Source organism: Gemmatimonadales bacterium, assembly GCA_036279355.1.
Lineage (GTDB): Bacteria > Gemmatimonadota > Gemmatimonadetes > Gemmatimonadales > GWC2-71-9 > DASQPE01.
The window spans coordinates 56642-97610 of the sequence record DASUJH010000047.1 but is presented as its reverse complement, the minus strand read 5'-3'; the positions used below and the strand labels follow the sequence as shown (position 1 = coordinate 97610).

At 71.4% G+C, this 40969-nt stretch carries 38 protein-coding genes (1 of these 38 only partly in view); 21 read left to right on the top strand and 17 right to left on the bottom strand.

Translation table 11 applies throughout. From position 1 onward, the window contains the following. Positions 1-1487: 1487 nt before the first annotated feature. On the bottom strand, positions 1488-3263 hold the full coding sequence (locus VFW66_11815) for a hypothetical protein (protein ID HEX5387383.1): 1776 nt from the start codon (positions 3261-3263) through the stop codon (positions 1488-1490). Positions 3264-3665: 402 nt separating this feature from the next. On the opposite strand from VFW66_11815, the gene VFW66_11810 reads away from it, so the two are divergent. Beyond that, complete coding sequence (locus VFW66_11810; GenBank protein ID HEX5387382.1) at positions 3666-5846, top strand: S9 family peptidase; 2181 nt, start codon at positions 3666-3668, stop codon at positions 5844-5846. Here the strand turns inward: VFW66_11810 and VFW66_11805 are convergent. Continuing rightward, a complete protein-coding gene (locus tag VFW66_11805) occupies positions 5800-6597 on the bottom strand; it encodes a helix-turn-helix domain-containing protein (GenBank protein ID HEX5387381.1) in 798 nt (265 codons plus the stop codon). The genes VFW66_11810 and VFW66_11805 overlap by 47 nt on opposite strands. Before the next feature lie 155 nt (positions 6598-6752). Between VFW66_11805 and VFW66_11800 the strand changes: the two genes are divergently transcribed. The 4 genes from VFW66_11800 to fahA all read left to right on the top strand — a co-directional run bounded on the left by VFW66_11800 (position 6753) and on the right by fahA (position 10524). Next, positions 6753-7352 carry a TIGR00730 family Rossman fold protein gene (locus tag VFW66_11800; protein ID HEX5387380.1) on the top strand — a complete coding sequence of 200 codons (600 nt, stop codon included), beginning with the start codon at positions 6753-6755 and terminating at the stop codon, positions 7350-7352. 215 nt (positions 7353-7567) lie between these two features. Further along, positions 7568-8239, top strand: coding sequence for a hypothetical protein (locus VFW66_11795; GenBank protein ID HEX5387379.1), 672 nt, complete (start codon positions 7568-7570; stop codon positions 8237-8239). A gap of 42 nt (positions 8240-8281) precedes the next feature. After that, positions 8282-9199: a hypothetical protein gene (locus tag VFW66_11790; GenBank protein HEX5387378.1), complete on the top strand. Its 918-nt coding sequence runs from the start codon at positions 8282-8284 to the stop codon at positions 9197-9199. Continuing rightward, positions 9196-10524 carry a fumarylacetoacetase gene (gene fahA, locus VFW66_11785; GenBank protein HEX5387377.1) on the top strand — a complete coding sequence of 443 codons (1329 nt, stop codon included), beginning with the start codon at positions 9196-9198 and terminating at the stop codon, positions 10522-10524. The genes VFW66_11790 and fahA overlap by 4 nt, the downstream gene beginning before the upstream one ends. On the opposite strand, the gene VFW66_11780 is transcribed toward fahA, so the two are convergent. The 3 genes from VFW66_11780 to VFW66_11770 form a co-directional block, all read right to left on the bottom strand. Next, positions 10493-11356, bottom strand: a complete 864-nt coding sequence (locus VFW66_11780) for a DUF4382 domain-containing protein (GenBank protein HEX5387376.1) — start codon at positions 11354-11356, stop codon at positions 10493-10495. The two genes, fahA and VFW66_11780, sit on opposite strands and share 32 nt — an antisense overlap. A 340-nt stretch (positions 11357-11696) precedes the next feature. Next, a complete protein-coding gene (locus VFW66_11775) occupies positions 11697-12107 on the bottom strand; it encodes a hypothetical protein (GenBank protein ID HEX5387375.1) in 411 nt (136 codons plus the stop codon). Positions 12108-12197: 90 nt separating this feature from the next. Continuing rightward, on the bottom strand, positions 12198-14471 hold the full coding sequence (locus VFW66_11770; GenBank protein ID HEX5387374.1) for a protein kinase: 2274 nt from the start codon (positions 14469-14471) through the stop codon (positions 12198-12200). 48 nt (positions 14472-14519) lie between these two features. Here VFW66_11770 and VFW66_11765 point away from each other — a divergent pair, with 48 nt between their 5' ends. Together VFW66_11765 and VFW66_11760 are read left to right on the top strand one after the other, a co-directional pair. Then, positions 14520-15536: a zinc-dependent alcohol dehydrogenase family protein gene (locus VFW66_11765; protein ID HEX5387373.1), complete on the top strand. Its 1017-nt coding sequence runs from the start codon at positions 14520-14522 to the stop codon at positions 15534-15536. 90 nt (positions 15537-15626) lie between these two features. After that, on the top strand, positions 15627-15842 hold the full coding sequence (locus VFW66_11760) for a CsbD family protein (protein HEX5387372.1): 216 nt from the start codon (positions 15627-15629) through the stop codon (positions 15840-15842). On the opposite strand, the gene VFW66_11755 is transcribed toward VFW66_11760, so the two are convergent. Then, the gene (locus VFW66_11755; protein ID HEX5387371.1) at positions 15834-17468 is read right to left on the bottom strand and encodes a glycosyltransferase family 39 protein; all 1635 of its coding nucleotides are present in this window, start codon (positions 17466-17468) and stop codon (positions 15834-15836) included. The genes VFW66_11760 and VFW66_11755 overlap by 9 nt on opposite strands. Before the next feature lie 100 nt (positions 17469-17568). Between VFW66_11755 and VFW66_11750 the strand changes: the two genes are divergently transcribed. Continuing rightward, entirely contained in the window at positions 17569-18315 is a 747-nt protein-coding gene (locus VFW66_11750) for an ATP-binding cassette domain-containing protein (GenBank protein ID HEX5387370.1), read from the top strand. A gap of 30 nt (positions 18316-18345) precedes the next feature. Then, entirely contained in the window at positions 18346-19989 is a 1644-nt protein-coding gene (locus VFW66_11745; GenBank protein HEX5387369.1) for a glycine betaine ABC transporter substrate-binding protein, read from the top strand. Positions 19990-20030: 41 nt separating this feature from the next. On the opposite strand, the gene VFW66_11740 is transcribed toward VFW66_11745, so the two are convergent. Next, positions 20031-21473 (bottom strand): MATE family efflux transporter, encoded by a 1443-nt coding sequence (locus VFW66_11740; GenBank protein HEX5387368.1) that lies wholly within the window; start codon positions 21471-21473, stop codon positions 20031-20033. Between the two features lie 49 nt (positions 21474-21522). Between VFW66_11740 and VFW66_11735 the strand changes: the two genes are divergently transcribed. Further along, positions 21523-22401, top strand: coding sequence for an NmrA family NAD(P)-binding protein (locus VFW66_11735; GenBank protein HEX5387367.1), 879 nt, complete (start codon positions 21523-21525; stop codon positions 22399-22401). Here VFW66_11735 and VFW66_11730 read toward each other — a convergent pair. After that, positions 22398-22652, bottom strand: a complete 255-nt coding sequence (locus tag VFW66_11730; GenBank protein ID HEX5387366.1) for a hypothetical protein — start codon at positions 22650-22652, stop codon at positions 22398-22400. The two genes, VFW66_11735 and VFW66_11730, sit on opposite strands and share 4 nt — an antisense overlap. A gap of 144 nt (positions 22653-22796) precedes the next feature. Between VFW66_11730 and VFW66_11725 the strand changes: the two genes are divergently transcribed. After that, the gene (locus tag VFW66_11725) at positions 22797-23228 is read left to right on the top strand and encodes a hypothetical protein (protein HEX5387365.1); all 432 of its coding nucleotides are present in this window, start codon (positions 22797-22799) and stop codon (positions 23226-23228) included. A gap of 34 nt (positions 23229-23262) precedes the next feature. On the opposite strand, the gene VFW66_11720 is transcribed toward VFW66_11725, so the two are convergent. After that, positions 23263-24102 (bottom strand): SDR family oxidoreductase, encoded by an 840-nt coding sequence (locus VFW66_11720; GenBank protein HEX5387364.1) that lies wholly within the window; start codon positions 24100-24102, stop codon positions 23263-23265. Positions 24103-24458: 356 nt separating this feature from the next. Between VFW66_11720 and VFW66_11715 the strand changes: the two genes are divergently transcribed. Together VFW66_11715 and VFW66_11710 are read left to right on the top strand one after the other, a co-directional pair. Then, a complete protein-coding gene (locus VFW66_11715; protein ID HEX5387363.1) occupies positions 24459-26045 on the top strand; it encodes a hypothetical protein in 1587 nt (528 codons plus the stop codon). Between the two features lie 267 nt (positions 26046-26312). Next, positions 26313-26921, top strand: coding sequence for a hypothetical protein (locus VFW66_11710; GenBank protein ID HEX5387362.1), 609 nt, complete (start codon positions 26313-26315; stop codon positions 26919-26921). A 24-nt stretch (positions 26922-26945) separates the two neighbouring features. On the opposite strand, the gene VFW66_11705 is transcribed toward VFW66_11710, so the two are convergent. After that, a complete protein-coding gene (locus tag VFW66_11705; GenBank protein ID HEX5387361.1) occupies positions 26946-27515 on the bottom strand; it encodes a hypothetical protein in 570 nt (189 codons plus the stop codon). 311 nt (positions 27516-27826) lie between these two features. Here VFW66_11705 and VFW66_11700 point away from each other — a divergent pair, with 311 nt between their 5' ends. Beyond that, positions 27827-28243, top strand: a complete 417-nt coding sequence (locus VFW66_11700; GenBank protein ID HEX5387360.1) for a hypothetical protein — start codon at positions 27827-27829, stop codon at positions 28241-28243. 57 nt (positions 28244-28300) lie between these two features. On the opposite strand, the gene efp is transcribed toward VFW66_11700, so the two are convergent. Both efp and VFW66_11690 read right to left on the bottom strand, forming a co-directional pair. Continuing rightward, on the bottom strand, positions 28301-28858 hold the full coding sequence (gene efp / locus VFW66_11695; protein ID HEX5387359.1) for an elongation factor P: 558 nt from the start codon (positions 28856-28858) through the stop codon (positions 28301-28303). Positions 28859-28961: 103 nt separating this feature from the next. Further along, on the bottom strand, positions 28962-29291 hold the full coding sequence (locus tag VFW66_11690; protein ID HEX5387358.1) for a hypothetical protein: 330 nt from the start codon (positions 29289-29291) through the stop codon (positions 28962-28964). A gap of 740 nt (positions 29292-30031) precedes the next feature. Here VFW66_11690 and VFW66_11685 point away from each other — a divergent pair. Then, the gene (locus VFW66_11685; protein ID HEX5387357.1) at positions 30032-30223 is read left to right on the top strand and encodes a hypothetical protein; all 192 of its coding nucleotides are present in this window, start codon (positions 30032-30034) and stop codon (positions 30221-30223) included. Between the two features lie 15 nt (positions 30224-30238). Here VFW66_11685 and VFW66_11680 read toward each other — a convergent pair whose 3' ends face one another. From VFW66_11680 to VFW66_11670, 3 genes are all read right to left on the bottom strand, one after another. Beyond that, positions 30239-30853 (bottom strand): methyltransferase domain-containing protein, encoded by a 615-nt coding sequence (locus VFW66_11680; GenBank protein HEX5387356.1) that lies wholly within the window; start codon positions 30851-30853, stop codon positions 30239-30241. Positions 30854-30915: 62 nt separating this feature from the next. Beyond that, entirely contained in the window at positions 30916-31494 is a 579-nt protein-coding gene (locus tag VFW66_11675; GenBank protein HEX5387355.1) for a GNAT family N-acetyltransferase, read from the bottom strand. Beyond that, the gene (locus tag VFW66_11670; protein HEX5387354.1) at positions 31494-32873 is read right to left on the bottom strand and encodes an erythromycin esterase family protein; all 1380 of its coding nucleotides are present in this window, start codon (positions 32871-32873) and stop codon (positions 31494-31496) included. Before VFW66_11670 ends, VFW66_11675 begins: the two co-directional genes overlap by 1 nt. A 189-nt stretch (positions 32874-33062) precedes the next feature. On the opposite strand from VFW66_11670, the gene VFW66_11665 reads away from it, so the two are divergent. From VFW66_11665 to VFW66_11655, 3 genes are all read left to right on the top strand, one after another. After that, the gene (locus VFW66_11665) at positions 33063-33356 is read left to right on the top strand and encodes a BON domain-containing protein (GenBank protein HEX5387353.1); all 294 of its coding nucleotides are present in this window, start codon (positions 33063-33065) and stop codon (positions 33354-33356) included. 118 nt (positions 33357-33474) lie between these two features. Beyond that, positions 33475-34014 (top strand): Hsp20/alpha crystallin family protein, encoded by a 540-nt coding sequence (locus VFW66_11660; GenBank protein ID HEX5387352.1) that lies wholly within the window; start codon positions 33475-33477, stop codon positions 34012-34014. A gap of 39 nt (positions 34015-34053) precedes the next feature. Beyond that, the gene (locus VFW66_11655) at positions 34054-34737 is read left to right on the top strand and encodes a KTSC domain-containing protein (GenBank protein ID HEX5387351.1); all 684 of its coding nucleotides are present in this window, start codon (positions 34054-34056) and stop codon (positions 34735-34737) included. A 9-nt stretch (positions 34738-34746) separates the two neighbouring features. Here VFW66_11655 and VFW66_11650 read toward each other — a convergent pair whose 3' ends face one another. Both VFW66_11650 and VFW66_11645 read right to left on the bottom strand, forming a co-directional pair. Continuing rightward, a complete protein-coding gene (locus VFW66_11650) occupies positions 34747-37131 on the bottom strand; it encodes a G8 domain-containing protein (protein HEX5387350.1) in 2385 nt (794 codons plus the stop codon). A gap of 203 nt (positions 37132-37334) precedes the next feature. Continuing rightward, a complete protein-coding gene (locus VFW66_11645) occupies positions 37335-38153 on the bottom strand; it encodes a lytic transglycosylase domain-containing protein (GenBank protein ID HEX5387349.1) in 819 nt (272 codons plus the stop codon). Positions 38154-38279: 126 nt separating this feature from the next. Between VFW66_11645 and VFW66_11640 the strand changes: the two genes are divergently transcribed. The 3 genes in view from VFW66_11640 to VFW66_11630 are tightly spaced (each overlapping or abutting the next) and all read left to right on the top strand, a layout consistent with a single transcriptional unit that may run on beyond the window. Next, positions 38280-39446: an alanyl-tRNA editing protein gene (locus VFW66_11640; protein HEX5387348.1), complete on the top strand. Its 1167-nt coding sequence runs from the start codon at positions 38280-38282 to the stop codon at positions 39444-39446. Beyond that, entirely contained in the window at positions 39443-40432 is a 990-nt protein-coding gene (locus VFW66_11635; GenBank protein ID HEX5387347.1) for an endonuclease/exonuclease/phosphatase family protein, read from the top strand. The genes VFW66_11640 and VFW66_11635 overlap by 4 nt, the downstream gene beginning before the upstream one ends. Continuing rightward, positions 40429-40969: the 5' end (the start) of a phospholipase D-like domain-containing protein gene (locus tag VFW66_11630; GenBank protein HEX5387346.1), read on the top strand. It continues 761 nt past the right edge of the window; 541 of the gene's 1302 nt are visible here — the first part of the coding sequence; the start codon lies at positions 40429-40431; its stop codon lies beyond the right edge, outside the window. The genes VFW66_11635 and VFW66_11630 overlap by 4 nt, the downstream gene beginning before the upstream one ends.

Sequence of the window (40969 nt, the reverse complement as noted above, 5' to 3'; positions counted from 1 at the left end):
CGATACCCCCGCGCCACGCGCACCAGCATCGCCGTCCCCGCCGGCAGCGCCAGCGCGAGCCATAGCTTGCCGCGACTCAGCCGGGTCAACAGATTCGATGACCTCCGCTCACTTGAGACTGACGTGATGCGTCGCGCGCAGGCGGCCTCGTGGCTCACGGGTCCGTCGCTGGTCGACAAGACGTTCATGCTTTTCGTCGTCGCGGCACCGCTCGCGCTGAGCGCGCGGCTGCTCGATACCGACGGAGACCTCGGGCGTCATCTCAGGATGGGCGCCCTCATTCTACACCGCGGGTCGCTGGTCTTCCACGACCCGTTTTCGTACACCCGTCCCGGCGCGCCCCTCGTGCCGTACGAGTGGCTCAGCGAAGTGCTGTTCGCGCTGGCCCATCGCGCCGCCGGGCTCGCGGGGGTCGCCGTCTTCTCCGCCGTCATCTTTGCCGCGAGCGTGGCGCTCGTCGTGCGCTTCCTGCTCCGGCGCAGAGTCGAGCCGTTCCTCGCCTACAGTGTCGGGCTCGCCGCCGCCGCGCTCGCCTCGGCCCACCTGCTCGCGCGGCCGCATCTCTTCACCATGCTCGGCGCTGTGCTGCTGCTCGAGCGGCTCGACACCGACACGCCGCGCCCGCTCTGGCCCGTGGCCCTGCTCTTCCTGCTCTGGGCCAACCTGCACGGCGGATTCCTGTTCGGCCTGTTGCTCATCGCCGCGTATGTCGCGGGCGATGCGCTCGAGCTGGTCGCGGCCCGGGCGGCCATGCGGCGCGACGAGAAAGGTGCCGCCGGCGACGCCGCGGAGTGGCGGCGGCAGCTCGCATCCCACGGCGCGATGCTCGGTGTCGCCGCCGCCGCGGCGTGCATCAATCCCGCCGGGCCGCGGCTCTACGCCCACGTCGTGGGCTACCTGGGCGACACCTACCTCGTGGGCATCACGACCGAGTACGTCTCGGTCAACTTCCACACGATGCTCGGCCGGCTGTTCCTGCTCGCGCTGCTGGCCCTGGTCGTGGCACTCGCCTGCGCGCCGCGGCGGCCGACCTACCCGCGGCTCCTGCTCCTGCTCGGCGTGCTCGCCTGCGCGCTGCACTCGCAGCGCAACGTGCCGCTCTTCGGGCTCACGGCGCTGCCGGTCGCGGCGCTGCACCTCGACCCGACGCTCCGCGCGCGCCGCGTTCCCGGGCTTGTGCGCATGCGTGCGACGTTTCTAGCCGAGGGGACCTCGCCCGCCGTCGGCGTGTGGTCTGCCGTCGCGGTGGCCATCATGGCGGCGCTGGCGCTGCACGGCGGCCGCATCGGGCGCTGGCAGGCCGTTGCCGACGGCTTTTCGCCGGAGCGGTTTCCGGTGGCCGCGGTGGCACGCGCCCGCGCGGCGCGGCTCGACGGCCGCATCTTCAGCGAGTTCACCTGGGGCGGCTACCTGCTCTACGCGTGGCCCGAGCAGCGGGTGTTCATCGACGGCCAGACCGATTTCTACGGCGACTCGCTCACCCGCGACTACGTGCGCATCGCGTCGCTCGCGCCCGGCTGGCGGCAGCGGCTCGCTGCGTGGGACGTGTCGATCGCCATTCTGCCCGCCGGCACGGCCCTCGCCGCCGCGCTCGCGCGCGAGCCGGGGTGGTCATCGTGGCACGACGACGCCACGGCGGTCGTGCTGGTGCGCCGGAGAATCAGCAGGTCCTCCACCGAAGCCACCGGCGCGTACTCGCGCAACATCGCGGCGGCGCCGGGCACGCGGCTGAAATAGCGGACGTAGTCGAACCCGCCCGGATAGCCGGTGCGCCGGGCGTTGAGCGGCGGGGACTCGATCAGCAGCAGATCGGGCCGGTGCGCGGCGAGCGCAGCGCTCACCCGATCAAACACGAGCCGCTCGCCTTCGCTCATCTCCGCGCGCGATCTGGGCGCGACCCGCCGGCTGCTCCCGAACCCCCCGGCATAGGCATCGGTGAGCACCCAGAGGTGGTGCAGGGGCGACTGGTAGTCGAGCCCCCGCTCCAGCACCAGCGGAAACGCATCGGCGGGATCTGAGGAGAGCAGGATGAGCGACCGTGCGGGCCCCGACCGGTCGAGCGCGCGGCGGATGGCGGCCTGGTACGGAATGAACGGCACCCGGATGCGCCAGTAGAGATCGACTCCCACCAGCAGCACGTAGGTCGCCACCACGAGCCCCGCCAGCGTTTCCGCCAGGCGCCGCGCCGACGGCAGCCGGACCGCGGGCGCGCGCGCCAGCACCACCGCGGCCAGCAGCACCGTGCATCCGCGCGCCGGGACGTAGTGATAGCTCCACCCCTTGTGCTGCATGACGGCCGCGGCGAGAAAGCCGGCGGCCGCGGCCGCGAGTACGTCGGCCAGCGGATCGCGGCCCGCGCGCCGGCCGATCCACCACGCGGCAAGCGCCACGTAGCACGCGAATGCCGACGACTGGAGGACGAGCATGTAGCCCAGCGAGTGCCGGCCGAAGTCGAGGTACGACGTGCCGAACCGCTGCACGAACTCCAGGTATTCGGGCGTGAGCGTAAGGACGAGCAGCCCGTACACCCCCGCGACCACGGCCACCGCCGCATCCTCGACGCGGAGCAGCTCGCCCCGGGAGAGATATCGGCTCCGGCACCACGCGACCGCCGCCCAGACGGCGAAGTACTGCGGCTTGATGGCCATCGCGAGGCCGGCGCACGCGCCGCACGCGGCGGCAACCCACGCGGCGCAGTCGAGCCGCGCGGCGCGCCTTGCCGAGAGGGCAAGCCACGGAAGCGCGAGCAGGAGCGCCAGGTGCTCGCGCTGGCCGAACGCGCCGCCCAGGAGCGGAAACGCGACGAACGCCAGCGCGCAGCCGAACGCGACGCGCGCCGGGCCGCGCTCGCCGTTCGCGCCGCCCGGGAAGAGGCCGCGCGTGAGCGCGAACGCGCCGGTGGCCGAGAGTGCGGCGACCACCACGACGTAAAGCCGGAACGCGGTGATGAGCGGCCACCCGGTGACGGCGTGCAGGCCGACGGCCGGGAGGTCGAGCCAGAAGGCGAGCGGCGGGTTGATCTCGAGCAGGTCGACGTAGAGCCGGCGGCCATGCGCGTACGCATTCGAGCAGTAGAGGAACCACCCCGCGTCGGGATTGAGCATGCCGCGGAACTCGGCCACGAGTGCCGCCGCGACGGCGAGTGCGGCGAGCGCCACGAGCGCGCGCGCCGCGAATGCCGGCACCTGCCGCGAGAGCGTGCGCGGCGGGCTGACCGCGGGCTCGGGCGCGTGGAGATCGGGAACGCGCTGGGTCAGCGACATTCAGGCGGACGAAGATCGGTGGCGGCGCATCGGCGCGGCCGCGGTGGGCCAGAACCGTGCCGCGGCGGCGGCAGTCACGGGCGGCCGCCAGGCAGGTGCTGGAGGCGGCGTATGGGTGCATACCACTGATCGCATCCTTGTTCTAATCATGGGTTTCCCTTCCGGCCGAGGCCGGCTCCAGGGTGATCGGACCCAACCGGCGCCCCGCCAAGCGCTTACGCAGACGCCCGCTCAATCGCGGCGGACCCGGCCGGGATCACATCAGCTAAGCCGCGTCTTGGCAATAGCTTACGCCGTGCTTGACATGCCCCAGCCTTGGGTGGTAATTGCCGCAGGACTGCTGCGGCCGGCCCGCCCCGCCGCTCGGCGAAGCACCTGAATAAGGAAAGCACCGGCCCCACAATGGCTCTCGAACCCCCCCGCCGCGCCTCGGCGCCGGCGATCGAAGCCCCCGCCAGCGCCGTCGCGTCTCCGTCGATCGACGCGGGCGTCGCAACCCCGCACGAGTTCGATCGCATTGCCCCACCGCCTCCGAACGCACCCGCGCCCCCGCGCGCCGCGGTCAGGGATCGGGTCGACACCCGCCACGGCGACCTCCGCGTCGACGAGTACCACTGGCTGCGAGACCGCGAGGATCCGGCGGTGATCGCCTATCTCGAGGCCGAGAACGAATACACCCGCCTCGCGATGCGGCATACCGAGGCGCTGCAGGAGCGGCTTTATCAGGAGCTGGTCGGACGGATTCAGGAGACCGACCTCTCGGTGCCCGAACGGCTCGACGAGTGGCTCTACTACAGCCGCGTCGAGGCCGGCCAGCAGTACCCGCTCTTCTGCCGCAAGCGGGGGAGCGAGGATGCGCCCGAGGAAGTGCTCCTCGACCTGAATCGCGTCGCCGAGGGCCATCCCTACTGCCGGCTCGGCGCGAGCGAGGTGAGTCCGGATCACCGCTACCTCGCCTACTCGCTCGACCTCACCGGGGCCGAGCAGTTCACCCTCTTCATCAAGAACATCGAGACCGGCGAGCTCGGGCCTGAGCGGATCGTGAACACGGCGCGCGGCGTGGCATGGGCCAACGACAACCGCACCCTCTTCTATACGGTGCTGGACGACGCCCGCCGCCCCGCCGCGCTCTGGCGGCACCGGCTCGGGAGCGACCCCGCGCTCGACGTCCTGATGTATCACGAGCCGGACGAGGCCTTCTTCGTCGACGTGAGCCGGAGCCGGAGCCGCGAGTGGCTCTTCCTCGAGATCGAGAGCCACACCACGTCCGAGGTGCGCGCGCTCAGGGCCGACCAGCCCGAGGGCGCCTTCCGTCCGGTCGAGCCTCGCGCGCACGGCGTCGAATACAACGTGGCGCACCGGGGCGACCGGTTCTACATCGTGACCAACGACGGCGCCGAGAACTTCCGCCTGGTCACGGCGCCGGTGAGCGATCCGGGCCGCCACAACTGGCGCGAGCTGCTGCCGCATCGCACCGATGTCAAGCTCGACGGAGTCGATCTTTTCCGCCGGTACCTCGTCGCCTACGAGCGCCGGCAGGGGCTCCGCCGCATCCGCGTCATCGATCTCGAGGCCGGCGGCGAGCACGAGGTGGATTTTCCCGAGTCGGCCTACGCGCTCAACCCCTCCGGCAACCCGGAGTTCGACACCACCGTGCTCCGGTTCGTCTATACCTCGCTGGTGACGCCGAGCATGGTGGTGGACTACGACATGGCGACGCGCACGCGGGTGGTCCGGAAGCAGACCGTGGTGCGCGGCGGCTATGACGCCACCCTCTACCGCACCGAGCGCGTGTCCGCCCGCGCGGCCGCCGGCGCCGAGGTGCCGATCTCGCTGGTGTATCGCCGGCCGCTCGCGCTCGACGGCAGCCGCCCGCTTCTGCTCCTCGCCTACGGCGCATACGGCGTGAGCTTCGACCCGGCGTTCTCCTCCAATTTCCTGAGCCTGCTCGACCGCGGGATCGTGGTCGCCATCGCGCACGTGCGGGGCGGCGAGGAGCTGGGCCGGCGCTGGTACGAGGACGGCAAGCTCCTGAGCAAGCGGAACACCTTCACCGACTTCGTGGCCGCGGCCGAGCACCTGATCGCGGAGGGCTACACCTCGTCCGAGCGGCTCGCGATCAACGGCGGCAGCGCGGGCGGCCTCCTGATGGGTGCGGTGACCAATCTGCGCCCAGACCTCTTCCGGGCGGTGGTGGCCGAGGTGCCGTTCGTCGACGTGATCAACACGATGCTCGACCCCTCGCTGCCGCTCACCGTGATCGAGTACGAGGAGTGGGGCAACCCGAGCGACCCGGCCTACTACGCGTACATGCGGTCGTATTCGCCCTACGACAACGTGCGCGCGGGCGGGTATCCCCACATGCTGGTGACCGGCGGGCTCAACGATCCGCGGGTGGCCTACTGGGAGCCGGCCAAGTGGACGGCGCGGCTCAGGGCCCGCAAGACGAACGACACGAAGCTGCTGCTCAAGACCAACATGGGCGCGGGCCACGCCGGCGCCTCGGGGCGCTATAACTTTCTGCGCGAAGTCGCCTTCAAGTACGCGTTTCTGCTGGACGCGCTCGGCCTCGACCTGGCGTAGCGCGTCCGAGCCAGCGGTCCAGCAGTCCCTCCCACCCAAGCGTCTGCCTGATCTCGCCGGGTCGCGCGCCGAAGAGGCGCACGGCCTGGCGGCTGAGCGACGAGTGATCGCTGTAGCCGCACTCGACGGCGAGCGTGAGCAGCGGCTTCTGCCGTTCGCGCTGGAGCCGGAGTGCCGCGTGGGTCGCGTGCGCCGCGGCCAGCCAGGCGCCGGGCCCCGGCAGGCCGGCGCGCTCGAACCAGCTTCGCACCGTCCGCTCCGGCCGGCCGAGGGCGCGCACGAGGAGGCGCAGCTTGGGGGTGGCCGGCGCGAGGCGGAAGATCTCGACGATGAGCCGCACCGGCGCGGCGGGCGCGCGGAGCCCGCGGAGCGCGAGCCACTCCTCGACGCCGTCGGTGAGGCTCGTGGGATCGGTGAGCGCGGGTTGCAGGGTTTCGCGCGGAGGCTCGTCCTCGTAGAGCACGGCGCGCACCCCGAGCTCGGCGGAACGCCGGAGGCAGGACGCATCGGCGGCCGGAACGCGGCGGAGCCGCACGATGACCGGCGCCGCCGGACACTGCCGCCGAAGCCGCGGTACCCACTCGGAGGCGGCAGACCAGGCCCACTCGTCGGGCACATCGACGGCGAGCACCGCGCCGAGCGGGAGCGCGTTGCCATCGAGCGTGGCCGGCGACTCGACCGGCTCGAACGCGAGGTAAGGGGGCCGGAGGAAGTGGACCGCTAGTGGCGAAACGGAATCCGGGAGGAGCATGACAAGTCTGCTACGGCCTCAGTTGCAAACCATCGACTCTGCGCGCAAGCCATGTTAGCAAGACGGGACGGAACGGGAAAGAGGCGAGCGCCCTTACCGCCCCTCCCCGGCTCGTGCTTTATTCCAAGATCGAGCGATCCATCGAGGCCACCGCCATGAGCGACGATCGACCGTTCCGCCGAGTATGCGTCTTCGCCGGGTCCAGCGATGGCACCCGGCCGGAGTACGCCGCTGCGGCGCGGGGCCTCGGCGAAGTGCTGGCATCGGAGGGGCTCGAGCTCGTCTACGGCGGCGCGAGTGTGGGGCTCATGGGGCAGCTTGCGTCGGCGGTGCTGGAGCGAGGGGGGCACGTATTCGGCGTGACGGTGTCTTCGCTCCGCGACAAGGAGCCGCCCAACACCGATATCCCCGACCTCATCGTGGTCGCCTCGATGCACCAGCGCAAATCGCAGATGGCGGACATGTCCGACGCGTTCATCGCGCTCCCGGGCGGGCTCGGCGCGCTGGAGCAGTTCTTCGAGATCGTCACCTGGGAGCAGCTCGGCCTGCACACCAAGCCGTGCGGGCTGTTGAACGTCGCCGGCTACTTCGACCAGCTCGAGGGATTTCTCGACCACGCGGTGCGCGAGGGATTCATCGCCGAGCAGCACCGGATGATGATCCTGGCGGACGACGACCCGACGCGGCTGGTGGAGCGGCTCCGTACCTATCGGCCGGAGGAGGCGGCGCAGTGGATCGGCCGCACCAACCGCTGATCGCCGGCGCGCCGGGCGCTTGCACGCGGCCGCCGGTGGCCTGCCCATTGCGTGAAGCCGGGCTCGGCTCCGGACGCACCGGGGCCCTCATTGTCAGCATAAGTTGATGGGTTCGCGGCGGTTGCCGCGCGGTTCGACGGATCCCGGCCGGCCGCCCTGCCAGTGGTGCGCCGTCCAACGTTGACGTGTCCTCGCCACAGTGAGGGAGCGCCCCCATGAGGAGATCGCTGGTGCTGCTGGCCCCGTGGGTCCTGCTCGCGATGCCGGTCGCCGGACCGCTCGCGGCCCAGGTGGAAGTGGATTTCACGCCGCGGGTCGGCGTGTTTTTCCCGCTCGAGGACCTCACCCAGTCCACCGATCCCTTCACCGGGCTCCCGCTCACGCAACGCGCGCAGACCAAGTTCAACCTCGGCGGCACGATCGGCGTGTGGCTTTCGCCGTCGTTCGGCTTCGAGGGCACGGCCGACTACAACCGGAGCGGTGTCGAGCAGTTTGTGGGCGGGGTGCCGCAATCGCCGACGATCGACTCGCACTTCTTTGCCGCGACCGGCCGCGCCATGGCCCGGCTCGGCGCCAACCGGCCGGTCGCCTTCATCCTGAGCGCTGGCGCGGGGTTGGTGGACCGGGGCGGCGACTTCACCAACGGCGCGAATCCGCCGTCCACGTCATTCAACGGGCGCACCGACTTTGCGGGCGCCGGCGGCATCGGCGTCGAGGTGAGGCTCTCGCGCTGGGTGAAGGCGCGGCTCGACGGCGACGTCTTCACCTACAAGGCGCAGTACTCGAGCCCGGCGTTCGGCTCGACCAGCGACCTTCGGCAGTGGGACGCCGTGATCAGCTTCGGCTTCACTGGCGCGTTCCGGGATTACGGGATTCCGACCGATTGAGCTGCGCAACCGACGCGGGCGGCGGGCACTATATTGCCCGCCATGCATTCGCCCGCCGAAGGACCGCTGCGCGCGCTGCTCCAGGGCGCCATAGACTACGCGGGACTGTTTCCTCCGGCGCGTCTCGACATGCGGTCCGCGGCGGCGGAATACGCGGCCCAGCACACCGGCCCGGACCGCTGGGCCCTTGGCCGGTTCGTGGTGCCGGCGGCGCGGCTCGCGGAGTTGGCAGAAGCGATGCCGGACGCGCCGCTCGCGGGCTCCTGGCAGCTCTCCGCAATCTCGGGCCCGGACCTCGCGGCCGATCTCTCGGCGATCACCCGATTCAATGAGCAGCAGGCGGATCGCGCGCGGGTAAGTGCGATCGAGCTCCGCGCCGTGCCCGGCGGCGCGACGAGCGCTCGCGCGATCGGCCCCGCGCTCGAGACGATCCGCGACCGCATCGGGGCCGGCATCGAGACGTACGCCGAGCTGCCCATCGCCCAAGACCCGGCTCCACTCATCGCCGAATTGGCGCGCTCGGGCGGCCGGGCCAAGGTGCGCACCGGCGGCGTCACCCCGGATGCCTTCCCCGCTCCCGATCACCTCCTCCGATTCATCGCGCGCGCGGTGGCCGCGCGCGTGCCGTTCAAGGCGACGGCCGGCCTGCACCACGCGCTTCGCGGCTGCTATCCGCTCACCTACGAGCCGGGCAGCGCGCGGGCCCCAATGTACGGCTACCTCAACCTCACGCTCACCGCGGCGGGGCTGAGCCACGGCATGGATGAATCGGCGGCGCGCCGGCTGCTCGAGGAATCATCCGCCGCTGCTTTCCGGTTCGAGGACGGCGGCGTGGGTTGGGGCGACGCGTGGCTCACGGCAGCCGATCTCGCCGAGGCGCGCCGTGACGTGGTGTTGGGATTCGGCTCGTGCTCGTTCCGCGAGCCGATGGACGAATTGCGCGCGCTCACGCCCGGATGACCCTCGCGCTCGACCAGACCCACGACCCCGCGCTCACGAGCTGGGTCGCCGAGGCCAACGGTCATCCCGAATTCCCGATCCAGAACCTTCCGGTCGGCGTGTTCCGCCGCCGCGGCACGTCGGACATGCCGATGGGTTGTGTCGCCATCGGCGACCGGGTCCTCGACCTCGAGGCGTGCGTCTTTCACGGCGTGCTGAGCGGCGCCGCGGAAGAGGCGGCGCGCGGCTGCATCGGCCCCGCGCTCAACGATTTTCTGGGCGCGAGCCCGGACCTCCGGCGCGAGCTCAGGCTGGGCGTGAGCCGGTTGCTCGCGGCGGGCGCGCGTGCACGCGAGGAGCTGCTCGTCCCGATGGCCGATGCCGAGCTGTTCGTCCCCATGGCAGTCGGCGACTACACCGACTTCTACGCCTCGGTGCACCATGCCACCAACGTCGGCAGCCTCTTCCGGCCGGACAATCCGCTGCTGCCCAACTACAAGTGGCTTCCGATCGGCTATCACGGCCGCGCGTCGTCGATCGTGCCGAGCGGCGCGCCGGTGCGGCGGCCGGCGGGGCAGCGGCGCCATGATCCCGACGCGCCGCCCACGCTCGGGCCCACGCGGATGCTCGACTATGAGCTGGAGGCCGGGTTCATCGTGGGGCCCGGCAACGCGCTCGGGGTTCCGATCCCGATCGGCCAAGCCGAGCAGCACCTGGCGGGCCTCTGCCTGGTGAACGACTGGTCGGCGCGCGACATCCAGAGCTGGGAATACCAACCGCTCGGGCCCTTCCTCGCCAAGAGCTTCGCCACGACCGTCTCGCCCTGGATCGTGACGCCCGATGCGCTGGCGCCGTTCCGCGCCCCCGCATTCGCGCGCCCGCCGGGCGATCCGCCGCCGCTGGCCTACCTCTTCGATGCCGACGACCAGGCACACGGCGCGGTGGACGCGGTGCTGGAGGTCGAGCTCACGAGCGCGGAGATGCGCAGCCGCGGCATGGCGCCGCTTCGGATAAGCCGGAGCCGGCTCGCCGACCTCTACTGGACGCCGGCGCAGCTCGTCACCAGCCACACGAGCGGCGGGTGCAACCTGCGATCCGGCGACCTGCTCGGAAGCGGGACGGTGTCGGGGCCGACGAAAGATTCGCGCGGGTGCCTGCTCGAGCTCACCTGGCGCGGCCGCGAGCCGCTCCACCTGCCCACGGGCGAGGAGCGCACCTTCCTTCTGGACGGCGACGAGGTGACGCTCCGCGGCTGGTGCGAGCGCGAAGGCTTCGCGCGGATCGGACTGGGCGAATGCCGCGGCCGGGTGGCGGCTACGGCTTTGCCGCCACCGCCGTCAGCGTAAAGCTCACCGCCGGCGACGCTGTGCCCTCCGTGATCGTCGCCGTCGGCGGGGTTGCCGGATCCACCGTCACATCCAGCGTATTCGGCACGTTGAGCGTGATCGTGTACGCGGTGCCCGAGGGCGGCAGATAGAACACCGTGGCGCCGGTCGTCGCGTCGAAGCTCTGGGTGGCGCTCGTGGTGCCGTCGCTCGCGGAGGCGCTGAAGTCGGCGAAGGTCACCTGGGTGCCGGAAATCGTCGGAAGTGTCACGCCCTGGCCCAGCTTGAGGTCCACCTCCACGCTCCCGGTGAACGAGATGTCGGCGCTCTTGATGATCGGGTTCATCACCCACTGCCCCGACGCGCCGGCGTCCTTGCCGAAGCTCTCCGCCACGTCGAAGTCGAGCGCGTACACCTTCTGATCGGTCCCGATCGTCACCGGGCCGCCCGCGAAGTCCACCTTGAGGCCGGACGAGCCGTAGCTCGGCATCTGCAGAGTGCCGGTGGCCGCCGGCACACCCTGAGGCAGCGTGTAGCCGGAGGTGGCGAACACCTGTCCGCCCACCTGCACGAACCCGCCCGTGATGACGAGGCGCAGCTCGGTGTAGGTGCCGGCGGGCACCGGCGCCTCGTTCACCAGCCCCAGCGTCTCGTTGGCGAGATCACACAGGTCGACCGTGGCGGGCGTCGAGCGCAGCACGGTGCGGCCGCCCTGCCCCTGCAGGTAGATCTCCGCGATCGTCACACCCGCGGCATCGAATCCGCCGCAGGTGGCGGGCACGACGGGAACGATCGGTGCCGCGACCGGCACGTTCGCCTGCAAGGTGCGCGAGTCCGCCGACGGACGCGTCATCGATGTGCTCAGCATCGAGCCGGAACCGCGCAGTACCAAGCTCATCTTGCCGCTGCCGGCAGGTCCCGTGCTATCACTGCAAGCGCCGACGGCGAAGGCGGCTACGGCCGCAAGCACGGCCGCGCCCAGACCGCGTCGCGAGGGGGTGTGCAAGATCATGCATCGCTCCAGGCAAGGGTTCGGCGCGCCGGCCAGCAAGACATACACCAGCCGACTTTGCCGGGGGCGCCAACCAGCTTGCGGAGGCAACCCGCGCGCTCGCCGAGCGCGCCGAACGCGACGCGGCGGCGATGCGCGAGCTGGAGACGCTGCTCGCGAGCAGCGTCTCCTAGGTCCTGACTCAGGACGCGCCGGACTTCACGATCTTGTTGAGGAGGGTCTGGGCGTAGTCCTTGTCCCACTCGACCGCGTTCTTCCGGGCGGTCACTTCCGTCTTGGTGGTGGAGGGGCCCTCGCGGTTCATGGTGATGGTGATGTCGAGGTCGCCCTTGGTGCCCTTGAGCTCCTGCTTGTCGCCGCTGTTCTCGGTGCTGTTCGCGTTGATGGTGACGTTTTCCGACATGAGCACCGAGCGCGCCCGCCCGGCCACGTCGCTAACCGTGCCGTTCACGACCGACTCGGCGCCGCGGCTCGTGAGATAGATCCCGGTGCCCGCACCGGCCGCGGCCGCGGCGGCGAGGCATCCCGGCAGGGCTCCGGCCAGCCCAAGCAACAGGGCCAGACGCGCCCGCCGCATCCAGAACGCTTTCATTGGTCCCCCCTGATAAGGTGCAAACTGGGTGCCTGCAATGGATAACGCCGGACCGGCGCCACGTCGCGGCCCTGCGTCACACGCGCGGCGTTATGGAAGCCGCATCGCGCGGATCAGGTGGGCAAAGCGGGGATCGTCGCGGAGCGGATCTAACAACGGCTCGGTGGTGAGATAACAGAGCCAGCCGCGCCGCTCTTCGCGCGCGCGCTCGAGCCATGCAAAGGCGTCGTCGGCGCGGCCGAGGGCGGTGTTGAGCAGCACGAACGCGACCGGCGAGACGTACCGATCGCGCGCCTCGGCCGTGAGCGACGCCAGCCGATCGCGGGCCTCGGCGGGACGGCCGGCCCGTGCCGCCGTGTAGCCCAGCGCGCCGGCCGCGTAGTCGGGCACGGTGGCGCCGGCCATCGCCTCGCACAATTCGGCCTCGGCCTCGGCGTAGCGGCCCTGCTGCAAGCGCACGAGTCCGAGGACGCGATGGGTCTCCTCCTGCGTCGGATTCATGCCGAGCGCGCGGCGGAGATGTTCCTCCGCGGCGTCGTAGCGGCGGGTCTGGTAGTACAGCCAGCCGAGGCCGCGGCGGATGGACACCGACCCGGGATCGAGCTCGGCGGCCGCACGGCCCTCGGCCAGCGCATCGTCGCCGCAGCCCAGCGCGATGAGCAGCCACGCGTACCACTGATGTGCCGTGGCGTAGCGCGGGTCCAGCTCGATGGCGCGCTCGAACGAGCGCCGCGCCGCGTCCCAATCCCACTCGTAGATGAACTGCACCCAACCGAGCGACGTGTGCGCTTCGGCGAGGCGATCGTCCAGCGCGAGCGCGCGGAGCGCCATCTCCTCGGCCTTGAGCAGCCCCTCGGCCACTGGCACGCCGCGGTAGTCGAGCTGGAGCGCATAGCAATCGGCGAGGCCGGTGTAGGCGAGCGCGTAGTCCGGATCCTCGGCGATGGCGTCCTCGAAGTAGCGGATCCCCTCCGCGGTGCCCTCGCGGGTGCGAAGGTTCCAGGCGTAGCGACCCTTCAGATAGAGGTTGTACGCGGCGACGTTGTCGGTGTAGCGCCGGCTCACCGGCGTGCCGAGGTCTTCGAAGAGCGCGGCGCGAAGGGCGGCGACGATGCTGGCGGCGATCTCGTCCTGCACCGCAAAGACGTCGGCCACGTCGCGGTCGAAGCGGCGCGACCAGAGGTGGCGCCCGCTCGCCACCTCGGTGAGGCGCGCGGTCACGCGAAACCGGCCGCCGGCGCGGCGCACGCTGCCCTCGAGTACGACCGCGACGTTGAGCATGGCGCCGAGGGTGCGGACGTCGAGCGCGCGGCCCTTCAACGCAAACACGGTCGTGCGGCTCGCGACGTGGAGCCCCTCGACCTGGGTGAGGGCGTCGATCAGCTCGTCGGTCATGCCGTCGGCGAAATATTCGGTGTCCGGCTCCGCGCTTGCGTTGACGAACGGAAGCACGGCGATGGCGCGCCGGTCGCGCGGGGCGAGGGCTGCGACCGGGGCGGTCGTGGCGGCGGACTCGCGCACTGCGTCGAGCGCGCGGGCGAAATCGCCGGCGGTGGGAAAGCGCTCCGATGGGTCCTTGGCGAGGGCCCGGGCGACGGCGTTGTCGAGCGACTCCGGCACGTCGGCCCGGAGCCCGCGAAGCGGAAGCGGCGGCTCCATCACGTGACGGGCCATCGTGGCGCGCGCACCGGTGCCCGCGAACGGCGGCCGGCCCGCCACCATCTCGTAGAGCACGCAGCCGAGCGCGTAGACGTCGGTCCGGCCGTCGAGGTGGCGCTCGGCGCTGGCCTGCTCCGGGCTCATATAGGCCGGCGTGCCGATCGCGATACCGGGCTCGGAGACCTGGTCGGAAACGACGGCGGTCATGGCGCGCGCCACGCCGAAGTCGGCCACGAGCGCGCCACCCTCGTGGAGCAGGATGTTCTCCGGCTTGATGTCGCGGTGGAGCACGCCGCGCCGGTGTGCGTAGTCGAGCGCCAGCGCCACCGCGCGCGCGATCGACACGGCGGCATCGAGCGGCAGCGGCCCCTCGCGATCGATCCGGTGGCGGAGCGATTCGCCCTCGAGGTACGGCATGACGTAGTAGAGCAGGCCGTTCCGTTCGCCCGAGTCGTGCAGCGGCACGATCTGGGGATGGGTGAGCCGCGCGGCGATCCCGATCTCGCGCAGAAAACGCTCGGGTGCGGTGCCGACGCGGAGGTCCGGCGGAAGCACCTTGAGTGCGACGGCGCGCTCGTGCTTCAGGTCCTGCGCGAGATAAACCGCACCCATGCCGCCGCGCCCGAGCTCGCGCTCGAGCTGGTACTGGCCGGCAAAGGCGCGGCGCAGCGCGTCGGGAATGGGCGGCGCGGCGCGGGACGGCACGGCGACAGGGTTGCTTCGGTTGGACTCGCGCGTCAAGCTTTGGCTCCCATGCGTGCGATGGTGCTCGAGCGGCCCGGCGCGCCGCTCAAACCGGTTGATCTGCCGCGGCCGGTGCCGCGCCCGGGTCAGGTGCTGCTTGCCGTGGGCGCCTGCGGCGTCTGCCGCACCGACCTGCACGTGGCCGACGGCGAGCTGCCCGATCCCAGACTTCCGCTCGTGCTCGGCCACGAGATCGTGGGGCGCGTGGTCGAGCGCGGGCCTTCGGGTGCCACTGCCGCACGAGGCGCCGCCGCGCCGTTTGCCGTGGGCGACCGGGTCGGCGTCCCCTGGCTCGGCTGGACCTGCGGCGTGTGCGACTATTGCCGCAGCGGCCGCGAAAATTTATGCGACCGCGCCCGGTTCACCGGCTATACCCTCGACGGCGGCTACGCCGAGCTGGTCGTGGCCGACGAGCGGTTCTGCTTCCCGATCCCTCAACAGTACGGCGACGCGGACGCCGCGCCACTCCTCTGTGCCGGCCTGATCGGTCACCGGGCCCTCAGCGCCGCCGGAGACGCGCAGCGGCTCGGGCTGTACGGGTTCGGCGCGGCGGCGCACCTCGTGGCCCAGGTGGCGCGGCACGAGGGGCGGCGGGTGTTCGCCTTCACTCGCCCGGGCGACACCGAAAGCCAGCGCTTTGCGCGCGAGCTGGGTGCGGAGTGGGCGGGGCCGTCCGACGAGCCGCCGCCCGAGCCGCTCGACGCGGCCGTTCTCTTTGCCCCGGTGGGCGCGCTGGTGCCGGCCGCACTCCGCGCCGTCGCCAAAGGCGGCACTGTGGTGTGCGCCGGCATCCACATGAGCCCGATCCCGAGCTTTCCATACGACGTCCTCTGGGGCGAGCGGGTCCTTCGTTCCGTGGCGAACCTTACGCGCCGGGACGGCCGGGAGTTCCTCTCGCTTGCCGCGCGGGTCCCGCTCGCCGTCGCGACCGAGATATTTGCGCTCGGCCAGGCAAACGAGGCGCTCGCGCGGCTCCGATCAGGACGGATACGTGGAGCGGGCGTGCTCGTCACCGATGCGACGTGAGCGAAGGCCCCGCGGCCCTCCCGCCCGGCACACAGATTGGCGCCGCGGCTCCGATCCGGGCCGCGACACACGCCACACCGGGAGGGCACGATGCCCAAGAGGGACATTACCCAGGAAGGGCTGGAGGATTCGGCCCAGGGCAAGGCGAAGCAGGTGAAGGGGCGGGTAAAGGATGCGGCCGGCGGACTGACCGGCGATACGTCGATGCAGGTCGAAGGCAAGGTGGACCAGGCGAAAGGCAAGGTGCAGGACGCGGCCGGCAAGGTGGAGCGGCATTTCGGGAAGAACCGGCGTTCATCACCGTAGCCGGTACACGGCCCAGCGCTCGGGGCCGATGCTGTCGGCCAGGACATAGTGCGCGGAGACGTAGTCGTAGAAGGCGTGGAGGGCCGGGGTCATATGCCACCACGCGCGGCTGGTGCTGCCCGATCCGGTGGCCGCGGGCGGGTAGCGCCACCCCGGATTCCAGGTGCCGAGCGAGGGGACGAGATCGTCGCCGGGCGGGGCGTTCGGCGTGGCATCGATGATGACCGGCGGATCGCTCGCGCGGAGGTCCGCGAGGAAGCTGGCAACGAGCGCGCTGTCCGCGTAGCGCGGTGTGAGGAGCGGGAGCGGGTAGACGAACCGGCTCGCGGGGCGGCGGTCGGAGAGGAGCAGGACGTCGGCGGCGTGGCCCCAGACGAGCACGCGGGCATCCGGCGCCGTGGTGCGGCGGACGTAGCCGGCGACGGCGGCGACCTGGGCGGCGCGGGCGCGCGGGAGCCCGTCGGCGCGGAGGCTCACCGCCAGATCGAGTGCGACCGGGATCGCGAGCGCCGCGCCGAGTGCCCCAACGAGTGCGGCGGCCCGGAGCACCGACGGTGCGAGCGCCGCGGCAATCTCGGCCACGAGATAACCCGACAGCAGCGCGAGCGGCGGCAGCAGCGTCGCGAAGTAGTGCGCGTAGGCTCGGCCTGACACCGAGGCGAGCGCCAGCTCGAGCGGAAGCCAGGCGATTGCCAGGAGCAGCGTGGCGCGATCGGCGGGTCCGCCGCCGCGTACGAGCCGGCGCGCCGCGAGCAGCCAGCCCGCGAGCGGCACGACCAGCGGCAGGGTGCCGGTGGCCATGCGGAGCCCATCGTATGCGGCGCGCACCCGCGCCTTCACGCTTACGGCGGTGTAAAGGTTGTTGTAGTGAAAAGCCTGATCGTAGAACGCGCCGAGGGCGCCGCGCGCCCAGAGCCAGAGGACGATCGGGAGCATGACGGCGAGCGCGCCGAGCACGCCGCCCATGATGAGCCGGAGGACGGCGCCGGCGCCGGCCGCGCGCAGCATGAGCCACGCGAGCACCACGGCCGCGATGAGCTCGGCCCCGAAGAGATTCTGCCGCAGCATGAACGACAGCCCGCCCAGCACGCCGAGAGCAAAGCCGGCGCCGAGTGAGCGGTGCGGCGCTTCGCGCGCGCGCGCGAAGACGAGCAAAGCGCCCATCTCGAGCGGCAGGACGTACTGCTCCGTCAAATTGGACGGCATGATGGCCGGCACGGAGGCGGCAAAGGCGACGGCGCCGAACGCGGCGCCGGGGGTGCCGGCAGTTGCGAAGAGGCGGCGCATCGCGGCGTAGCCCAGCACGAGGGTCGCGACCAGCGTCGCGAGGCTCACGAGCCAGATGCCCCACACGCGTCCCGCCGAAATCGAAAGCGCGCCCGCGTCGATGAGGAAGACGAGCGGCGGCTTGTGATCCCAGAACGTGAGGTACGGCGTGCCGCCGTGCCGCACCGCCTGGCCGGCCCACGCGAAGAAGGCGGCGTCGATCGGCGAATTGGAGTTGAAGTTGGCAAAGAGCGGCGCCGGCCAGCGCGCGAAGAGAAACCCGGCGAGCCAGAGCGCGCCCCCGCCGATCACCACCGCACCCCACCACGCGCCCCGGGTGTCCCGGACGGCCTTGTCCACGCCTCTGCTCCTGGAACGGCTCGCCCAAACTGCCCGCGGACCGGCGGAGGTGACTGTGATCCAGGTCGCAGGGCGGGCCGGCGGGTGTTAGGATCGTCGGATGCCCGAACCAGGCTCAGCGCCTGCGCTCGCCGCGCAGGCGGTGGTGAAGCGCCACGGCACGGTGGTGGCGCTCGACGACGTGTCGCTCGACGTGCCTCGCGGCGAATGCGTGGCGCTCATCGGCGAGAGCGGCGCGGGCAAGAGCACCTTGCTCCGCTGCTTCAACCGGCTGGTCGAACCTGATGCGGGACGGGTGCTGGTCGAGGGCGTCGAGGCGCGAACGCTCGATCCGGTGGCGCTCCGGCGACGAATGGGCTACGTACCGCAGGAAGGCGGCCTGCTCCCACACTGGCGGGTGGAACGCAACGTCGCGCTCGTGCCGTGGCTCCGTGGAGAGGTGGACGCAACCGAACGTGCCCGCGAGGCGCTCGGGCTGGTGGGGCTCGACGCCGAGCGATTCGGGCGGCGCTGGCCCCGCGAGCTGTCCGGCGGCGAGCGGCAGCGGGCCGCGGTGGCGCGGGCGCTCGCCGGGAGCCGCGGCGTCGTGCTGTTGGACGAGCCGTTCGGCGCGCTCGACGCGATCACCCGGGCGGAGCTTCAGGCGGCGTTCGCCGCGTGGCGACGGGAGCTGGGTTTCACCAGCGTGCTCGTGACCCACGACCTGCGCGAGGCGCTGGAGCTGGCGGACCGGGTGGCGGTGCTGAGGCGGGGGCGGATCGAGCAGACGGCGGCCCCGGAAGAGCTGGTGCGCGCGCCGGCGACGGCGTACGTGGCGGAGCTCATCACGCGGGCGCGGGTGGCGTGACCCGGCGGGTGGCGTGACCCGGCGGGTGGCGTGACGCGGCGGGTGGCGCGCCGTGCCGTGGCGCGCCGGCCCCTGGCGCGCGCCGCCGCGCTCCCGGGGCTTTTGCTCGTGGTCGCACTCGCGGCCGCCGGACGGGTGCGCGCGCAGACCGCCGCGCGTCCGGTCATCGTCGCGTCGAAGCCCTTCGGCGAGTCGTATCTCCTGGCCGAGCTGTTCGCGCAGTTGCTCGAAGCGCGGGGCTATTCGGTGGACCGCCGCCTCGGGCTCGGGGCAACGGAGCTCGCCTTCGGCGCGCTCGAATCCGGCGCCATCGACGTGTACCCCGAGTACACCGGCACCGGCCTTCTGGCCATCCTGCACGACTCGACGCTCTCCGACCCACGCGCCGTCTATGCCCGCGTGGCGACCGAGTTCCGCCGCCGCTGGGGGATGCGCTGGCTTCCGCCGCTCGGCTTCGAGAACACGTACGCCATCGCGGTGCGGCCGGAGACCGCGCGGCGCTATCGCCTGCGCACGCTCACCGACCTCGCGCGCGCCGGCCCGGCGCTCGTGGCGGGATTCACGCCGGACTTCATCGGTCGGCCCGACGGACTGCCGGGGCTTCGCCGCGCCTACGGCCTCGAGCTCCGCGCGGTGCGCCCGCTCGTGCCCGCGGTCAAGTACCAGGCGCTGGCCGCGGGCAGCGTGGACGTGATCGACGGCTACTCGACCGACGGGTTCATCGCGCGCTACGACCTCGTGGTGCTCCAGGACGACCGCCACTTCTTCCCGCCCTACTACGCCGCCGCGCTGGCCGGCGCACGGATCGCACGCGAAGACCCCGGCGCCCTGCTCGCGCTCACCGAGCTGAGCGGACGGTTGAGCGACAGCGCGATGCGGCGGCTCAACGAGCAGGTGGAGGTGGAGAGCAGGCCGGTGGCGGCGGTCGCAGCCGAGGCGTTGGCGCAACTCGGGCTGGTGGCGTCGCGCGCCGGCGCCGCAGGAGCGCGGGCGGGCGCCGCGACGCGGAGTACGCCCGGCGGCGCGCGCAGCGGTCGGCGCGAGCGCGGCTCGCTGCTGTCCTATCTCGTGGATCGGCGCGCGCTGCTCGCCCGGCTCACGCTGCGGCACCTGCTGCTCGTCGCGCTCTCGCTCGGCGCCGCGGTGCTCGTCGCGGTCCCCGCGGGGCTCGCGCTCGAGCGCGCGGCCGGCGCCGCCGAATCGGCCATCCGCGCCGCCGGCGTGCTCCAGACGATCCCCAGCATCGCGCTCCTCGCCTTCATGTTGCCGCTCCTCGGAATCGGCGTGGTGCCGGCGCTCGTCGCGCTTTTCCTCTATTCGCTCTATCCGATCCTGCGCAACACCTACACCGGCGTCCGCGCCGCCGACCCCGACGCGGTGCGCGCTTCACACGCGCTCGGCATGACGCCGGGTCAGACGCTCCGGTACGTGCGCCTTCCGCTCGCGGCGCCGGTGATCCTTGCCGGCATCCGCACCGCTGCCGTGCTCGACGTCGGCACCGCGACGCTCGCCGCGTTCATCGGCGCCGGCGGGCTGGGCGACCCGATCGTCGCCGGGCTCTCGCTCAATGACACCCGCATGGTGCTCTCCGGCGCGATTCCGGCCGCGCTGCTGGCACTCGTGGTCGACGGCGCCCTCGGCTGGTGCGAGCGGCTGGTGGCTCCGCGTGGATAGGCGAACGGCGCAGGCCGGCAGCACCTCCGGCGCGCATCCCGTCAGACGGCGAGCGTGAGCGGGGCGCCCGCGGCCGGTCCCGCATCATCGATCGCGAACCGCCGCACGTCGCGCCGGAGCCGCGCGCGCACGCGGAGGAGCAGCAGTGTCGCCACCGCGACCAGTCCCACGACGAGGCCCCACCAGAGTCCCGCAGGGCCGAGCGGCGTGCGGAAGCCGAGCCAGAGGCTCACCGGAAAACCGAGCAGCCAGAAGCCGAGCAGTGCGATGATGAACGGCGCCCGGGTGTCGGCCAGCCCGCGCAGGATGCCGATCGAGACGACCTGCAAGCCGTCGAACACCTGGAACGCGCCCGCGATGGGGAGCAGCGTCGCGGCCAGGGCGATCACGTCCGCGTCGCGCGAATACGCGCGGGCGAGCGGCACCGGCAGGAGCAACATGACGAGCGCGGTGAGCGCCATGAACCCGGCCCCGACCACGAGCGAGGCGCGCGCCGCCCGCCGCGCGCCGCGCGCGTCGCCCCGGCCGACGGCGTTGCCCACGAGCACCGTGGCCGCGCTGGACACACCGAGCGGCACCATGAAGGTGAGCGACGCGATGTTGATCGCGACCTGATGCGCCGCCACCGGCACGGTACCGAGCCGGCCCATGAGGAGCAGCACCGTGCCGAACACGCTCGACTCGAGCAGAAACTGCAAGCCGATCGGAAGCCCGAGGCGAAACATCCGGGCGAGCGGCGCCCACGCGCGAAGCTCCGGCCGGAGCGGCAGGAGCCGGCTCTCCAGCTCGGGCCAGGCGAGCGTCACGATGCCGAGCCCCATGAGACAGCGGCTGATCGTGGTGGACCAGGCGGAGCCCACCACGCCGAGCGGCGGCATGCCGAGATGGCCGTAGATGAGCACCCAGTTGAAGCCCACGTTCGCGAGGTTCGCGAGCACGATGACGAGCACGATGGGCCGCATCCGGTGGAGCGCCTGGAGCGTCTGGCGTATCACGATGAACCCGAAGAACGGCAGTACGCCGGGCACCGAGCACGCCGCGTAAGCGGCCGCGTCCGGGATGACGGCCGCCGGCTGCCCGGCCCAGGTGAGGAACGGACGGGCGGTGAGCAGCAGGAGCGCCGTGGGTACGCTGATCGCCGCGGCGAGCACGAGCCCGCGTTGCAACGCGCGCGCTACGGCCGGCTCGTCCCCGGCGCCCACCGCCTGCGACACGACGGGATCGAGCGCCAGCAGCACGCCCATGCCGAAGACAGCGAGCCCGAAGAAGTAGAGATTGCCGATGGCGACCGCCGCGAGCGCCGTGGCGGAGACATGGCCCACCATGATAGAGTCCACGACGCCCATCGCCATGAGCCCCACCTGTACCACGACCACGGGTACGGCGAGGCGCAGCAGCGCCGCCAGCTCGGCGCGCGTCGGCAGCCGGCCGCCTCCGCCCTCACGGGCTGACGGTCGGCGCAGTGTGGACTCGGGCAGCGGCACGACAACTCCGGTGCGGCGGGAAGCGGCGAAAGCTAACGAGGAGGCGCGCATGACCACGCTCGTGATCGGAGGAACCGGCAACGTGGGCGGCGCGGTCGTGCGAGAGCTCCTCGCGCGCGGCCTGCCGGTACGGGTGCTCACGCGATCGGCGGAGAAGAGTGCCGCGCTGCCCGAGGGCGCCACCGCCGCAATCGGCGACATGGCGAGCCCTGCCTCGCTCGGCCCGGCCTTCGCGGGCGCGGAGCGCGCGTTCCTCATGACGCCGCTCGACCAGAACGAGACCGAGCTCGGGCTCGCCGCGGTCGCCGCGGCAACGGCCGCGCGGGTCGGCCGCTTGGTATACATGTCGGTGCACCGGGTCGATTCGGCGCCCCACATCCCGATATTCGCCAACAAGATCCCGGTCGAGCGCGCGATCCGCGGCTCCAAGATCCCCTACACCATCGTGCGCCCGAACCAGTTCATGCAGATGGACCTGCTGGTGCTCGACGCTATGCGCAAAGGCGTCTACCCCACGCCGATCGGCGACGTGGGCCTGAGCCCGGTGGACGTGCGGGACATCGCGGCCGTCGTGGTGAAGGCGCTCACCGAGGACGGGCACGCCGGCATGACGTACGCGCTCGTCGGGCCGGACGTGCTCACCGGCCGCGGCACGGCGGAAGTCTGGAGCCGCCACCTGGGGCGCCAGGTGCGTTATGCGGGCAACGATCTCGATGCGTGGGAAGGTATGGTACGCGCCATGCTGCCGGGGTGGTTGATCCACGACCTCAGGATCATGTACGAGCACTTCCAGCGGCATGGGCTGGCGGCCGGCCCGGATGAGTTGGCCGCCATGCGCCGGGTGCTCGGCCGCGAGCCCAGGAGGCTCGACGGCCTCGCACGCGAGGTGAGTGCGAATGCCCGGGCAGGCACCCAGGCAAACGGTTAGTGGCTGTCGTCCTTCGGTGGTTTCACGTCCACCGTGGGAACCTTCACTTCGGTCTTCTTCTTGTGCACGTCCACGTCGGGCGTGGTGATGGTGTCGGTCTTGGTGCCGACGTCGACGCTCGGCGTATGCACGGTGTCGGTCTCGGTGCCGACCACCGGCTTTTCGACCTGGTATTCGCCTTCGCCGGTCTTCTTGCAGGCGGGCAGGGCGGCGAGGGCCGTGGCCAGCACTGCGAGTGTGAGGGCACGCACGTTTGTCCTCCTGGTCTCCGTCACAAGTATGGTCACGAAGCTGCGACGGAAATTTTACACGCGGGCGGCTCGCGGCCCGTGTCGGGCATCACCGGCTGCGGAATGCCCACCGCCGTACGTCACTCAACCCCACGACCGGAGGAAATGATGCGTCGCATCCGCTGCGTCCCGGGTATCGCCGCACTGATCGCGCTCACGTTCGCTTCGGCTCCGCTTCACGCCCAGGCGCTCGAGGCCCAGGCGGTCGAGGCGCAGGCGCCGGCGGCGCTCGCCCTGGCGCCCGCATCCGGTGCATCGGCATCGGCGCATGCAGCGGCCGCTCCCGCGATCGGGCCCACATTTGGCGCAGCGCGGCTCGGCATTGCAACGGATGATGCCGGCGCGCTCGCGTCCGGAGAGCACCCGGCGGTGAATCGCGAAGCATCGCACATCGGGCGGCGCGAGGGGCGTGCGCTCGCGATCGTCGGCGGCGCGGCGGTGCTCGCCGGCGTGCTGATCGGCGATACCGGCGGCACCGTGATCGCGATCGGGGGAGCGGCGGTTGGACTGTACGGGCTCTACGAGTGGCAGCGCTGAGCGAGCGGCCCGCGAACGATCGATCGCTCGACGTTCACACCGCCGTGCGTGCGCGCTCCGGTCCGGCGCCCGCGCGCCGGCGCGCAGCGAGCCATGCCAACCGCATGCGCCAGCGCGCCGGCAACACGCGCAGGAGCAGCACGATCAGCTTATAGCGCGCGCCGGGCACGCAGACGACCGGGCCGCCGCGCTCGATGGCCGCGAGCGACGCGCGCACCACCGCCCCGGCATCGAGCCAGAGCCGCGGCGGAATTTCGGATTTGTCGAAGCCCATCCGGTGGTGAAACTCGGTGTGGGTGAACCCCGGGCAGAGCGCCTGCACCCGCACGCCGCTGCCGGCCAGCTCGGCCGCGAGTCCCTCGCTGAAATTGGTGAGATAGGCTTTTGTCGCGCAGTAGTTGACCCGCCCCGCCGCGCTGGTGAATCCCGCAATCGACGAGACGTTGATGAGCCAGCCCGCGCCGCGCTCGAGCATCGCCGGGAGCACCGCCTGCGTGAGCCGCATCGGCGCCAGCACGTGCAGCCGGAGCATCGCCTCCTGCGACTCGGTCGGGGCCGTCGCGAGCGGACCGTTGGTGCCGAAGCCGGCGTTGTTGACCAGTACGGCGAGCGGTCCGCGCACGCGGATTTCGTCGATGAGACGGGACACGCCATCGTCGAGAGAGAGATCGGCCGAGATCGCGTGGGCCACGATGCCGTGACGGGTGGCGAGCTGGCGCGCGAAGGCGTCGAGTCGTGCCGCGTCGCGCGCCACGATGAGGAGATCGTAGCCCCGCGCGGCGAGCTGCTCGGAAAACTCGCGGCCAATCCCGGCGGATGCGCCGGTGACGAGCGCGAGGGGTCGAGGCTGCGCCGTGACTCGCTGATCGGTCATCGAGCGGGCAATCTTGCGCGGCCGCGCCGGACCGACAACCCGCCGCATTTTGCGCGACGCGGCCCCAGGGCGCGGTTTGCCGCATCGCGCCGCGCGCGGGGCCCGTCACCCGCAGGCCCTGATCCCGCGCTCCTCCCGAACCGGGAATGGGCCCGGCCCGCCCGTCCCAAGTCTCGACTCACACGCGAGTTCGCATCCGGCCTCGGCACGCGCAGCCCCGCCGCGTCTGAGCCGTGCACGAAATTGCGGTACGGAGCTTGACATGCAGGAAGCTGCACGAGCCGGCAGCATGAATTTCGCAGCTTGGCCCCGGCCTTCCGGCCTGCCGAGCCGGGAGCCCCTCCGCGGAGCCGCGTATGTACCGCATCGAGCTTGGTCCCGACGACGTCGGCGTGTTCCGCAGCCTGGACGAAATGGTGACTGCCATCAAGAGCGGCGTCATCACCCCGAAGGCGCGGATCTATCACCAGGCCACCGACAAGTGGCTGCCGATCGAATTCCATCCGCACTACCGCAAGGCTCTGGAGATGGCCGCGAGTGCGGTGGCGCCGGCGCAGAACGCCTCCCCTGCGTCGCCGTCGCCCGCTCCGGTCATCCCCGGCGCCAGCGGTCCGGTGCTCACCGCGGCCGCCGCATCGGGCGTGGCGCTCGTGGTGGAGGAATCCGAGCCGGAGCCATTCGCAGGCGCGACGGGCGCCGCACCGGACCACGCGTTCGTCGAGCTGCATACGCTCGGCGATGCGGCGGCGCACGATGCGGACTCGCTCGAGATCCCGCAGGACGTAGAAGCCGGCGCACCCTCGGTGGCGCACATCCCGCTGCTCCGGCTTTCGATCAGCGCGGGGCGCCCGCGCCGGCCGTTCCTCATCGCACTGAGCGGCATGGCGCTCGTGTTCTCCACCAACATGGGACTCGAGGCCGCGCCGCCGCCCTGGGGGCTGCACCTCGCGATCCCCGGGGTGGCGCATTTCGGCGGCGAGCACGCGTCCAACGCCGACGCCGCGGCCGCGGCGCCTGCCCAGCCGAGCGTGGCGCAGCCGGCACCGACCGGAGTCCCGAGCTTTGGTACGAACAGCGCGTTTGCGGCCGCATCCGTCGGCGCAGGGTCGAAGATCTCGATGTCCGCCGCGGCGGCGATGGCCGCGGCCGCGCGGGCCGAAGCGGCGCGGATCGCGCTCGCGCCCGATCGTGGACTCGCAGCCAGCACCGCCGCCGCGGCGCGCGGCGCCACGCGCGCCGGTATATCCTCCGATAGCGCGGCGAAGATTCCCACGCCCACCGCCGACACCTCCGGCATCGCGCCGGCGCCGACCGCGACCATCGCGGCGGGCGCCGTGCATCATCCGGGGTCGGGCTCGGAGCGGATGTCGCCTTCCGTTCTTGTCACCCACTATCAGGCCGCGTACGCCGCGGCACGTGCGGAGCTCGACATGGGGCTTCGCACCGCCGGCTTTGCCGATCTGTTTGCGCCCTCGCGCTTGCAGAGCGCCGAAGAGGTCCGCGCCGCGAGGCTCAGCGTGGGTACGGCCGCAGCCTACATTACGAAGTACCGGCGGCGCGAGGCCGAGATCGAAGCGGCCTACGCCGATTCCAGCGCCGCGCTCGGCCGGGAGCTCAACTGGACCAATAACCAGGTGAAGGTGTGGGAGAACCGAAAGGCGCGGCGGGAGTCGCCGGAGATGGCGAAGCTCACGGCATCGCTGCTGGCGTCGCTGGACAGCGTCTACGGGATTCTCGCGGCGCATCCCGGCGCCTACTCGCTAGGCGGCGGTACGCTCACCTTCGACGATTCGGCCGCGGCCCGTGCGTATGCCGAGCTCCGGCCGTCGCTCGATCGGAGCGCCGTGGGCGGCGCCGATTCAGCCGACGGCGCGCCCACCACGGCGGGCCGGGTGTTCCGCGCCATCGGTCCCTCGCCGCTGCCGAAGAGCGCGGGGGACTGACCCGACGCAGGATCGCGCTGCAGCGGGGTGAGCGCCGATACATCTCGCTGAAATAGCCCGACCTTTCCCGCACGACACGCATTTTCCGCCCGGTTTCCCGCTGAATCAGCGTGCGTCCTATCCGTGCGTCGCGCCCCGCGGTGCGGTGGCCGGCAACGCGGCGCGCGCCCCGTGATCTTCCGCACAGTTTCCCGTGGGATGAGGCCCGATGTTGGACGCAGCGACCGCCCGATCGGGCGGGGATTACCTCAAGCTGCGTGGGGACACATGGCATACGACACCAACGACGCGATCAACAGCTATGTCACCGACATGCTGTCGCTCGAAGAGCACGTCGAGACGGCGCTGAAGAGCCAGCTGGACGACCTCAAGGACTATCCCGAGATCCTCACCGAGCTGCGCCAGTTCCACCGGACCGTGGAGCACCACATTTCGGACTTGAAAGGCCTCAAGGAGGCGCGCGACGCGGGCGGCGTGGCCAGCGCGATCAAGCGGGCGGGCTCCGTCGCGGCCGGCGCGGCAGCCGGGGCGATCGATCTTTTCCGCAGCGAAGGTCTGCCGAAGAATCTTCGCGACGACTACACGGCGTTCAATCTCGCCGCGGTCGGATATCTGATGCTCGACACCACGGCCCGCTCGCTGGGCCAACACGAGCCCTCGGAGCTCGGCCGGCAGCATTTCCGCGACTACGCGGACGCGATCACGCGCCTGGAGCGCCTTATCCCCGCCGCCGTCGTGCGCTACCTCCAGCAGGAAGGCCTGCCCGCGAGCGAGGCGGTGGTGCCGGATGTGCTCCGGTCGGCCGGCGAGGCGTGGGACACGGGCGCCGAGCAGGCGGCCGAGGCGGACCGGCCGGCGCCGACCCGGCAAGTCTGAGGAACGGATCGTGGCTGCGATCGCCTATCGGAAGTGTCTCGGACGGGGAAACAGGTCGCCGCGGCGCGGGATGCATCGGTCGTCGCCGATGATGACGAACGGGTGTCGGTGGAGGTCGCGATCCGACACCAGGTCGACCGGTGGGAGCGAGCCCGGTGCCGCGGCAGTGGCTGGCAACTGGGTGACCGACTCGCCGGGCTCGAGCGCCGTCCCGGCACCCCGCGCGACCGGCGCCGGGGCGGGGGCCGGGGCGGACACAGCGAGTGTGGCAGGGGTTGGCACGGTGAGCGGCGATGCCGCGGCGCGCACGGGAGCCGTGGGCCGGCGCGCCGGCGCGGAGTGGGCAACCGCCCGCGCAGATTGGTGCCGCGAAGGCGCCGCGACGAGCGGCTCGGCGTGCGGCACGGCAAGCTCGCGGGCAGACACGACGGCCGGCGCGGCGTCGGGTGCCGGCGGGAGCGCGTCGAGCAGCGTGAGGTCGCGCGCAGCGGGCGCGGTGGTGGAGGCGGAGTTTTCCGGAGCTGGGTCTGAGCTTCGGGAGCAGGCAGCGGCGAGCGCGCCGAGCAGGAGGGCGGCGGTGGCCAGCTTGCGCATGAGAGCCTCCGGACGAGCGGGATCGGCACCATCGGTCGAGCCCAATGCAGCGGGACCCGACGACGCGGCAGGATCTACAGTACGTGTTGGACGCCCGCCGCGCGAGTGGCCGCACAGCGGAGGCGCTCATGTCGAGTACGCCGCTTGCCTCTGCTTGACGGCCAGCCCGTGTTTCCCTACCCTGGAATCAACTGAGTTGGGGACGGGCAACCCAGGTACGCCGAGCTGCCTTTGCCAGCTCGGCGATTGTGTGTTGTTCTGGCAGGATCATGTATCACGCAGGTGTGCCACGTAATTCGGGGGGTTTCCCTATGGAAGCACGCATCACGGCCCACTCACAACCCTATCGCCTCCGGGAGCGTATCGAGGAGGCAAAGGTCCGGCATGGTCAGGACGTCCGCGTCGACCTGCCGGGTGTCCGGGTGACGGCCTTCGCGGAAAGCTGGTTCAGCACGATCACCGGCGCGCTGTTCAACTCGGCACCGGCGCCACGGGAGGGAGAGGTCTTCTTCTGCAACATGGGACCGCTCAACGTGCGCGAAACACTGTCGAATGGCGACGAGAAGCCGTTGCCGAACGGCGTCATTCTGGAGGGGCTCAAGGTGACCGATTCGGGCACCTTCGACATCATCAACGCGCTGGTACAATCGAACGGTGACATCCGGCTCGTCGTGGATGCCCGGACCCGCATCGTGCCCACTGCGCGCGAGGTGAACTCCTTCGCCTGACCCGCGCCTGACCGGGCGAGCGGCAGGGCGCCGGCGTAACGCGTCCTGCCGCCCGCGTCACCTTGCTCGCTCGAGGTAGGTTCCTTCCCGCGGATTCACCCGCACGCGCTCCCCCTCGCCGATGAATTCCGGGACCTGAATGGTGACGCCGTTGCTGAGCGTCGCGGGCTTGGTGCTGGCGCTCTTGGTGGCGGTCTTCATAATGGGTGTGGTCTCGCGCACCTCGAGCTCGACGACCGACGGCAGCTCGACGGCGATCGGCCGCCCGTCCAGCCATTCGACCATGAACGTCATGCCAGGCTCGAGCCACGCGCCGGCATCGCCGACCACCTCGTCGTCGAGCGAGTATTGCTCGTAGTTCGCGTTGTCCATCACGTGGACCCCGCTCGCGTCCCGATAGAGCACTTGCAGCTCCTTGGTATCGAGCCGGGCGTCATCCACAAACTCGGTGGCGCTCAACCGCGTGTCGAAGGTGTTCCCACTGTTCAGATTGCGCAGGCGCACCTGCACGAAGGCGCGGAGGTTTCCAGGTGTCCGGTGCTGGAAGTCGAGAACGCGGCACGGGGCACCGTCGATCAGGAGTACGTGGCCGCGGCGGATGTCTGAAGCTTTCATGGGGGACTGGTGGCAAAGGTGACTCTACCTGAGTGCCATGAGGCACGCCGCCCAACATACACCCGGAGGTGGCCCTCTCCAACCGAATCCCCGCAGCCGCCGCCTAGTTGAGCGTAACGCCAGTAGGGCTGTGCCTGGGCAGCCAAAGCGCCCAGTACAGCTCCTGCAGGCGCCGCACCTGGGGCTCGGTGCCCTCGAAGGCCATGTCGGCGAGGCGGTGCGGCGTGTAGCGCAGGTTGGTGAGCGCGTCCCGGACCGAGGCCTCGATGGTGAGCGTGTACCCCGAGCCGTCCTCGTGGTGGTAGAGGTGCACGGCCCGGCCCCCTGCCAACTCCGCTGCGTTTCGCCAGAGCGCGGCCTCGACTGCGTCCCCGATCTGCCAGCGCAGATGTACGCGGGTCTCGAATGTGATGACGTCGGCGGCTACGGCCATGCGCGCTCCGAATAGAACGGGTCATTGCGGGAGTTGTCGCCCAATTAGCAACTTCCGGTCCGCGCGCCCCACCCTTCACCTTCGCACCGCCTCCGCGCCACCGTCCCCGCCACCGCGCCGGTGTACCTCGCGCGGCGATATGCCGGTGATAAGGCCGACACCGCGCCCCCGACCACGAGGGCTGCGGGCTGCATCACGGGCGAGGCGGGACCGGAGCCCGGCGCATCGTGGCCGATTGCGACTGGTGTAACCCGGCTCACACCCCGCGTCGCCGACGCCGATTACCCTGCCCCACATGCCGCGAGCACGTATGCGCTCGCGACCGATCCAGCACCAGCGAGGATGGTACCATGGCGACAGAGAAGAGATCGACCGGACGGAAGAAGTCCTCCGGGCGGAAGGGGTCGGCCGCCGCGAAGCGGACCAGCAGCCGCAAGCGTTCCGGCGCGAAGCGGTCGACCGCATCGAAGCAAGCGACCGAGTCCAAGCGGGCGGGCACGGGAAAGCAGACGGGTACGGCAAAGCAGACGGCCGGAAGCGCCCGGACGGGCGCGAACAAGCGGGAGAGTGGCCGCCCAGGCGGTGGCCAGGGCCGGCGGGATGAGGTGGGGCGGTCGGGTGTGTATCCAGCGTCAGCCGGCCACGCGCCAGCCGACGCGGAGATCCGCGCGCCAGCCTCCTGGGGCCAAGGCGAGCGGGGTGCCGAGGGTTACGAGGACTCGGGTCGGTCGGGACTCGTCATGCGCGGTGGCGAAGTGCTCGGCGGCTACTCGTCGTCCGACATGGATCGGGATACGGACCGGTTCGCCGATCGTGAGGACGTGGCGGAGCGCCGTGACGAGCAGGGCTCGTACGGACCCGGCGCGGGCGGCGAGCGGATGTCGGGCCGCGGCGGGCAAGAGGAATCCGGCGAGGAAAAGTCCCCGCGCTAAAGGCTGGGCGCCGTCTCAGGATGCGGCGGCCACTACCGCCGCACCCGACGCCGTCTCCTGCCTCGCTCCGCAATAAAAAAGACGCGCCGGCAACACGTTTCGCGGCTCGAACGCCTCGCGCACCTCGGCGTAGAGTCGCTGGAGGTCGGGCAGCACGGCGCGGGTGAACTGGTACACGAGGAAGAGGCCGGCGGGGTCGAGCAGCTCTCGCGTGTGGCGGAGGATCCGCTCGCGCACCGGAGCGGGAATGGTGCTGAACGGAATGCCCGAAACCACGTAGTCCGCCTGCTCCAGATTCAAGCGGCGGAGCGCGTCGGGTGCCTGCTCCGCCGAGCCGTGGACCACGTGGAGCCGGGGATCGGGAAAGGCCCGGCGGAGATAACGCACGAAGGCCGGGTTGGTCTCGAGTACGACGAGTGCGGCATCGGGCCGCATGCGGCGAAGCATGCTCGCAGTCATGGTGCCGACCCCCGGCCCGTATTCCACCAGCACCCGCGCCCGTTCCCAGTCGATTGGCCCGAGGACCCGGCTCACCACGAATCGGGAGCTTGGCACGACGGAGCCGAGCATGCGCGGGTGACGAAAAAAATTTCCCCCGAAGAGCAGGAGCTGCGTGCCAAGCTTCGTCACCTGGAATCCTCCGCTGCAACGAGAAGTGATGGCCGGTACCGCGGCGCCGATGTACGCTACGCCTAGGCAACGTACGCCGCGATGGCCGTCGCGCAACACGCCGTCCCATCCGCGCGCCTCCGCTGCCCCCGCTCGGCTCGCCACGCCAAGTCGAGCGGACGGGTCAGCATCCACTGGTCCGCGACGGCGTGAACCGTGCGCCCATCGGGCGTCGCGTACGAGTGCGGCTCCCGACAGCGCTCCTGCAAACGGTAGCCGAGGCGCTCCCACCAGACACGAGCCGGCCGGTTCCAGGTCTCCACGCCGGCCAGCGCCTGGTCGAACCCGCGCCGACTGAGGCGGCGCTCGGCGGCGGCCACGAGCAGGGTGCCGAGGCCGCGCCGCAGGAACTGCGGATGGACCCGCACCGCCCAGAGCAAACCCCTGCCGCGCCCGGCATGCCGGGTGAAATCGAGCCATACCTGGCCGGCGGGGTAGCCGCCGACGTCCGCGACCAGCATGAGGGCTTCGCGACGCCGCTGCTGTGCAAAGGTGGCGCGGATAATTTCGCGGTGTTCGGTGAATCGGCCGTCCCACTCGAGCAGCGCCAGATCGGCGGCCCTGCAGCGCCGAACGCGAGGGCGCTGTACGTGGGGCGGCATCAGAGCCCGCTGGGATAGGTCTCGGGCGGCTCGCCCTGGTCCCAGCCGGCAGTGCGGTCGAGCGGCTCGACCGCCTCCGTCGCGTCGAAGTGGAGCACGGCATCGAACTGCGCCGGAAGGCGCGCGTCGAAGTAGTGGCTGATCCGCTCGGTGTCCGGACGGTACACGACACCGATCGCGCGCTCCAACCGGGGCTCGGCCAGCGCGGCTCCGATCTGCTCACGATCGCGGAGCGGAAGGAGGACGTCGCCGCCGCCGAAGACCGTGTGCAACAGCGATTCGTAGCTCCCGGCGAGCGCCGGGCGAACGCGTTTCCGCTCGACCGGCGCGTCCCAGTCGGCTGCCGCGCTCACCGTCCCGCTGTAGGTCGTGAACCCGATAAGCCGCGCGTCGGCGTTCCAGCGCTCGCGCACCAGTTGGCCGACATTCCACTCGCCCTGGTCGCCCATCGCGGTGGCCCGCGCGTCGCCGACGTGCGAGTTGTGCTCCCAGACGACGACGCGAGTCCGCCCACCCCGGGTCCGGTCGAGGTGCGCGACGAGAGCCTCGAGCGTCTCGGCCATGTGGCGGTCGCGCAGGTTCCACGAGCTCACCCGGCCGCGGAACATGGTCCGGTAGTACTCCTCGGCGTTCCGCACGAGACGGGCGTTCTGCTCGGCAAAGAAGTATTCGTCTTCCGGCAGCCGCCCGTCGCGCTGGGCCAGCTCGCCGGCGCGGCGCTGGAGGTCGACCAACTGCGCCACCGCCTCGCGCTCGCACGAAGGCGTGATCCCGAACTCCGCCGCGTAGCCGTAGGCCTGGGTATCCTCGCCGAACTGGTCGAAGCAGCTATAGCGATAGCGGGCGCGCCGGGCCGCCTCCGGGTCCACCCGGTCGAGGTAGCCGAGCACTTCGTCGATCGAGCCGAAGAGGGAGTAGAGGTCGAGGCCGTAGAAGCCGCAGGCGCGCGCCGGATCGATTCCCTCGTTCCGCTCCCGCAGCCAGCCGACGAACTCGAGCACGTCCCGGTTGCGCCACATCCAGCGGGGGAAGCGCTCGAAGCCGCCGAGCGCCTGACGGGCCTCCGCGTCGTCCGAGGCGTCGCGCACGAAGCGGTTCACCCGGCCGGCGTCGGGCCAATCGGCCTCGACTGCCACGCCGGTGAACCCCTGCTCCTCGACGAGGCGCCGGGTGATGCGGGCGCGCTCGCGGTAGAATTCGTGGGTGCCGTGCGAGGCCTCGCCGAGGCAGACGATGCGGGCATCGCCGACCAGGTCGAGGAGCAGGTCGTAGTCGTCGGCGGCGCCGAGGAGCGGGCGGGCGCCATCGCGGAGGGTGGCGGCCAGAGGGCCGGAGGGAACGGTTGGAGTCGCGGCGGGGTCGAAGGATCTGCGGGCCATGCGAGGGGCTTCATGCCTCCTGGGGGTTGCGCGATGAATACCAGCGATTACAACTGTCGGATGTAACCGAAGTCACATCACCCGCGCGCAGGCAGCCTACGCCGTGTGACGGCGCTCACTTCCGGCGCGCGACCGGCGGGCTACCCTGCCGCCACGGCAGCCCGCGGAGGCGCGCCCGAGGAGTGTGCAATGACAGCCCGAAACCACATGCAGCGGAAGCAACACCCGACCGACGCCGGCTCCCGCCCCGAAAGCCCTCCGGCGCTCGGCACCGACGAGCAGATCTGGGAGGAAATCCATGAGCGGATCATGGGGCACCCCGACATCGACGTCACCCAGGTGGAGGTGGTGGTCGAGGAGGGTGATGTGACGCTCACCGGACGGGTCGCTCGGCGGGAAGACAAGTGGCTGGCCGAGGAGACTGCGCGGTCGGTGCCCGGTGTGCGCGACGTGCGCAACCGGCTCAAGATCGCTCGACTGTAGCACGCGCCAGCCGTGGAGGCCGGTCGGGGCGGGAGCCGGTCGCGGCATGGTGACGCAGCGCACGTCGACGGCGCGGCCCCGCGCGTAGCATGGCGCACTCGCCCCACAAGGAGATACCATGGGCACCTCACTCACCGGCTACCGCGCCCCCTATTCCGGCTACAGCGGCCTCCAGCGCCTCAATACCATGCTCGATCAGATGTTCGGCACCTCATCATCCTCCGAGGGAGGCACCGCACTCACGTCGGCGTGGTTTCCGGCAGTCGACGTCTTCGAGGACAAGGATTCGGTCAAGATCGTGGCCGAAATTCCGGGCGTGAAGCCGGAGGACCTGCATCTCTCGATCGAGAACAACGTCCTCACCATTCGCGGTGAGAAGCGGCAGGTTTCCGAGGATACGGCGGACCGGGTGCATCGCTACGAGCGGAGCTACGGCTCGTTCGAGCGCTCGTTCGTGCTGCCCGCCACGGTCGATGCCGACAAGATCGACGCCACCTGCGACAGCGGCGTGCTCACGATCACCGTGCCGAAGGCGGAGAAGGCGCGGCCACGGCAGATCGAGGTGAAGGGCGGGACGCAGCAGGGGCAGTCGTCGCAGCGGACGGCAGGGCAGCAATCCGCGCAGCGCACATCGGGACAGCAGTCGTCGCACCGGTGAGCGGCGGGGCGCGGTAGAGGGCGCGGCGGAGCGCGGCCGGTGCGGCGATTACGGCTGGGTTCCGCCGCCGTGGCGTCGGTAGGGTACGACGGCCGCGCACACGTGCTCGAGCTCGAGTTCCGGAGCGGCGCCGTCTACCAGTACGCCGGTGTGCCGATGTCGGTCTACCACGATCTCCTCACGGCGCCTTCCCCCGCCCACTACCTGCAGGATCACATCAAGGCGGCCGGGTACCCATACCGCCGCGTCGCTCCGCCGCGCGATGCCGACGTGGCGACCGAGGAGGAAATGATGGCGTACGACTGGGAGGCGGGCCGGGGAAACCGGTGGCGCGATGCCCCCACCGGCGACCGCTACTACGGCCCCGCGGAGTGGTCCCGCCAGGGCGACGGCGAGCTGGGCGCCCGCGTGCCGCTGGGCGGCGCCGACAACTTCGGCGGCGTCGAGTTCGAGCGGGCGGACCTCGAGGGTGCGGGGCCGCACGCCGGCCGCGGGCCCAGGAGTTGGCGGCGGCCGCGCGAGCGCGTCGAGGAAGAGGTGAATGAGGCGCTCACCCGCGATCCCGAGGTGGACGCCACCGAGATCCTCGTCACGGTGAACGACGACAACGAGGTCATGCTCGAGGGCACCGTGGCGAATCGCGGCGAGAAGCGGCACGCCGAAGATCTGGCGGCCGCGGTGCCCGGGGTGAGCGACGTGCAGAATCGGTTGCGGATCGCGTAACCGGGTCCGCTACGGCGTGACCTCGACCGTGGCCCAGTCGCGCGTCGACTGGGTCACGAGCTTGAGGCGGAGCCGGCCAGCGGCGCCGTCGTAGAAATATTTCTCGCCCGCGCTCGCATCGAGCTCGGCCTGGCTCGCGGCGGCGGTGAGCGGCCTCGAGGTGTCGTAGTCGCGGACCGCCGTCAACGTCGCGGCTGGATAGGGGAACGACACCCGAACCGTATCGCCCGCGGCGCTCTCGTTGAGGTACACGCGGAGCCGGGCCGGCGCCGTCACACCCCAGGTCGCATCGTACTTCCTGCCCGCCAACACCGACATCGATGCGTAGTGCCGGTCATCGGGCACGCCCACAAGGGACACCGCCGCACCATCATCGCGGGTGAGCGTGAGCGGGGCCGTCGCGCCGCCGTCCTCGTTCGTGAAGCTCAACTGGACGTAGCGGCCCGGGCAGACGGACGCGTTCCAGGCGGAGCGGAGCGCGCATGCCGAGGTGGTGAGGAACGGAAGATTGGCCACCACCCAGGCGCCGGCGGTGCCGGAGACGGCGCCGGCCCGGTCCACGAACACCGCGGCCTTGTCGCCGTCGGCATCCGCATTTGGGTTCTCCACGTAGACCGGATTTGCGTTTACAAACGTCACCTGCCCCGTCCAGTTGTCCGCGTGCAGTGGAAACTCATTGTCGCGCTCGAACCCCAGCGCACTGGACGGGATTCCGCCGGCCATGTCGTAGTTGACGAACGTGACCGCGTCGGCGCCGACGGTGCCGTCGTAGAACTCGTAGCCGCGGAGCGGCGTGCCGGGCGCCAGCGCTTCGCCCGTGTTGGCGGAGTGCCCCACGAAGAGCGTGCCGGTCACACGCGTGTGCTCGGCCGCGAAGGTGGCGCCGGTCGCGTTGTCGGCGAGCACCGCGTTGCTCAGGAGCAGGCTGTCGCCCCGGAGCCAGACGGCGCGCGAGGGGTGCTTCCAGGCGACGAAGTTGGCGAAGTCGGCCATGACCGAGGGCGAATCGCCGGCCGGATCCTCGCGCGGTTCGTACGCGGTCGTCTCGGTGGTCCCGTCGGGGCGCGGGCCGTCGTCCACCCGGAGCCCGTTGCGCGAGTTCGAGTGGGCCTCGTTGTCGGCGAAGACACCGAGCCGCGTCGTGCGCGGAAGGAGCGGCGAGCCGGTCGAGAGGCCGGTCGGATGCGCCGGGAGCGCAAACCAGAAGCCCGAGCCCGCGGACCCCGCGGCCACGTTGCCGCGGATGGTATTGTCGGGATTCGTGATCCAGAAGGTGGCCGGGGTGAGGTCCGATGCGAGGATCTCCTCGCCGCTGGCCGGCTTCTTGGTGCCGAGGCCCAGGTTGTCGAGGATCTGGTTGCCGGTCTCGGCGCCGTCCTCGAGGAAGTAGCCGTGGCCGACGGCATCGTAGCAGACGTTGCCCTCGACCCGCGCGTTACTGCTGCCATGCACCGTGACGCAGCGGTTGAAGCTGTGCCAGACGCTGCTGTTGGCGAAGTACTGGCCGGTTACGTCACCCGCCATGTGCCAGTGCATCGGGTAACGCGCGAGCATGTGCTTCTGGCCCATGGTGTAGAGCTCGACGCCCTCCACATGGGCGGTGCCGCCCGCCTGCACCAGAATGTGCCCGCCGAAGCCGCCCACGCTGCCGGCGCTGTCGCCCCGGATCGTGACGTTGCGGGTGAGGAGTCCCACCTCGGCCCGCTCGTCCACGGTGCGTCCCGCGATCGTCTGCACCTGGCCGTAGTGACTGAAGAGCAGCGGTTGCGCGAGCGAAACCGTGGCGCTGCTCACCGAGGCGACCTCGACCTCCTCGTCTCGGCGCGGATCGAAGTCGGTCGAAGCGACCACGAGGCGATCGCCCGCGTGCCACGCCATCGCGTGGTCGAGCACGAGCTGCGAGGCGCCGGCCGTGGCGCTGGCGTTGAGCCGCGCCCAACCGGCGCGCGGATCGCCGTGCAGCTCGAGCATGCCGCCCGGCATGACACCGAGCACTTTGGCGCCCATGCCGAGGACGCTCGGGTCGGTCTCGCTGCCGGTGAGGGTAATGAGCGCGCGGTGGGTGTAGGGCGCGTTGCCGGCTCCGATCTGCAGGCGGCCCTGCACCACGATCGAGCCGGCGGTGAGAGCGAGGTCCTTTTCGTCGAAGACGAGCGCGCCGGCGATGGTGAGGCTCGCGAGCGCGGGCGGCGAGACGTCGAGCAGCATCGCCTTGTCGGCGGGAATCGTCACGGCGGCGCCGGCGGCGGGAAGCTTCCCGCCCCAGGCGGCGGGATCGGACCAGCGCGCGTTGATCGTGACGGGCGGGGCGTCCGTACCGCCGGGGCCGGTGCTGTCGCCGGCGGAACAGGCGGGGAGCGTGAGGATGCCCGCGCCGATCGCGGCGCGCGTCACGAATGCCAGAACCCGCACGCGGGGGCGGGCGCAAATTGCCGGGAGCCCTTGCACAATGTCCTCGCCACGCGATGTGAATCGGAGGGCCGGCCCGTCGTGGCCGGACGGGTCGAAAAGCGCGGCAAGATGCGGGCACAATCACGCTGCAACGAGTGGCAGCACGGGAGGAGATGCAGGTGGAGCGGCGCGGCGGCGCGCGGGTGCTACCGAGATGCGGCGCGCGCGGCGTGCAAACTTTCGGCGTCGGCGTAGATCAGCAACTCGTGGCGCACGCGTCCTGCCGTTCGGAGCACGATCCCGGGGTACCGCGCGCATGGGGACTGCTTGGCCGAGGGCGGGCAGCCGTTGTAGCGCAGCAGCGCGCCGCGCACGGTGCCGCTGCGCCGGAGATATTGCGCGAACACCCGCGCGCCATGGCAGATGTTCGCCTCGATGTCGGTGAGATCGTCCGACGGACAGCCGTACTCGCCGGCGTGGAACGGCATCACCTGCATGAGCCCGGTGGCGCCGCGGCTGCTCACGGTGTCAGGGTCGAGGTCGGGATTTTCGATGAGCACGAGCGCGGCGATGAGGCTGGGTGCCACGCGCATGCGGCGCGCTTCCGCGACGACCGAGCGCGCGATGCGTCTGGCGGTGCCCACTTCGGGCGTGTGGCGGCGGAAGACGCGGGCGAGCGGTACCGCGGCAAAGCGGGCGATGGCGGCGCGCTCGAGCGAGGCGCTGTCGAGCGCGGCGCTGTCGAGCGCGGCGCTGTCGAGATCCGCCGCCGACGTATCACCCGCGGGCGGGGGCGGGGGCGCGCGATCCGCGACCGATGCGGGCCTGAGGCCGTCGGGCGCGGTCGGCCAGTCGATCGGCAGCACGAGCACCGCGCCGGCGGCGCAGAGCACAGCGAGCGCGATCACGAAGCCGCGGCTCGGCCCTCGCGGATCGCGCGCGCCGCCACGCGTGCCGCTGCGCGCGGCGCGCGAGGGGACGCTCGAGTCTTCCGCTGCCGGCGGCTCGACCATCGGGGCTCGCATGTCAAAGGGGACTCGGGGAACGTAACCCTCGGGGCGTGGGCCGGCCAGGGGATCGCGCGTGGTGCGCACCGGCCGGCACCCGGCCCCACCGTGCGAATCCGGCGCGCCGCATCTATTGTGCTCTGCATGACTGAACGGCTCTACTACACCGACGCATATCTCGCGCGCTTCGACGCCGCCGTGCTCGAGCGCGGCGACGGCGGACGCCGCATCTACCTCGACCGCACCGCGTTCTATCCCACCTCCGGCGGCCAACCGTTCGACGCAGGGCGACTCGGCGAGTCGTCGATCGTAAACGTGATCGATGAAGGCGAGCGCATCGCCCACCTGCTCGACGCACCGCTCGACCCCGCGGCCGCGCGGGTCGAGGGCGTAGTGGAGTGGGCGCGGCGCTTCGATCACATGCAGCAGCACACCGGTCAGCACCTGCTCTCCGCCGTGCTGGCCGAGCTGTTCGGCTGGGCGACGGAGAGCGTGCATTTCGGCGCGGAGACCTCGACGCTCGACCTTGATGCCGGCGCCGTGTCGCCCGAGCAGATGCGCGCCGCGGAGACGCGCGCCAACGAGATCGTGTGGGAGGATCGCCCGGTTACCGTGAGCTTCGAGGACGCCGAGTCGGCCGGCGGGCTGCGCAAGGCGTCGGACCGGAGCGGGACGCTCCGCATCGTGAGCATCGGCGAACTCGACCGGAGTGCCTGCGGCGGCACGCACGTCCGTGCGACGGGCGCCATCGGCGCCATCCTGATCCGCGGGACCGAGCGGGTGCGCAAGCAGGCGCGCGTCGAGTTCGTCTGCGGAGGGCGAGCGCTGCGCGACGCCTGGCGCAATCGCGCGCTCGTGCAATCGCTCGCCGCCGCGTACTCGGCCGCCCCGGCCGATCTGCCGGCGCTCGTCGAGGCGCAACGGGCCGAGCTCAAAGGGGCGGAGGCGGCGCGGCGCGCGCTCGAGCAGGAGCTGGACGCGCATCGCGCGCGGGCGCTTCACGCCGCCACGCCGGCCGATGCCGCCGGCCTTCGCCGGGCGCTCGTCCGGGACGTCGAAGGCGGCATCGAGCGGCTGCGCGGGCTGGCGCAGGCGTATGCGGCGGAGCCCCGCAGCGTGTTGGTGGGCGCGCTGGCCGCGCCGCCAGCGCTTCTCGTCGCCACCTCGGCCGACAGCGGCATCGACGCGGGCGCCCGCCTCCAGGCGGTGCTCGGCCAGGTAGGGGGGCGCGGCGGAGGCAACGCGCGATTGGCGCAGGGCACCGTGCCGGATGCGGCGGCGCTCGCGCGGGCCGTCGAGCTGTTGGCGTGACCTTTCCGCTTACCAGGCTCGACGGCGATCCGCGCGTCGCTCAGTGGCGCGATGCGGTCGGCGCTCCGCTCGAGGTGGATGCGCCGGCGGCCCATCACCCGCGTGGTCCGTCGACGCACGGCACCCTTCTCATCGTCACCTGGAATCTCTGGATCGGCCGCGGGCGACTGCACGAGGTGATTCCACGCGCGCGTGCCGCCTGCGCGGCCCCCGGCGCGCCCGCGGACGGCGCGCCCGTCGTCGTGCTGCTCCAGGAAGCGGTCCGCGCGGGCGACGCCGTTCCAGAGGCGAGCCCGCAATCCACCGGCGTGCGCCACCGGCCTCGCCGCGAGCTGCCCGAGTGCGACGTCGCGGATCTCGCGCGGAGTCTGGGCTACACGCTCCGCTACGCGCCGTCGATGCGGAACGGCGCCGCGCGCAGCGACCGCGGCTGCGCCATCCTCTCGTCGCTGCCGCTCGAGGACGCGGTCGCCTGGGAATTGCCGTTCTCGTATCAGCGGCGCGTGGCGCTCGCCGCCACCGTGCGCCTCGCGGGCGGCAGGCGGGTGCGCGTCGCCAGCGCGCACCTCGATAACCGGGGCGGGCGCCCGCGCGACATCCTGGGCGTGGGCGGCCGCGGCCGCCAGGCGGAAATGCTGGTGCAGCGACTCACCGCCCGCCTTCCGGCCGACGTTCCCGTGGCGCTCGGCGCCGACCTCAACCTCGCGCGTGGCCGCCGCGAGCACACCTGGCGCGCGCTGGCGGAAGCGGGCTTCCGCAACGGCCTGCCGGAGCGGCCGCCCCGCTGGCGGCACACCTTTCATCGGGTGCCGCGCCTCAATCTCGACTGGCTGCTCGTGCGCGACGTGGGGAGCTCGCTCGCGCGAGTGGAGGTGCACCGGCTCGACGAAACGCCGCTCGACCGGGGCCGCTACGTGTTCGGATCGGACCACCATCCGCTCGCCGCGCGGATCGAGGTCGCCCCTCGAGCGCCCGAGCCCGCGTGATCGCGTTCTCGTGGGGGGGCTGGGCGCTCATCGCGATCGGCACCATCGCCGTCGTGGTGGTGCTGAGCACCCTCCTCCTGCCCGACCACATGCCGGCGATGAGCGTCAATGCCACGTCCGAGGCCGGGTCGGAGGAGTTTCTCGCCGCGCTCTCTCGCTACCTCAACGTGCCGGTGCTCCGCGGCGGCACCGTGCACCTGCTGCAGAACGGCGACCGCTTCTTCCCCGCCCTGCTGGATGCGATTCACGGGGCGCGAGAGACGGTCAACTTCCAGGTGTACATCTTCGAGTCGGACGAGGTGGGCGAACGGTTCGTCGCCGCGTTCGAGGAGCGCGCCCGCGCCGGCATCGAGGTGCGGGTCCTGCTCGACGGGTTCGGCTGCATCCGCTTCCGGAAGCGCGATCGCGACCGGCTGCGGCGCGCGGGTGTCAAGCTCGAGTTCTTCCGGCCGCTCACCCCGTTCACCCTCGTCCGCGCGTTCAAGCGCGACCACCGGCGCGCCATGGTGGTCGACGGCCGGGTCGGCTTCACGGGCG

Excerpts from the sequence above, each read along its gene's own strand:
- VFW66_11640 (HEX5387348.1), top strand. The coding sequence starts at position 38,280 with ATGACTGAACGGCTCTACTACACCGACGCATATCTCGCGCGCTTCGAC.
- VFW66_11805 (HEX5387381.1), bottom strand. The coding sequence starts at position 6,597 with ATGCTCCTCCCGGATTCCGTTTCGCCACTAGCGGTCCACTTCCTCCGG.
- VFW66_11750 (HEX5387370.1), top strand. The coding sequence starts at position 17,569 with ATGCCCGAACCAGGCTCAGCGCCTGCGCTCGCCGCGCAGGCGGTGGTG.
- VFW66_11810 (HEX5387382.1), top strand. The coding sequence starts at position 3,666 with ATGGCTCTCGAACCCCCCCGCCGCGCCTCGGCGCCGGCGATCGAAGCC.
- VFW66_11660 (HEX5387352.1), top strand. The coding sequence starts at position 33,475 with ATGGGCACCTCACTCACCGGCTACCGCGCCCCCTATTCCGGCTACAGC.
- VFW66_11735 (HEX5387367.1), top strand. The coding sequence starts at position 21,523 with ATGACCACGCTCGTGATCGGAGGAACCGGCAACGTGGGCGGCGCGGTC.
- VFW66_11685 (HEX5387357.1), top strand. The coding sequence starts at position 30,032 with ATGCGCGGTGGCGAAGTGCTCGGCGGCTACTCGTCGTCCGACATGGAT.
- VFW66_11760 (HEX5387372.1), top strand. The coding sequence starts at position 15,627 with ATGCCCAAGAGGGACATTACCCAGGAAGGGCTGGAGGATTCGGCCCAG.
- VFW66_11795 (HEX5387379.1), top strand. The coding sequence starts at position 7,568 with ATGAGGAGATCGCTGGTGCTGCTGGCCCCGTGGGTCCTGCTCGCGATG.
- VFW66_11705 (HEX5387361.1), bottom strand. The coding sequence starts at position 27,515 with ATGCGCAAGCTGGCCACCGCCGCCCTCCTGCTCGGCGCGCTCGCCGCT.
- VFW66_11815 (HEX5387383.1), bottom strand. The coding sequence starts at position 3,263 with ATGTCGCTGACCCAGCGCGTTCCCGATCTCCACGCGCCCGAGCCCGCG.
- VFW66_11800 (HEX5387380.1), top strand. The coding sequence starts at position 6,753 with ATGAGCGACGATCGACCGTTCCGCCGAGTATGCGTCTTCGCCGGGTCC.
- VFW66_11725 (HEX5387365.1), top strand. The coding sequence starts at position 22,797 with ATGATGCGTCGCATCCGCTGCGTCCCGGGTATCGCCGCACTGATCGCG.
- VFW66_11665 (HEX5387353.1), top strand. The coding sequence starts at position 33,063 with ATGACAGCCCGAAACCACATGCAGCGGAAGCAACACCCGACCGACGCC.
- VFW66_11780 (HEX5387376.1), bottom strand. The coding sequence starts at position 11,356 with ATGACGCGTCCGTCGGCGGACTCGCGCACCTTGCAGGCGAACGTGCCG.
- VFW66_11700 (HEX5387360.1), top strand. The coding sequence starts at position 27,827 with ATGGAAGCACGCATCACGGCCCACTCACAACCCTATCGCCTCCGGGAG.
- VFW66_11790 (HEX5387378.1), top strand. The coding sequence starts at position 8,282 with ATGCATTCGCCCGCCGAAGGACCGCTGCGCGCGCTGCTCCAGGGCGCC.
- VFW66_11715 (HEX5387363.1), top strand. The coding sequence starts at position 24,459 with ATGTACCGCATCGAGCTTGGTCCCGACGACGTCGGCGTGTTCCGCAGC.
- VFW66_11710 (HEX5387362.1), top strand. The coding sequence starts at position 26,313 with ATGGCATACGACACCAACGACGCGATCAACAGCTATGTCACCGACATG.
- VFW66_11675 (HEX5387355.1), bottom strand. The coding sequence starts at position 31,494 with ATGCCGCCCCACGTACAGCGCCCTCGCGTTCGGCGCTGCAGGGCCGCC.
- VFW66_11690 (HEX5387358.1), bottom strand. The coding sequence starts at position 29,291 with ATGGCCGTAGCCGCCGACGTCATCACATTCGAGACCCGCGTACATCTG.
- VFW66_11670 (HEX5387354.1), bottom strand. The coding sequence starts at position 32,873 with ATGGCCCGCAGATCCTTCGACCCCGCCGCGACTCCAACCGTTCCCTCC.
- VFW66_11645 (HEX5387349.1), bottom strand. The coding sequence starts at position 38,153 with ATGCGAGCCCCGATGGTCGAGCCGCCGGCAGCGGAAGACTCGAGCGTC.
- VFW66_11720 (HEX5387364.1), bottom strand. The coding sequence starts at position 24,102 with ATGACCGATCAGCGAGTCACGGCGCAGCCTCGACCCCTCGCGCTCGTC.
- fahA (HEX5387377.1), top strand. The coding sequence starts at position 9,196 with ATGACCCTCGCGCTCGACCAGACCCACGACCCCGCGCTCACGAGCTGG.
- VFW66_11765 (HEX5387373.1), top strand. The coding sequence starts at position 14,520 with ATGCGTGCGATGGTGCTCGAGCGGCCCGGCGCGCCGCTCAAACCGGTT.
- efp (HEX5387359.1), bottom strand. The coding sequence starts at position 28,858 with ATGAAAGCTTCAGACATCCGCCGCGGCCACGTACTCCTGATCGACGGT.
- VFW66_11775 (HEX5387375.1), bottom strand. The coding sequence starts at position 12,107 with ATGAAAGCGTTCTGGATGCGGCGGGCGCGTCTGGCCCTGTTGCTTGGG.